The 57671-nt window shown below is 70.7% G+C and carries 48 protein-coding genes and 2 pseudogenes (2 of these 50 cut by a window edge); 28 read left to right on the top strand and 22 right to left on the bottom strand.

Features of this window, described 5'->3' with window-relative positions; translation table 11 throughout:
• Nucleotides 1-1339, bottom strand: partial view of an oligopeptide:H+ symporter gene (locus tag ACYUED_RS17070; RefSeq protein ID WP_491293130.1) — the 5' portion only. The gene continues 158 nt to the left of window position 1, outside the view; only the first 1339 of its 1497 coding nucleotides appear in the window; its start codon is at nucleotides 1337-1339; its stop codon lies beyond the left edge, outside the window.
• A 296-nt stretch (nucleotides 1340-1635) separates the two neighbouring features.
• Between ACYUED_RS17070 and ACYUED_RS17065 the strand changes: the two genes are divergently transcribed.
• Nucleotides 1636-2313, top strand: a complete 678-nt coding sequence (locus tag ACYUED_RS17065) for a response regulator transcription factor (RefSeq protein WP_266515605.1) — start codon at nucleotides 1636-1638, stop codon at nucleotides 2311-2313.
• A gap of 35 nt (nucleotides 2314-2348) precedes the next feature.
• Nucleotides 2349-3626 (top strand): ATP-binding protein, encoded by a 1278-nt coding sequence (locus ACYUED_RS17060; protein WP_491293129.1) that lies wholly within the window; start codon nucleotides 2349-2351, stop codon nucleotides 3624-3626.
• Nucleotides 3627-3687: 61 nt separating this feature from the next.
• On the opposite strand, the gene ACYUED_RS17055 is transcribed toward ACYUED_RS17060, so the two are convergent.
• The gene (locus tag ACYUED_RS17055) at nucleotides 3688-4194 is read right to left on the bottom strand and encodes a GtrA family protein (RefSeq protein ID WP_491294295.1); all 507 of its coding nucleotides are present in this window, start codon (nucleotides 4192-4194) and stop codon (nucleotides 3688-3690) included.
• A 227-nt stretch (nucleotides 4195-4421) separates the two neighbouring features.
• Between ACYUED_RS17055 and ACYUED_RS17050 the strand changes: the two genes are divergently transcribed.
• The 5 genes and pseudogenes from ACYUED_RS17050 to ACYUED_RS17030 all read left to right on the top strand — a co-directional run bounded on the left by ACYUED_RS17050 (nucleotide 4422) and on the right by ACYUED_RS17030 (nucleotide 8848).
• On the top strand, nucleotides 4422-5561 hold the full coding sequence (locus ACYUED_RS17050) for a 5-(carboxyamino)imidazole ribonucleotide synthase (RefSeq protein WP_491293128.1): 1140 nt from the start codon (nucleotides 4422-4424) through the stop codon (nucleotides 5559-5561).
• Nucleotides 5558-6097: a 5-(carboxyamino)imidazole ribonucleotide mutase gene (gene purE, locus ACYUED_RS17045; protein ID WP_491293127.1), complete on the top strand. Its 540-nt coding sequence runs from the start codon at nucleotides 5558-5560 to the stop codon at nucleotides 6095-6097. Before ACYUED_RS17050 ends, purE begins: the two co-directional genes overlap by 4 nt.
• 5 nt (nucleotides 6098-6102) lie before the next feature.
• Nucleotides 6103-7287 carry a dipeptidase gene (locus ACYUED_RS17040; RefSeq protein WP_491294293.1) on the top strand — a complete coding sequence of 395 codons (1185 nt, stop codon included), beginning with the start codon at nucleotides 6103-6105 and terminating at the stop codon, nucleotides 7285-7287.
• Between the two features lie 60 nt (nucleotides 7288-7347).
• Nucleotides 7348-7627, top strand: a pseudogene (locus tag ACYUED_RS17035) (MerR family transcriptional regulator); the annotation flags it as partial.
• 114 nt (nucleotides 7628-7741) lie between these two features.
• On the top strand, nucleotides 7742-8848 hold the full coding sequence (locus ACYUED_RS17030) for a dipeptidase (protein WP_491294292.1): 1107 nt from the start codon (nucleotides 7742-7744) through the stop codon (nucleotides 8846-8848).
• Between the two features lie 14 nt (nucleotides 8849-8862).
• Here ACYUED_RS17030 and ACYUED_RS17025 read toward each other — a convergent pair whose 3' ends face one another.
• Together ACYUED_RS17025 and ACYUED_RS17020 are read right to left on the bottom strand one after the other, a co-directional pair.
• Entirely contained in the window at nucleotides 8863-9252 is a 390-nt protein-coding gene (locus tag ACYUED_RS17025) for a VOC family protein (RefSeq protein WP_491293126.1), read from the bottom strand.
• 111 nt (nucleotides 9253-9363) lie between these two features.
• Complete coding sequence (locus ACYUED_RS17020; RefSeq protein WP_491293125.1) at nucleotides 9364-9723, bottom strand: VOC family protein; 360 nt, start codon at nucleotides 9721-9723, stop codon at nucleotides 9364-9366.
• A 106-nt stretch (nucleotides 9724-9829) separates the two neighbouring features.
• On the opposite strand from ACYUED_RS17020, the gene ACYUED_RS17015 reads away from it, so the two are divergent.
• Entirely contained in the window at nucleotides 9830-10330 is a 501-nt protein-coding gene (locus ACYUED_RS17015) for a CGNR zinc finger domain-containing protein (protein ID WP_491293124.1), read from the top strand.
• A gap of 108 nt (nucleotides 10331-10438) precedes the next feature.
• On the opposite strand, the gene ACYUED_RS17010 is transcribed toward ACYUED_RS17015, so the two are convergent.
• Complete coding sequence (locus tag ACYUED_RS17010) at nucleotides 10439-11782, bottom strand: UDP-glucose dehydrogenase family protein (protein WP_491293123.1); 1344 nt, start codon at nucleotides 11780-11782, stop codon at nucleotides 10439-10441.
• Between the two features lie 200 nt (nucleotides 11783-11982).
• Here ACYUED_RS17010 and ACYUED_RS17005 point away from each other — a divergent pair, with 200 nt between their 5' ends.
• Complete coding sequence (locus tag ACYUED_RS17005; RefSeq protein ID WP_491293122.1) at nucleotides 11983-13140, top strand: acyl-CoA dehydrogenase; 1158 nt, start codon at nucleotides 11983-11985, stop codon at nucleotides 13138-13140.
• A 398-nt stretch (nucleotides 13141-13538) separates the two neighbouring features.
• The gene (locus ACYUED_RS17000; protein ID WP_491293121.1) at nucleotides 13539-13898 is read left to right on the top strand and encodes a four-helix bundle copper-binding protein; all 360 of its coding nucleotides are present in this window, start codon (nucleotides 13539-13541) and stop codon (nucleotides 13896-13898) included.
• A 33-nt stretch (nucleotides 13899-13931) separates the two neighbouring features.
• Here ACYUED_RS17000 and ACYUED_RS16995 read toward each other — a convergent pair whose 3' ends face one another.
• Complete coding sequence (locus ACYUED_RS16995) at nucleotides 13932-14564, bottom strand: HAD-IA family hydrolase (protein WP_491293120.1); 633 nt, start codon at nucleotides 14562-14564, stop codon at nucleotides 13932-13934.
• Entirely contained in the window at nucleotides 14557-15861 is a 1305-nt protein-coding gene (locus ACYUED_RS16990; RefSeq protein ID WP_491293119.1) for an LCP family protein, read from the bottom strand. The genes ACYUED_RS16995 and ACYUED_RS16990 overlap by 8 nt, the downstream gene beginning before the upstream one ends.
• Nucleotides 15862-15980: 119 nt before the next feature.
• Here ACYUED_RS16990 and ACYUED_RS16985 point away from each other — a divergent pair, with 119 nt between their 5' ends.
• A complete protein-coding gene (locus tag ACYUED_RS16985; protein WP_491293118.1) occupies nucleotides 15981-16538 on the top strand; it encodes an acyl-CoA thioesterase in 558 nt (185 codons plus the stop codon).
• Between the two features lie 70 nt (nucleotides 16539-16608).
• On the opposite strand, the gene ACYUED_RS16980 is transcribed toward ACYUED_RS16985, so the two are convergent.
• Nucleotides 16609-18090, bottom strand: coding sequence for an LCP family protein (locus ACYUED_RS16980; RefSeq protein WP_491293117.1), 1482 nt, complete (start codon nucleotides 18088-18090; stop codon nucleotides 16609-16611).
• Between the two features lie 127 nt (nucleotides 18091-18217).
• On the opposite strand from ACYUED_RS16980, the gene ACYUED_RS16975 reads away from it, so the two are divergent.
• Nucleotides 18218-19246, top strand: a complete 1029-nt coding sequence (locus ACYUED_RS16975; protein WP_491293116.1) for a glycosyltransferase family 2 protein — start codon at nucleotides 18218-18220, stop codon at nucleotides 19244-19246.
• A gap of 37 nt (nucleotides 19247-19283) precedes the next feature.
• On the opposite strand, the gene ACYUED_RS16970 is transcribed toward ACYUED_RS16975, so the two are convergent.
• Nucleotides 19284-20867, bottom strand: a complete 1584-nt coding sequence (locus ACYUED_RS16970) for an LCP family protein (RefSeq protein ID WP_491293115.1) — start codon at nucleotides 20865-20867, stop codon at nucleotides 19284-19286.
• Between the two features lie 274 nt (nucleotides 20868-21141).
• Here ACYUED_RS16970 and ACYUED_RS16965 point away from each other — a divergent pair, with 274 nt between their 5' ends.
• Complete coding sequence (locus ACYUED_RS16965) at nucleotides 21142-21828, top strand: hypothetical protein (protein ID WP_491293114.1); 687 nt, start codon at nucleotides 21142-21144, stop codon at nucleotides 21826-21828.
• A 121-nt stretch (nucleotides 21829-21949) separates the two neighbouring features.
• Here the strand turns inward: ACYUED_RS16965 and ACYUED_RS16960 are convergent, their stop codons facing one another.
• The 4 genes from ACYUED_RS16960 to ACYUED_RS16945 form a co-directional block, all read right to left on the bottom strand.
• On the bottom strand, nucleotides 21950-23590 hold the full coding sequence (locus ACYUED_RS16960; RefSeq protein ID WP_491293113.1) for an LCP family protein: 1641 nt from the start codon (nucleotides 23588-23590) through the stop codon (nucleotides 21950-21952).
• Nucleotides 23591-23696: 106 nt separating this feature from the next.
• Entirely contained in the window at nucleotides 23697-25424 is a 1728-nt protein-coding gene (locus tag ACYUED_RS16955) for an LCP family protein (RefSeq protein WP_491293112.1), read from the bottom strand.
• Between the two features lie 241 nt (nucleotides 25425-25665).
• On the bottom strand, nucleotides 25666-26877 hold the full coding sequence (locus ACYUED_RS16950) for an LCP family protein (RefSeq protein WP_491293111.1): 1212 nt from the start codon (nucleotides 26875-26877) through the stop codon (nucleotides 25666-25668).
• A gap of 289 nt (nucleotides 26878-27166) precedes the next feature.
• A complete protein-coding gene (locus ACYUED_RS16945; protein WP_491293110.1) occupies nucleotides 27167-27922 on the bottom strand; it encodes a TIGR03089 family protein in 756 nt (251 codons plus the stop codon).
• A gap of 129 nt (nucleotides 27923-28051) precedes the next feature.
• Here ACYUED_RS16945 and ACYUED_RS16940 point away from each other — a divergent pair, with 129 nt between their 5' ends.
• On the top strand, nucleotides 28052-29500 hold the full coding sequence (locus ACYUED_RS16940) for a peptidoglycan recognition protein family protein (protein ID WP_491293109.1): 1449 nt from the start codon (nucleotides 28052-28054) through the stop codon (nucleotides 29498-29500).
• A gap of 163 nt (nucleotides 29501-29663) precedes the next feature.
• Entirely contained in the window at nucleotides 29664-30746 is a 1083-nt protein-coding gene (manB, locus tag ACYUED_RS16935; RefSeq protein WP_491293108.1) for a mannose-1-phosphate guanylyltransferase, read from the top strand.
• Nucleotides 30747-30798: 52 nt separating this feature from the next.
• Here manB and ACYUED_RS16930 read toward each other — a convergent pair whose 3' ends face one another.
• The gene (locus ACYUED_RS16930; RefSeq protein WP_491293107.1) at nucleotides 30799-31716 is read right to left on the bottom strand and encodes an SMP-30/gluconolactonase/LRE family protein; all 918 of its coding nucleotides are present in this window, start codon (nucleotides 31714-31716) and stop codon (nucleotides 30799-30801) included.
• 85 nt (nucleotides 31717-31801) lie between these two features.
• Between ACYUED_RS16930 and ACYUED_RS16925 the strand changes: the two genes are divergently transcribed.
• Nucleotides 31802-32239: an Lrp/AsnC family transcriptional regulator gene (locus tag ACYUED_RS16925; protein ID WP_491294291.1), complete on the top strand. Its 438-nt coding sequence runs from the start codon at nucleotides 31802-31804 to the stop codon at nucleotides 32237-32239.
• Nucleotides 32240-32326: 87 nt separating this feature from the next.
• On the opposite strand, the gene ACYUED_RS16920 is transcribed toward ACYUED_RS16925, so the two are convergent.
• From ACYUED_RS16920 to ACYUED_RS16905, 4 genes are all read right to left on the bottom strand, one after another.
• Nucleotides 32327-33337: a DNA-3-methyladenine glycosylase family protein gene (locus ACYUED_RS16920; RefSeq protein WP_491293106.1), complete on the bottom strand. Its 1011-nt coding sequence runs from the start codon at nucleotides 33335-33337 to the stop codon at nucleotides 32327-32329.
• A gap of 194 nt (nucleotides 33338-33531) precedes the next feature.
• On the bottom strand, nucleotides 33532-34875 hold the full coding sequence (locus tag ACYUED_RS16915) for a coenzyme F420-0:L-glutamate ligase (RefSeq protein WP_491293105.1): 1344 nt from the start codon (nucleotides 34873-34875) through the stop codon (nucleotides 33532-33534).
• On the bottom strand, nucleotides 34872-35831 hold the full coding sequence (cofD, locus tag ACYUED_RS16910) for a 2-phospho-L-lactate transferase (RefSeq protein ID WP_491293104.1): 960 nt from the start codon (nucleotides 35829-35831) through the stop codon (nucleotides 34872-34874). The genes ACYUED_RS16915 and cofD overlap by 4 nt, the downstream gene beginning before the upstream one ends.
• Nucleotides 35832-35865: 34 nt before the next feature.
• Nucleotides 35866-36372, bottom strand: a complete 507-nt coding sequence (locus ACYUED_RS16905) for a cysteine dioxygenase (protein ID WP_491293102.1) — start codon at nucleotides 36370-36372, stop codon at nucleotides 35866-35868.
• A gap of 650 nt (nucleotides 36373-37022) precedes the next feature.
• On the opposite strand from ACYUED_RS16905, the gene ACYUED_RS16900 reads away from it, so the two are divergent.
• The 3 genes from ACYUED_RS16900 (at nucleotide 37023) to ACYUED_RS16890 (ending at nucleotide 42631) form a co-directional block, all read left to right on the top strand.
• Nucleotides 37023-37286 carry a WhiB family transcriptional regulator gene (locus ACYUED_RS16900; protein ID WP_003975777.1) on the top strand — a complete coding sequence of 88 codons (264 nt, stop codon included), beginning with the start codon at nucleotides 37023-37025 and terminating at the stop codon, nucleotides 37284-37286.
• Nucleotides 37287-37463: 177 nt separating this feature from the next.
• Nucleotides 37464-41102, top strand: a complete 3639-nt coding sequence (locus tag ACYUED_RS16895; protein ID WP_491293101.1) for a glycosyltransferase family 2 protein — start codon at nucleotides 37464-37466, stop codon at nucleotides 41100-41102.
• A complete protein-coding gene (locus tag ACYUED_RS16890) occupies nucleotides 41099-42631 on the top strand; it encodes a DUF5719 family protein (protein ID WP_491293100.1) in 1533 nt (510 codons plus the stop codon). Before ACYUED_RS16895 ends, ACYUED_RS16890 begins: the two co-directional genes overlap by 4 nt.
• A 69-nt stretch (nucleotides 42632-42700) precedes the next feature.
• Here the strand turns inward: ACYUED_RS16890 and ACYUED_RS16885 are convergent, their stop codons facing one another.
• Nucleotides 42701-43159, bottom strand: coding sequence for a metallopeptidase family protein (locus ACYUED_RS16885; RefSeq protein WP_491294290.1), 459 nt, complete (start codon nucleotides 43157-43159; stop codon nucleotides 42701-42703).
• 343 nt (nucleotides 43160-43502) lie between these two features.
• On the opposite strand from ACYUED_RS16885, the gene ACYUED_RS16880 reads away from it, so the two are divergent.
• The 7 genes and pseudogenes from ACYUED_RS16880 (at nucleotide 43503) to ACYUED_RS16850 (ending at nucleotide 51090) form a co-directional block, all read left to right on the top strand.
• Complete coding sequence (locus tag ACYUED_RS16880) at nucleotides 43503-43877, top strand: DUF3499 domain-containing protein (protein ID WP_491293099.1); 375 nt, start codon at nucleotides 43503-43505, stop codon at nucleotides 43875-43877.
• 107 nt (nucleotides 43878-43984) lie between these two features.
• A pseudogene (locus ACYUED_RS16875) lies at nucleotides 43985-45635 on the top strand (L-lactate permease).
• Nucleotides 45636-45763: 128 nt separating this feature from the next.
• Nucleotides 45764-47128 carry a phosphomannomutase/phosphoglucomutase gene (locus ACYUED_RS16870; protein ID WP_491293098.1) on the top strand — a complete coding sequence of 455 codons (1365 nt, stop codon included), beginning with the start codon at nucleotides 45764-45766 and terminating at the stop codon, nucleotides 47126-47128.
• A 233-nt stretch (nucleotides 47129-47361) separates the two neighbouring features.
• On the top strand, nucleotides 47362-47532 hold the full coding sequence (locus tag ACYUED_RS16865) for a Trm112 family protein (protein ID WP_266681024.1): 171 nt from the start codon (nucleotides 47362-47364) through the stop codon (nucleotides 47530-47532).
• Nucleotides 47533-47605: 73 nt separating this feature from the next.
• Nucleotides 47606-48736: an SIS domain-containing protein gene (locus ACYUED_RS16860; protein WP_491293097.1), complete on the top strand. Its 1131-nt coding sequence runs from the start codon at nucleotides 47606-47608 to the stop codon at nucleotides 48734-48736.
• Nucleotides 48737-48821: 85 nt separating this feature from the next.
• Nucleotides 48822-49973, top strand: coding sequence for a mannose-6-phosphate isomerase, class I (manA, locus tag ACYUED_RS16855; RefSeq protein WP_491293096.1), 1152 nt, complete (start codon nucleotides 48822-48824; stop codon nucleotides 49971-49973).
• Nucleotides 49974-50109: 136 nt separating this feature from the next.
• Nucleotides 50110-51090 (top strand): cation diffusion facilitator family transporter, encoded by a 981-nt coding sequence (locus ACYUED_RS16850; protein ID WP_491293095.1) that lies wholly within the window; start codon nucleotides 50110-50112, stop codon nucleotides 51088-51090.
• 4 nt (nucleotides 51091-51094) lie between these two features.
• On the opposite strand, the gene lepB is transcribed toward ACYUED_RS16850, so the two are convergent.
• Together lepB and ACYUED_RS16840 are read right to left on the bottom strand one after the other, a co-directional pair.
• Nucleotides 51095-51775, bottom strand: coding sequence for a signal peptidase I (lepB, locus tag ACYUED_RS16845; protein ID WP_491293094.1), 681 nt, complete (start codon nucleotides 51773-51775; stop codon nucleotides 51095-51097).
• A gap of 106 nt (nucleotides 51776-51881) precedes the next feature.
• A complete protein-coding gene (locus ACYUED_RS16840) occupies nucleotides 51882-54023 on the bottom strand; it encodes a fructose-specific PTS transporter subunit EIIC (RefSeq protein WP_491293093.1) in 2142 nt (713 codons plus the stop codon).
• Nucleotides 54024-54492: 469 nt separating this feature from the next.
• On the opposite strand from ACYUED_RS16840, the gene ahcY reads away from it, so the two are divergent.
• Entirely contained in the window at nucleotides 54493-55950 is a 1458-nt protein-coding gene (ahcY, locus tag ACYUED_RS16835) for an adenosylhomocysteinase (protein ID WP_491293092.1), read from the top strand.
• A gap of 175 nt (nucleotides 55951-56125) precedes the next feature.
• A complete protein-coding gene (locus ACYUED_RS16830; RefSeq protein ID WP_491293091.1) occupies nucleotides 56126-56740 on the top strand; it encodes a hypothetical protein in 615 nt (204 codons plus the stop codon).
• 69 nt (nucleotides 56741-56809) lie between these two features.
• On the opposite strand, the gene ACYUED_RS16825 is transcribed toward ACYUED_RS16830, so the two are convergent.
• Nucleotides 56810-57671, bottom strand: partial view of an RDD family protein gene (locus ACYUED_RS16825; RefSeq protein ID WP_491293090.1) — the 3' portion only. 143 nt of this gene lie beyond the right edge of the window; 862 of the gene's 1005 nt are visible here — the last part of the coding sequence; the start codon falls outside the window, past its right edge; the stop codon is at nucleotides 56810-56812.

The following is a 57671-nucleotide window of genomic DNA, read 5'->3' as shown; positions in this document are numbered from 1 at the left end:
TGACGGCCAGGAACCAGACACCCATCATCTGGGAGGCGTACTTGGCGGGCGCCATCTTGGTGGTGACCGACAGGCCGACCGGGGAGAGCATCAGCTCACCGACCGTCTGCACGAAGTAGATGCCCACCAGCCACATCGCCGCGGCCTTGTGACCACCGTCGGCGATCGAGAGCGGCGCGAGGAAGAGGAAGAAGGACGCACCGATCAGGACGAGACCGCCGGTGAACTTCACCGCGGTGCTCGGCTCCTTGCCGCGCCGCGCCATCGCCAGCCACGCCCAGGCGAAGACCGGCGCGAGCGCCATGATCATGACCGGGTTGACGGACTGGTACCAGGAGACCGGGAACTCCCAGCCGAAGACCGTGTTCTTCGCCGAGGCCTCGGCGAACAGCGACACGGTCGAACCACCCTGGTCGTAGATCATCCAGAACACGGCGGCGGCGACGAAGAACCAGATGTACGCGCTCATCTTGGACTGCTCGGCGCGGTCCAGTTCCTTGTCCCGCTTGATGCGGGCGATCACGACGACCGGGATGAGCAGACCCGCGATCGTGATCGGGACCAGCAGCCAGTTCAGCGTGTAGACGCCGGAGACGCCGACGGCGATGTAGAAGACGGCCGCGATGCCCGCCCACAGGGCGGCCTTCGTCAGGGTGGCCTTCTTCTCGGCGTCCGACAGCGGCGTCGGGACGATGTCCGAGCGCGCGTCCAGGTGGCGCGTGCCGAGCAGGAACTGGGCCAGCCCCAGCGCCATGCCGAGCGCGGCCAGCGCGAAGCCCAGGTGCCAGTTGACGCTCTCACCGACGGTGCCGATGACCAGCGGTGCGGCGAAGGCTCCCAGGTTGATGCCGATGTAGAAGAGCGTGAAGCCACCGTCGCGGCGCGGGTCCTGCGGGCCGTCGTAGAGGTGACCGACCATCGTGGAGATGTTGGCCTTCAGCAGACCGGAACCGATGGCGACCAGACCGAGGCCCGCGTAGAAGGTGCCGGAGCTCGGCAGGGCCAGGGTGAGGTGGCCCAGCATGATGACCACGCCGGCGACGGCGACGGTCTTGCGGGGGCCGAGCACACGGTCCGCGAACCAGCCGCCCGGCAGGGTGAGCAGGTACACGAGCGACAGGTACACCGAGTAGATCGCGGTCGCGGCGCCGGCGCTCAGGTGCAGCCCGCCCGGGGCCACCAGGTACAGCGGGAGCAGTGCCTTCATGCCGTAGTAGGAGAAGCGCTCCCACATCTCGGTCATGAAGAGGGTGGCCAGACCGCGAGGGTGGCCGAAGAAGGTCTTCCCGGAAGGGGGGGTGCCCGGGCGAACCGAGTCCGTCGTCAAGCTGGACGCCATGGTCGTTCCTTGCTGGTGGGGGTTTACCGCACACAAATGAGACCTTCAGCGCCAAGTGGTCGCCAAAGGTCATCGAAGTGCTACAGGCGTTGTTTCACCATACGGCAGGACACTGCCGGATATGGAAGGACTTGAGACACGGATCACAGGTGATCGTGGAACCGTACACACCCTTTCCAAGGCCCCCACCGCGATCGCACCACACAGACACAGGCTCGCACCGATCCGCCCAAAGGTAAGAATCACGCGTGCCGATCACACCCCAGCACATCTCAAGAGCGGACTACCATCACCTCATGACCCGTGTACTGCTCGCCGAGGACGACGCGTCCATCTCGGAGCCGCTGGCCCGCGCCCTGCGCCGGGAAGGCTACGAGGTCGAGGTGCGCGAGGACGGCCCCACCGCACTCGACGCCGGAATACAGGGCGGCATCGACCTGGTCGTGCTGGACCTCGGTCTGCCCGGCATGGACGGCCTGGAGGTGGCCCGCCGGCTGCGTGCCGAAGGCCACACCGTGCCGGTCCTGATCCTCACCGCGCGTGCCGACGAGGTGGACACCGTCGTCGGTCTCGACGCGGGCGCCGACGACTACGTCACCAAGCCCTTCCGGCTCGCCGAACTGCTCGCCCGTGTCCGCGCCCTGCTGCGGCGCGGCGCCGCGGAGCCGGTGCAGCCGCCCGCGACGCACGGCGTGCGGATCGACGTGGAGTCGCACCGCGCGTGGATGGGCGACGAGGAACTCCAGCTGACCGCCAAGGAGTTCGACCTGCTGCGGGTCCTCGTGCGGGACGCCGGACGCGTCGTCACCCGCGACCAGCTGATGCGCGAGGTCTGGGACACCACCTGGTGGTCGTCGACCAAGACCCTCGACATGCACATCTCGTGGCTGCGCAAGAAGCTGGGCGACGACGCGGCGAACCCCCGGTACATCGCCACGGTACGAGGCGTGGGTTTCCGCTTCGAGAAGAGCTGAACCCCCACCCGTAGCCCGACCCAGGTACAGAGGACATGCGCCGTCGACTGATCCAGTCCACGCTCGCCGTGGTGCTCGTCGTGATTGCCGTCTTCGGCGTGTCCCTCGTCATCGTCGAGACGCGGACCATCAGCAACAGCGCCCAGGAACGGGTCAGTTCCGAGGCGCAGCGACTGGCCAGCATCGTGGACAGCCGGCTCGTCGGGGCGGGAGCCGTCACCGCGGACGTCCTCAAGAAGCAGGTCACGGGGGAGCGGTACGCCGTCATCCGGATCCCCGGGCAGGCCGCCATCAAGGTCGGCACCAAGCCCGAGGGCGACGCCATCCGCGGACGGGCCACCGGCGAGGAGGGCGAGCGGGTCGTCGTCGAGGAGCCGCGCTCCACGGTGAGCCGTGAGGTCGGCCGGACGCTGCTGGTCATCGGGCTTGTCGCGATGCTCGCCGTGGTGGCCGCCGTCCTGCTGGCGATCCGCCAGGCCAACCGGCTCGCCTCCCCGCTCACCGACCTCGCCGAGACCGCCGAGCGGCTGGGCTCCGGCGACCCGCGCCCCCGCCACAAGCGCTACGGCGTCCCGGAGCTGGACCGGGTCGCCGACGTGCTGGACTCCTCGGCCGAGCGCATCGGCCGCATGCTCACCGCCGAACGGCGCCTGGCCGCCGACGCCTCCCATCAGCTGCGCACACCGCTGACCGCGCTGTCGATGCGGCTGGAGGAGATCACCCTCACCGACGACCCGGACACGGTGAAGGAGGAGGCCAACGTCGCCCTCACCCAGGTCGAGCGCCTCACGGACGTGGTGGAGCGGCTCCTCACCAACTCCCGCGACCCCCGCACCGGCAACGCCGTCTCCTTCGACCTCGACGAGGTCATCCAGCAGCAGCTCGCCGAGTGGCGGCCCGCCTACCGCAGCTCGGGGCGGGCGATCGTGAGCTCCGGCAAGCGGCATCTGCAGGCGGTCGCCACACCGGGCGCGGTCGCGCAGGTGCTGGCGGCACTGATCGAGAACTCGCTGATGCACGGCGGCGGCACGGTGGCGCTGCGTACGCGCGTGACCGGCAACCAGGCCGTGGTCGAGGTGACCGACGAGGGTCCCGGCGTGCCCGCGGACCTCGGCGCACGGATCTTCGAGCGGACCATCAGCGGGCGGAACTCGACGGGCATCGGGCTGGCTGTGGCCCGGGATCTGGCGGAGGCGGACGGCGGACGCCTGGAGATGCTGCAGACGATGCCGCCGGTGTTCGGGCTGTTCCTGTCCCGCACGCCGCCACTGAAGCGCACGCCGGCCGAGGACGAGGAACCGACGGTCCGATAGCCGAGCCCGATCGTCGGGCTCCGACAGCCGGGCTCGGACGGCCGAGCGGGGTGCGGCCGGCTCAGCTGACGTGCTGTTCGGCCTTGGGCCGCTCGGCCCCGGCCTTCTCCAGGAACGATTCCGCGTCGGCGAGCGGCTCCCGGTCCGGCAGGGCCTTGAACACCCAGCTGCGGTAGGACCAGAACCGGAACAGCGTGCCCAGGCCGATGCCGACGACCTTGAAGATGTTGCGCTGCAGCGAGCTGTCCCAGCCGAAGCCGTAGATCGCGGCGTACAGGACGCCGTTCTCGATCACCAGGCCGACCAGGCTGAAGGCCAGGAACAGCGTCAGTTCCTTGGTCCGCGCACTCTTGTCACGGTCCCGGTAGGTGAAGTAGCGGAAGCCCAGGTAGTTGACGCCGATGGCGACGACGGTGGCGATCACGTTGGCGCGCACGGCCTGCAGGCTGGTCAGGTGCCACAGCAGGTTGGAGACGCCGAAGTTCACGACGGTGCCGAGAGCACCCACCGCACCGAACTTGGCGATCTCGTGTGCGAGCCTTCGCAGCCCGGAGGAACCCTGGTCCATGGTCCTGAAGGCCCCCATCCGGTCGGCTGCATCGTCTGCGTCGTCGTATTCGTCAACTCAAACCATGCTAACCACCCCCCTTCATAAACCGCTGTGCATGAGCTCACAGGTCGGAAACAGGTTGGAAAGAGCGGGGGAAGAGGGGGAAACATCCGGAAAGAGGCAGGTAAGAGAGGCGGAAAACGGCCGGAAACCGGTCCGGCCGGCGCGGCCGATACCCTGGGGGTGTGACGTTCCCGGTAGTCGGCATGGTCGGCGGAGGCCAGCTCGCTCGTATGACACACGAGTCAGGCATCCCGCTCGGCATCAGGTTCAAGCTCCTCAGTGACACCCCTCAGGATTCCGCGGCGCAGGTCGTCAGCGATGTCGTCATCGGCGACTATCGCGACCTCGACACGCTGCGCGCGTTCGCAAGGGGCTGCGATGTGATCACCTTCGATCACGAACACGTACCCACCGAGCATCTACGGGCCCTGGAGGCGGACGGCATCCCCGTGCGCCCCGGCCCCGACGCGCTCGTGCACGCCCAGGACAAGGGCGTGATGCGCGCGAAGCTCGATGCGATCGGCGTGCCGTGCCCGCGGCACCGTATCGTCGCCGACCCGGCGGACGTGGCCGCCTTCGCGGCCGAGGGCGACGGCTTCCCGGTCGTCCTCAAGACGGTCCGCGGCGGCTACGACGGCAAGGGCGTGTGGGTCGTCGACGACGTGACCCAGGCCGAGGACCCCTTCCGCGCGGGCGTCCCGGTCCTCGCCGAGGAGAAGGTCGACTACGTCCGCGAGCTCGCGGCGAACGTCGTCCGCTCCCCGCACGGCCAGGCGGTCGCCTACCCGGTGGTCGAGTCCCAGCAGGTGGCCGGCGTCTGCGACACGGTGATCGCACCGGCTCCCGGTCTCGACGAGACCCTCGCCCTGCAGGCCGAGCAGCTGGCCCTGAACATAGCCAAGGAACTGGACGTCGTCGGCCACCTCGCCGTCGAGCTGTTCCAGACCCGCGACGGCCGCATCCTCGTCAACGAGCTGGCGATGCGCCCGCACAACTCGGGTCACTGGACCCAGGACGGCGCGATCACGTCCCAGTTCGCCAACCACGTCCGCGCGGTCCTCGACCTCCCGCTCGGCGACCCGCGCCCGCGCGCGAAGTGGACGGTCATGGTGAACGTCCTCGGCGGCGACTACCCGGACATGTACTCCGCGTATCTGCACTGCATGGCCCGCGACCCCAAGCTGAAGATCCACATGTACGGCAAGGACGTGAAGCCGGGCCGCAAGGTGGGCCACGTCAACACCTACGGCGACGACCTGGACGACGTTCTCGAACGCGCACGTCACGCAGCCGGCTACCTGAGAGGCACGATCACCGCATGAGTACCGCTGCCGGCCCCGTCGTGGGCATCGTCATGGGTTCGGACTCCGACTGGCCCGTCATGGAGGCCGCTGCCCAGGCCCTCGACGAGTTCGAGATCGAGTACGAGGTCGACGTCGTCTCCGCGCACCGGATGCCGCGCGAGATGATCACGTACGGCGAGCAGGCCGCCGAGCGGGGTCTGAAGGTGATCGTCGCGGGCGCCGGGGGCGCCGCCCACCTGCCGGGCATGCTCGCCTCCGTGACCCCGCTGCCGGTGATCGGTGTGCCCGTGCCCCTGAAGTACCTGGACGGCATGGACTCCCTGCTGTCGATCGTGCAGATGCCGGCCGGTGTGCCCGTCGCCACGGTCTCCGTCGCCGGCGCCCGCAACGCCGGCCTCCTCGCGGCCCGCATCCTCGCCGCACACGACGAGGAACTCCTCGTCCGCATGCGGGAGTTCCAGCAGGAGCTGAACGACCAGGCGACGGAGAAGGGCAAGCGCCTGCGCGCCAAGGTCGAGGGCAACGCCGGCGGCGGTTTCGGCTTCGGGAAGTGACGCAGATGACCTCCCTGGAGGAAGCCCGCGCCCTGCTCGTCGAGTTCCCGGTCGTCGACGGGCACAACGACCTGCCCTGGGCGCTGCGCAAGGTCGGCTACGACCTCGACGTCCGCGACATCGCGCAGCCCCAGAACGCCCATCTGCACACCGACATCCCGCGTCTGCGCGAGGGCGGCGTCGGCGCGCAGTACTGGTCGGTGTACGTGCGCTCGGACCTGCCGGACGCGGTGCCCGCGACGCTCGAACAGATCGACTGCGTACGGCAGTTGCTGGCGCGGCATCCGGCGGATCTGGCGCCCGCGCTGACGGCCGCGGACATGGAGGCGGCGCGCCGGGAGGGCCGTATCGCCTCGCTCATGGGGGCGGAGGGCGGCCACTCCATCGCCTGCTCGCTGGGCACGCTGCGGGGCTTGTACGGGCTGGGCGTGCGCTACATGACGCTCACCCACAACGACAACAACCCGTGGGCCGACTCGGCGACCGACGAGCGGAACGTCGGCGGTCTGTCCGCCTTCGGCCGTGAGGTCGTCCGGGAGATGAACCGCCTCGGCATGCTCGTCGACCTCTCGCACGTGGCGGCGACGACGATGCGGGACGCCCTCGACGCGACGAGCGCGCCGGTGATCTTCTCCCACTCCTCCTCCCGCGCCGTCTGCGACCACCCGCGCAACATCCCGGACGACGTCCTGGAACGTTTGCCGGGCAACGGCGGCGTGGCCATGGTCACGTTCGTGCCGAAGTTCGTGCTGCAGGCGGCCGTGGACTGGACGGCCGCGGCCGACGACAACCTGCGCGCCCACGGCTTCCACCACCTGGACACCAGCGAGGAGGCGATGAAGCTGCACCGCGCCTTCGAGGAGCGCACGCCGCGCCCCGTCGCCACGGTGTCCACGGTCGCCGACCACCTCGACCACATGCGCGAGGTCGCCGGCATCGACCACCTCGGCATCGGCGGCGACTACGACGGCACGGCCTTCACACCCGACGGTCTGAGCGACGTCTCCGGCTACCCGAACCTGATCGCCGAACTGCTGGACCGCGGCTGGTCGAAGCCCGACCTGGCCAAGCTGACCTGGCAGAACTCGGTACGGGTGCTGGGTGCGGCGGAGGACGTGGCACGGGGCCTTCAGGCGACCCGCTCGCCGTCCAACGCCACGATCGAGTCGCTGGACGGCTCCGAGGGCTGAGCCGGCCGAGCGTCGAGGGCGGGGTGGTCGGTGCAGCCGTCGGCCCCGCCCCCGGTGCCCCAGCAGCTGCTCGCCTCGGTGCGCACGTCCGGCGGGCACCGGGACCACCCGGAGGCGGCCGTGGACCGGGTCGTGCGGATCCAGGAGCCGCACGCGGCCGGGCTGCACAGCGAGAAGATCCGGCAGCTGCTGCCCTGTATGCGCGACCAGGACCGCGGGCCTTCGGCGAACCCCGTGTCCGGCCGCGGACCTCGCGCCGGAACGCGACCGCATCGACCGCGTGATCGCCGACCTGGTCCGCTCCCGGGACACCCTGGACGAGGTCATCGAGGCGGCCCAGGAGCGCTGTACCGGTCCGGTCCCCCGAACGCCCCACTCACCAGGAAGCCCCCCGCGCCCCCGTGCGACGGTGACCGTACCCCTTGGGGACGATTCACGACGTACGGAGCCCGCCATGGCAGACCTCCAGGACGAACTGCACAGCACCAGCGAGCTCGACGGCCTTCCGGACCCCTTCGAGGCCGAGACCTACGCGCAGGTCTCCGACCCGGCCGGCGCCCCGCTGGAGCGCGCCCGCGCCATCCTCGCCGTCCATCCCGTCGCCGACGGCTACAGCGGACTGCCGTGGGCGCTCAGGCATATGCCCTGGTACGACCTGGAGCTCGGCGAGGCCTCCGTCGACACGGACGTGCCACGGCTGCGCGAGGGCCACGTCGGCGCGCTGTTCTGGTCGCTGCACCTGCCGGGGGGCATCGTCGGGGACCGGGCCGTCGGCGCGACCCTGGAGCAGCTGGACCTGGTGAACACCGTCGTACGGACCCACCCCGAGGGCCTGCGCCTGGTGTGCACCGCCGGGCAGGCCACCGACGCCCGCAACTGCGGCCGCATCGCCGTCCTGCTCGGCCCCGCCGGAGCCGCCGCCCTCGGCGACTCCCTCGGCATCCTGCGCGCCCTGCACGCCCTCGGCCTGCGCGTCCTCACCCTGTCCGGGGTGTCCTGGGCGAGCGAGGCCGGGCTCACCCGGTTCGGCGAGGAGGTCGTGCGCGAGATGAACCGGGTCGGCGTGCTTCCCGACCTCTCCGGCGCCTCCGCGGACACCGTCCGCCGGGTCCTTGCGGTCTCCAGGGCGCCGGCCCTGTTCACCCGCTCCGCCGCCCGCTCCCTGTGCACCCACCCGGACAACCTCCCCGACGACCTGCTCGCCGAGCTGGGCGCCGCCAAGGGCCTGTGCATGGTGCCGCTCACACCGGAGCAGACGGGTCAGTCCGTCCGGGACGTCGCCGACCACCTCGACCATGTGCGCGAGGTGGCGGGGCCGGCCTGCGTCGGCCTGTCCGGCACCTACGACGCCGGCACCGCGCACCCCCAGGAACTCGGCGACGCCTCCTGCTATCCGCACCTCATCGCAGAGCTGCTGCACCGCGGCTGGTCCGAGCCCGACATCGCCCTGCTGACCTGGGGCAACGTCCAGCGGGTCCTGCGCAGCGGCGACTTCGCCGCCCGCGCGGCCCAGCAGCGCCGGGAGCCGTCGACGGCGAAGATCGCGGAAGTGGACGGGTGACAGGAAAAGGCCGCTTACCGGTTCTCGATCCGGCACAGGCAGAAGGGGTGTCCGGCCGGATCGGCGTACACCTGGAAGTCCTTCTTCTCCCGGTCCTCAAGATCCAGCGGCCGCGCGCCCAGCGCCAGCACCTTCTCGTGCGCCGCGTCCATCTCCTCCCAGGTCGACCCGGCGTCGAAGTCGAGGTGGAACTGCTGCGAGTTGCGGTCCGCGCGCGGCCACTCGGGCGGGGTGAGGCCCTCCGCCCGCTGGAAGGCCAGCCGGGGCCCGCCCGGGACGTGCAGTACGACCCAGTCGGCGTCCCCCTCCTCGGGCGTACCGCCCACGACGCCCGCGTAGAAGCGGGCGAGTGCGCGCGGGTCGGGGCAGTCGAGGACGACGGAGCGGAAGCGGACCACGGACATGATGTCCTCCTGGTTCAGCGGACGCGCGGACGGATGCGAAGACAGGTGCACGGACAGGTGCGGAGAACAGGCGCGGAGACAGGTTCAGGCGCACGGAGTGGGTAGGACGGGTCAGCAGGCGCAGAGGCAGAACGGGTGTCCTGCCGGATCCGCGTAAACCCGCCAGGTGCGCGAGCGGTCGTCGGCGTCCAGGGGCTTGGCGCCCAGCGCCAGTACGCCCGCCTCGGCCGCGTCCAGGTCGTCGACGGTCAGGTCCAGGTGGAACTGCTGCGAGTGGTCGGGCGCGGGCCACTCGGGCGCCACGAACCCGGAGGCGGACTGGAAGGCCAGCGACTGTCCGCCGGGCACCTTCAGATCCACCCAGTCGCCCTCGCCCTCGACGGTGCCGCCCAGCACACCGGCGTAGAAACCGGCCAGCGCGCTCGGGTCGGGACAGTCCAGGACGACGACACCCAGCTTGGCGAGAGCCATGACTTCCTCCTCGGAGTCGGGGTAACCCATGGATGCGGTTACCCGTAAAGGCCTGCAACCAGTAACAGTTACTGCATGCTCTCGCATTGGAGGTAACGTCGCAAGCATGAGTGAGAGATCGGCCGCGCCGGGCGGTCTGGTCCTGGTCGAGTCCCTGGTGAACACGCTGGACATCGAGTCGGGGGCCGACGCCCTCGAAACGGCGGACGGCCGCGCGCCGTTCGGGCTCACCGAGGACGAGGTCCCCGCCGCACGCGAGCTACGCGAATCCCTGCGCGCGGTGCTGCTCGCCCACGCGGGCCACCCGCCCCACGCCCGGGTCACGCCCCTGGACGACCTGCTGGCCTCGGCGCCCCTGCGCCTGACCGTCGACGCCGTCGACGGTTCGGCGGCGCTGACCGCCACCGACGTACGCCCCCTGAACTCCCGTGTCGCCGCCGCCGTCGCCGAGGCCCTCGTCGCCGGCACCTGGCTGCGCCTGAAGGCCTGCGAGGCCGTCACCTGCCACTGGGCGTACTACGACCGCAGCCCGGCCGGCCGCGGGCGCTGGTGCTCGATGCAGGTGTGCGGGGCGCGCGCGAAAATGCGCCGGTACCGGGCGAAGTAGTTCACCCGCAGCGCCGGGGCCGGTGGTGCAGAATGCAACCAGACGCCGGTTCGGCCGACTGAGCCTCGGCCGAACCGGCGTCGTGTACGTCGAAAGCCCTGCCTGTCTCTAGGCGGTCGGGCGGCCCATCGCCCGGTACGTCCACCCGGCCTTGCGCCACACCTGAGGGTCGAGGGCGTTGCGCCCGTCCAGGATCACCCGGTCCGCCGCGACCGCGCCGAGCTCCTCAGGGTCCAGCTCGCGGAACTCCCGCCACTCCGTCAGATGCAGTACGACGTCGGCGCCCCGGACCGCCTTCGTGGCGGTGTCCGCGTAGCCGAGCGTCGGGAAGAGCCTGCGGGCGTTGTCCATGCCCTTGGGGTCGTAGACGGTCACCTGGCCGCCCTGGAGGTGGATCTGCCCGGCGACGTTCAGTGCGGGGGAGTCCCGTACGTCGTCCGAGTCGGGCTTGAAGGTCGCGCCGAGCACCGCGACGCGCTTGCCCAGGAAGGGGCCGCCGCCGAGCACCTGCCGCGCCAGCTCCACCATCTGCCCGCGCTGGCGCATGTTGATCGAGTCGATCTCGCGCAGGAAGGTCAGCGCCTGGTCGGCCCCCAGCTCACCGGCGCGGGCCATGAACGCCCGGATGTCCTTGGGCAGACACCCGCCGCCGAAGCCGATCCCCGCGCGCAGGAACTTCCTCCCGATCCGGTCGTCGTACCCGATCGCCTCGGCCAGCTTGGCCACGTCGCCGTTCGCGGCCTCGCACACCTCGGCCATCGCGTTGATGAAGGAGATCTTGGTGGCGAGGAAGGAGTTGGCGGCCGTCTTCACCAGCTCGGCGGTGGGGAAGTCGGTGACGACGAACGGCGTGCCCTCGGAGATCGGCGTCGCGTACACCTCGCGCAGCAGCTTCTCCGCCCGCTCGCTGCGCACACCCGCCACCAGCCGGTCGGGGTGCAGCGTGTCCTGGACGGCGAAGCCCTCGCGCAGGAACTCCGGGTTCCAGGCCAGCTCCGCGTCCGCCCCGGCCGGCGCGTGCTCGGCGAGGTAGGCGGCGAGCCGGTCGGCGGAACCGACCGGCACGGTGGACTTGCCCACGACCAGGGCGGGGCCGGTGAGGTGCGGGGCGAGGGAGGCTATGGCGGCGTCGACGTACGACATGTCGGCCGCGTACTCCCCGTGCCGCTGCGGTGTGTTCACGCACACGAAGTGCACGTCACCGAAGGCCGCGACCTCGGCGAAGTCCATGGTGAACCGCAGCCGCCCGCTCGATCCCTCGATCCCGGCCACGTGCTTCTTGAGCAGCTCCTCAAGGCCGGGCTCGTACATCGGGACCTCGCCCCGCTGGAGCGTCTCGATCTTCTCCGGTACGACGTCGAGCCCCAGTACCTCGAACCCGAGCTCGGCCATGGCCGCGGCGTGTGTGGCGCCGAGGTAGCCGGTGCCGATCACGGTGATCTTGAGGCTCATGAATGCTCCTGGGGTGCATCGTGGGGGTGCGCGGGACGAGCATAGTCGTGGCGTGAAACGGGCCTGCGCGGGGCAGTTTTCCCGCTGTCGCCAAGCTCACGTATCACTCCCGTGGGCCGCCCCCTAAAATTTGAGTTACTTAACGGTAATTAGCGGCGTCACCACGGTGCGTCAGAAGCGTCCTTGGAGCGTGAGAGACCTTGGCCGGATCGGCTGACTTCGACCTGTACCGCCCGTCCGAGGAGCACGACATGCTCCGCGACGCGATCCGTTCGCTGGCCGAGGCGAAGATCGCGCCGTACGCGGCCGCGGTGGACGAGGAGGCCCGCTTCCCGCAGGAGGCCCTGGCGGCCCTGGTCGCGAACGACCTGCACGCGGTGCACGTGCCCGAGGAGTACGGCGGCGCGGGCGCGGACGCGCTGGCGACCGTGATCGTGATCGAGGAGGTGGCACGCGTGTGTGCCAGCTCCTCCCTCATCCCGGCCGTGAACAAGCTGGGCTCGCTGCCGGTGATCCTCTCCGGCTCCGAGGAGCTGAAGAAGAAGTACATGACCCCGCTCGCCAAGGGCGAGGGCATGTTCTCGTACTGCCTCTCCGAGCCGGACGCCGGCTCGGACGCGGCCGGCATGAAGACGAAGGCGGTCCGCGAAGGCGACACCTACGTCCTGAACGGCGTGAAGCGCTGGATCACCAACGCCGGCGAGTCCGAGTTCTACACGGTGATGGCCGTGACCGACCCCACCAAGCGCTCCAAGGGCATCTCGGCGTTCGTCGTCGAGAAGTCGGACGACGGCGTCTCCTTCGGCGCCCCGGAGAAGAAGCTCGGCATCAAGGGCTCCCCGACCCGCGAGGTCTACCTCGACAACGTCCGTATCCCGGCCGACCGCATGATCGGCGAGGAGGGCACGGGCTTCGCCACGGCGATGAAGACCCTGGACCACACCCGCATCACCATCGCGGCCCAGGCCCTCGGTATCGCCCAGGGCGCGCTCGACTACGCCAAGGGGTATGTCCAGGAGCGCAAGCAGTTCGGCAAGCCGATCGCCGACTTCCAGGGCATCCAGTTCATGCTCGCCGACATGGCCATGAAGATCGAGGCCGCCCGCCAGCTGACGTACGCCGCGGCGGCGAAGTCGCAGCGCGGCGACAAGGACCTCACCTTCCAGGGCGCGGCGGCCAAGTGCTTCGCCTCGGACGTGGCGATGGAGGTCACCACGGACGCGGTCCAGCTGCTCGGCGGCTACGGCTACACCCGTGACTACCCGGTGGAGCGCATGATGCGCGACGCGAAGATCACGCAGATCTACGAGGGCACGAATCAGGTCCAGCGGATCGTGATGGCGAGGAACCTTCCGTAGGGCTTCGGCAGGACACACGCGTGCGTGGGCGTGGCCCGCACCCCCGGCCGGGGGTGCGGGCCGCAGTCGTTCACCCGGTCGGCTCCCGGGTGTCCGGGCCGACTGCGGCCGGGCCCAACACGGCTGTGGCGCCGACGGGTTGTCCGGGCGCGGGCGGGGACCGGCTTCTCCTCCGGGGCAGTTGACGTCCGGCCGGCCGGGATCGTGCCGATGGCGATCAACGCCCGGCAGGGCTACGCACGGTGACGACGGCCGAGCCGCCCGGGACCGCTCCCGGGCGAATCTGCCGGATACGTTGCGGATTGTTCGCGTCCGCCCGATGGCGCCCGGCGTCGGGCAGGCGTAGGACGGAAGGGCACGGGGCCCGCCCAGGGCCCCGCCGTCTCCCAGGAGGAGCCATGACCCAGCCCGGAATGACTGCCATGAGCAAGGAGATGCAGGACTGCGTCGAGGCGTGCATGGCCTGCCACAGCGTGTGCGAGGAGACCATGAGCTCCTGCATGCAGATGGGCGGTCAGGCCCAGATGCAGATCATGCGCGCGCTGATGGACTGCTCCGAGACGACCCGCATGTGCGCGGACATGATGATGCGCCGCTCGCCCATGTCGGCCGAGATGTGCGCGATGTGCGCCAAAGCGTGCGACATGTGCGCCGAGGCGTGTATGTCCATGCCGGACGACCCTCAGATGATGCGCTGCGCCGAGGCGTGTCGCCGCTGCGCCGAGATGTGCCGCACGATGGCGGGCGCCACGATGTGACCACCGCCTGACCGCACGGCCGCGAACCGGCGGTCACGCGAACAGCGGCTCCAGGGCCCGTTCCAGGTCCGCCGGTTCACGGAAGAGCACGCCGTGCATGCCCAGTTCCGCCGCCGTACGGAGGTTCTCCTCGCTGTCGTCGACGAACAGACAGCGCTCGGGCCGGATGCCCGCCAGCTCCGCCGCCAGGTGGTAGATGCGCGGGTCCGGCTTGGCGAGGCCCACGCGGGCGCTGTTGACGACATGGTCGGCGAGGTCGCTCAGGCCCATGGAGTGCAGGTCGGACTCCAGCTCCATCGCCGCGTTCGAGACGAGGACCACCGGCACCCGGACGCGGGCGCGGCGCAGCAGCCCCACGACCTCGTCGTCCGCGTGGAAGGGCGATTCGAGGAGCGCCAGGGCCAGTTCGTACGCCGTCTGCGGCTCGGCCACGAGCCCCGCGAGGCCTTGGGCGATCGCCTGCGCCCACTCCTGCGAGGTGATCTCGCCCAGCACCAGCGGCAAGACCGCGTCCGGCGCGAACGCCACCTTCTTGGTGGTGCCCTCGGCGATCCCCGTGGCGCGCTCCAGCGCCTCCAGACGGGAGGAGTCGAAGGACCGGATCACATTGTCGACGTCACACAGAACCGCCCCGAAGGGCGGTCTGCCGTTGCTGCTGTCAGTCACCCGAGACCGTGACCTTCTGGTCGTTGTTCAGCTCGTTCACCAGCGTCTTGACCTTCGCCTTGTCCCAGACGAGGTTGCCGCCGGTGGACCCGGAGATCGGCATGTTCATCGAGGTGCCGTCGCCGCCGCTGACGCCCTTCATCGCCCAGAACATGGACGCCAGGTCCCACAGGCTCATGTCCTTGTCGACGGTCAGGGAGTCCAGGCCCGCGCTCATCGTCGGGTACAGCTTGAAGGGGTTCAGCACCGTCGACGGGGTCGCCACCTGGTGGGCGAGCGCGGAGAGGAACTTCTGCTGGTTCTTGGTGCGCTGCAGGTCGCTCGTCGCGAAGGCGTGCCGGGTACGGACGAAGGCCAGGGCCTGCTCGCCGTTCAGCGTCTGCTTGCCCGACTTGAAGTCGGCGCCCGAGTACTTGTCCTTGAAGCCCTTGTCGATGTCGATGTCGACACCGCCGACCGCGTCGACGATGTTCGCGAAGCCGGCGAACCCGATCTCCACGTAGTGGTCGATGTGCAGGCCCATGTTGTACTCGACCGACCGCACCAGCAGCGTCGGCCCGTCCTCCGCGTAGGCCGCGTTCAGCTTCGTCTGCCGGCCCGTGCCCTGGTAGGTCTTGCCGGACGTGGATCCCTTGTACGTGGGGATCGTCACGTTCGAGTCGCGGGGCAGGGAGATCAGCGTGTCACCGCTGCCGCCGACGTGCAGGATCATCATCGAGTCGGTCCGCTTGCCCTCCGCGGAGCCGGTGTGCAGGTTCTTCTTCTGCGCGTCGGACAGCCCGGCACGGCTGTCGGAGCCGACGATCAGGTAGTTCGTGCCGTCGCCCGCCTCGGGCCGGTCCAGGACCGTGGACAGGTCGACGTCGCGGTGCAGCTTGCCGTCGGCCCAGAAGTAGGTGGCGACCGAGGTCACGACCAGCGCCGTCACCAGCGTGATCGCCGTCCACTTGACACGACGCCGCCAGTTCGGCCGCGGCCGCATCCCGCCCGGCCCACCGGGACCGCCCGGGCCCCCGCCGCCCGGCGAGCCGTAGACCTGACCGGTGTTGTAGCCGTCGTCGTAACCGTCGACCGCGGTGTCGTCGCCGTAGCCGCCGTGCCCCTGGCCGTTGACGTACGACGGCTGCTGGGGCACCCCGCCGTACGGCGGCGCGGAGGGGCCGGGGTCCCCGTACCCGCCCGAGGAGGGCCGGCGGACCTGCCGCATCGCGCGGGCGCCCTCAGGGCGCGCGTTCGCGCTGCCGCGTCCGTACCGGTTGCGGTTGTCGTCGGACCATGCCTGGGGCCAATCGTTCATGGGCCCCAGTGTGCAGGGAGCGGCCAGGTCGTTTACAAGGGTCGTCGGAAAATCAGGTCACGGCTGTTGCGAACCCAACACAAAGTCCGCAGATGTCGCCTCCGCATAAGGTGGAGGCCATGACAGACCAGGCCCCCGCCGCGGAACCGGACACTGCGGATATCCCGGGCAAGCCCACCTCGGCCTCCCGGACCACGCTCAGCCACATCATGACCCACAACGACACGAATCTTCTGGGCACGGTGCACGGCGGCGTGATCATGAAGCTGGTGGACGACGCGGCCGGCGCGGTCGCCGGCCGGCACAGCGGCGGCCCCGCCGTCACGGCCTCCATGGACGAGATGGCGTTCTTGGAGCCGGTCCGCGTCGGCGACCTCGTCCATGTGAAGGCCCAGGTCAACTGGACCGGGCGTACCTCCATGGAGGTCGGCGTCAGGGTCCTGGCCGAGCGCTGGAACGAGTCGGAGCCGCCCACCCAGGTCGGCTCCGCGTACCTGGTCTTCGCGGCCGTGGACGCCGACGGCAAGCCGCGCCGGGTGCCGCCGGTGCTGCCGGAGACGGAGAAGGACAGGCGCCGCTGCCAGGAGGCCCAGATCCGCCGCACCCACCGGCTGGCCCGGCGGCGGGCGATCATGGAGCTGCGGGAGAAACGCGCCGCCGAGGGCCTCGACGACTGAACAGCCTGCGACCGACCGGGACCGTGACCGACCGGGACTGTGACCGACCGGGACTGTGACCGACCGGCTGTTACGAACACACCACCTGGTCGCCGGTCACCACTCCGGCCTCGCCCAGATACGCGTCCTCCGCCCGCACCTTGCGCACCTGCCTGAAGTCGGCGCCCACGGTCACCTTCAACGTCGGCCCGAGCCCCTTCACCGGCCGCAGCTCGCTGCCCGGCAGCGCGGCGGCCAGTGACTTCGCGGACCGGTCCCACCCGGGGTCGTAGGCGACGACCGTCCGCTTCAGCGTGCGGTCGGCCGCCATCGCCGGGGCCCGGGTCGTCCGGAAGCCGGCCCCCGCGAGCGCCGTGTCCACGCGCCCCCCGAGTCCGTCGGCGGGCGTGCCGTTCTCGACCTGGACGCGGATCTGCTGCGGAGACACGTCGACCAGCACCGCCGGCGGCCGCGACGCGCGCACGGCCAGGGGCTTGTCGTCGCGCAGGGAGCGGAAGAGGCTGCCGGACTTGGCGGTGTCCCATTTCAGCGTCTCGCCGAGGCCCTTCACGACGTATCCCATCTTTCCGATGGGCACGGTCGTGAACTCGGAGGACGAGGGGGAGAAGTTGCGCATCGCCCTGCCGAGGTCGAGCAGCTCGTCCGTGCCGAACCCCTTGTCCGCGCGCACCGACCCCAGCACGGCCCGTGTCACGTCCCTGAACTTCATCGGGTTGAGCAGGATCCCGGAGGACGTGGTCCGCTCGACGAGCGCCGCCAGGAAGCGCTGCTGGCGCTTCATGCGGTTGAGGTCGGAGGCCCCGTCGACATGCCGGGCACGCACGTACTGCAGGGCCTGTCCGCCGGTGAGGGTGTGCGTCCCGGCGGGGAGGTCGAGTCCGGTGTACGTGTCCTTGAGAGGGGTGGCCGTGCAGATCTGCACGCCGCCGAGCACGTCCACGGTCCGCATGAAGCTGGTGAAGTCGACCTCCAGATAGTGGTCGATCTTCACATGGGTCATGTCCTCGACGGTCCGGACGGTGAGGTTCGGGCCGCCCTCCGCGTAGGCCGCGTTGAGCTTGACGGGGTGGCCCGCGATCCGCTTCCCGGTCCTGTCGTCGACGCGTTCGGGCGTCATGGCGTACGAGTCGCGCGGCAGGCTCACCACGCTCGCCCGCTCCCGGTCCGCCGAGATGTGCACGATCATCATCGTGTCGGTGCAGTGGCAGGGGGCGCCGCCCAGGTGGTAGCGCTGCCGTTCCTGGGCGCTGATCCGGTCGCGGCCGTCCGTGCCGACCAGCAGGACGTTCATCCCGTGACCGGCCGCCGGGCGGTTCTTCATGTCCTTGAAGGGGTCGACGCGGGCGATGCCCGCGTCGAGGCTGGTGACCACCGCGTGCCCGATCCCGGCGGAGGCGAGGACGACGACGGACAGGCTCGTCGCCGCGCGCATGGCCCAGCGAGGCTTCTTCCGTCGCGCGGGCGGCCGGGGCCCGGGCGGGTCCGGGGTGTGGGCGGGCTGGGGGCGGCGCTGCGGACGGGCGGGCGCGGCGGACCGAGGCTGCGTGGGCAAGGGGGACACCTCCGGGCGACGGCCGTACGTGGGATCGTGAGCACCGTAGGCCCATACGATCTGTAGCCCGGGCCACCGCCCCGGCGGGGCGCAGAGGTGTCCCCCGTTCGCGGTAACGTAACGGGCGATGAACGCCAACCCCGACGTGCAGCTCCCCGCCGTTTCTGTGATCATGCCCGTCCTCAACGAGGAGCGGCATCTGCGCGGAGCCGTCCAAGCGATCCTCGCGCAGGAGTACGCCGGCGAGATGGAGGTCGTGATCGCCCTCGGTCCCTCCACGGACCGCACGGACGAGATCGCCGCCGAGCTCGTCCGCGACGATGCGCGCGTCCACACCGTCCCGAACCCCACCGGTCGTACGCCGGCCGCCCTGAACGCCGCGATCAAGGCCTCGCGCCACCCGATCGTCGTCCGCGTCGACGGGCACGGCATGCTCTCGCCGAACTACATCACCACCGCCGTACGGCTCCTGGAGGAGACCGGCGCGCAGAACGTCGGCGGCATCATGCACGCCGAAGGTGAGAACGACTGGGAGCACGCGGTCGCCGCCGCCATGACCTCGAAGATCGGGGTCGGCAACGCCGTCTTCCACACGGGCGGCGGCGCGTGCGAGGCCGAGACCGTCTACCTCGGGGTCTTCCGGCGCGAGGCGCTGGAGCAACAGGGCGGGTACAACGAGGAGTTCATCCGGGCCCAGGACTGGGAGCTGAACTTCCGGATCCGGGAGGCCGGCGGGCTGATCTGGTTCTCGCCGGAGCTGAAGGTGTCGTACCGGCCGCGGCCGAGCGTGAAGGCGCTCGCCAAGCAGTACAAGGACTACGGCCGCTGGCGGCACGTCGTCGCCCGCTACCACGAGGGCTCCATCAACCTGCGCTACCTCGCGCCGCCGACGGCGGTCCTGGCGATCGCGGCGGGCCTCGTGGTCGGCGCGGCCCTGACGCCCTGGGGTTTCGTGATCCCCGGCGGCTACCTCGCCGCGATAGCCCTCGGATCCGTCCCCGCGGGCAAGGGGCTGCCGCTCAAGGCACGGCTGCAGATCCCCGTGGCCCTCGCCACCATGCACATGACGTGGGGCTGGGGCTTTCTGACCAGTCCCAGGGCGCTGGCGAAGAAGGTCATCGCGTCCCGGCGGCCCGCGGTGCTCGCCTCCAACTGAGCACCGGGGGACGCCTGCCGACGCCTGTCGACCCGGACTACCAGGTGTAGTTCGGGTTGACGTGCATGCACTGCTTCTCGTCCGAGCCGTTGATGACCTGTGCGGAGGACGGTGTCCGGTCGTCGTCCTCCGCCGTCGTGTACTTCGTGCCCGAGCGCCAGTCGGCGCCGACGACCAGCGTCACCCCGGAGACGTCCGTCGACTTCTTCACCGAGGACGTCGGGATGCCGAGCGCCTTGGCCACCCGCTGGGCGTCTCCCTCCAGGTCGGCGCTCGGATAGCGGATCACCGTCCTCTGCTCGCCGAGAACCGTCGAGGAGTCCGCCACCGCCTCGGTGAAGCCCTTGCCGACGAGCAGCTGGGCGATCGCGCCTGCCCGTCCGGAGGCCGCGAGCCGGGTGCCGGACCTGGTGCCGTTCAGCACGCGTACGGCGATCCTGTCGTCCGCGGCGGCCGGGTCCGGGGACGTCGTCGCCGCGGTGGACTTCTTCTTGCCCTTGCCGTCCAGGGAGATGTCCTCGCGGACGAGCCGGAACAGCTTGTCCGCGTCGCCCGGCCTGGGCACGACCCGGCCGCTGCTCGTCGAGGAGTACTGCCACGGCATCGTCGTCATGGTGATGCGCTGGGTGGGGACCTTTTTGAGTTCCTTGCTCAGGTCGTACAGCTTCGCCACGGTGCCGAGGCCGTCGTCGACGGTCAGCGCGGTGGTGGCCGTTTCGGCGAGCTTGCGGAGCTTGCCCGGGTTGCCGAGCGTGGCGTTCTCGCGCAGCTGGCGCACCATGGCGTTCATGTACTGGTGCTGGGCCTTGGCGCGGGCTATGTCGGTGTTGTCCTCGAAGCCGTAGCGTGTGCGCAGCCACTGCAGGGCCTTGACGCCCTTGACGTACGTGGTGCCCTTCTCCAGCTTCAGGCCTGAGCCGTGGCCGTCGGAGGACTTGGAGTAGATGTTGGCATCGACGCAGACGGGTACGCCGCCGATGGCGCCGGCCATGGACACCACGCCCGAGAAGTCGATCATCATGAAGTGATCGATGTGAATGTCGGTCAGTTTCTCCCACGTCGCCACCGTGCATCCGGGGCCGCCGCGGCCCAGGGAGTCGTTGGTGATCGTCGAGGTCAGTGACCCGTAGACCTTGCGCGTGTCGGGGTCCGTGCACTGGGGGATGTCGACCAGGGTGTCCCGGGGCATGCTCACGACCGACATGTTGGTGCGGTCCGCCGAGAGGTGCAGCAGCATCTGGACGTCGGCGCGCGGGGCGGTGTTGAAGGTGCTCTTGGCGCCGCCGAGCTTCTGGTTCTGCTCGGAGTCCCGTGCGTCGGAGCCGATCAGCAGGATGTTCAGGGGCTTCTGCCCGGCCGCGTTGGCCTTCGATTCGGCCGCCCTGTCCTTCGCGTCGCCGAGGTTGAGGTCGTCCTTCCTGATGTTGCCGTTGAGGTGCTGGTAGTAGAGATATCCGGCCCCCGCCGTGCCGAGTATCACCACCGCCAGAACAATCGCCGACCAGCGCAGAACGCGCCGTCTGCGGCGCTTGCGGTCACCGTCCGGGCCCTTCCTGCGCCGCCCGTCGCCGCGCCGGCCGTGCCCGGTCGTGGCGTTCTGGTCCTGCGATGTGAGGGACATCGTGTCCTCGACCGCGGGAACCTCTTTGCGCACACTGCTTCGCGCCAACTCCCTGCCTCCCACCCCTGCGCCCGGCGACGGATCCGCCGCGCGTCCAGTCAGACGCACGACGCCCCCTCAGGGTTACCTGCCGGTGCACCGCCTTCGTCGGCCACGGACCCGTGTCCGCCGCCGGCTGCCGAACCTCTCGGCCACCCGTCCCCCCGGACGGGGCGAGCCAGAGGGCGCGCCCCCCTCGGGTCCCCCGCCCTCGGACGTGAGCGTGCCTCATTTCTTGAACCTCCGCAGGAACATCGTCGCCGCAGCCGTGACCCTTCCGGTCGTGCTGGGCTCCCTCATCGCCACGACGGCGCCGGCTTCGGCGTACCCTCGTCCCAAGGAAGCCTCGGCGTACGGCTATCACCTCCCGCCGAGCCCCGCCGTCTCGGCGCCGCCGATACCGTCGGGGATGCTGACGGTTCTCATGGGAGAGACCGGCAAGAACGCCGGCAGCGAGGTGACCTATCACGGCAAGGCCGTCCCGAGGGGCGGGTGCCGGGCCGAGGCGGTCGAGCGCGTCGAGGGCGAATACGCCCGGCCGAACATCTCGGCCGCGGCCGGCGCGATCGCGGGCGGCAGCTATGCGCAGTCGATGCGGCAACCCGCCGTCGTGGCCGTCTTCCGTCGCTGGTCGAGCTGTATGGCGGCAAGCGGCGGCCTTCGCTATGCGTCCCCCATGGACCCGCTCGATGTTCCGGAGTTCGCCAAGGGTCACCCGGGAGCCCGCGAGGTGCCCACCGCGGTGGCGGATGTGGAGTGCAAGCGGAAGACGAGGCTTCTGCCCGTCTGGTTCGCCGCCGAATCGCGGATCCAGACGGCGATGATCGACAAGCAGGCAGCGGCGCTGTCGGAACTGCAGCGGATCCACCGTGCCCAGGTCGCCGAGGCGAAGTCCGTCCTCGGTGGGGGCACCTCCCGGTGAACTGCGCGTCGCCCCGCCGACCAGCAGATCGACGAGGCGACGCCGCAGGACCCTGATCAGCCGGCGGCGTCCCTCGCGCACGGGCCCCAGGGCTCGCTGTCAGGCGCCGGCCGTCGGCCGGTCACCACTGGTAGGGCTTGTACACGTCCATGCACGGCGTGGAGTCCGACCCGTTGATGGCGTCGGAACCGCTGGGCAGGTCGCCGGCCTTCGGCTTGGACGCCTTCGGGTAGTGAGTGCCGGTGCGCCAGTCGGAGCCGACGACGACGGTCACTCCCGAGACGTCGGTCGACCTCTTCACCGCGCTCATCGGAATGCCGAGTGCCTTCGCCACCGCCTGCGCGTCGCCCTCCAGGTCCGCGCTCGGGTACTGCACGACCGTGCTCTCCTCGGACCCTGATCCCGAGGTGTCGAACGCCGCCCTGCTGAACCCTTCCTGCACGAGCGCCTGGCTGATCGTCCCGGCCCGCCCGTCGACCGCGGTCTCGGTGGAGGTCCGGGTGTTGTTGCGGACCAGCACGCCCAGCCGACTCGGGTCCGTGGAGGGCGACTTGGTCGCCGCGGCCTTGCTCCCGACCTGCTGTGCGTCGGACCGCTTGCCGTTCTTGTCGAACGGCACGTCGTCACGGAGCATCTGCCAGATCCGGTCGGCGCCGGCTGCCGGCACCACGTGCTCGCCGTTGTGCGGGTCCTCGACGTTGGGCATCGTCATCGACGTGAGGCGGTTCGTGGGCACCGACTTCATCTCCATGGCCAGGTCGTACAGCTTCTTGACCGAGCCGATCTCCTCGGAGACCTTCAGGGACTTGGTGGCCGCCTCCGCCAGGTCCATCAGCCGGCCGGAGTCGGTGAAGACGTTCTGGCCCTTCAGCGTGCGGATCATCGAGTTCAGATACATGTGCTGGGCGCGAGCCCGCATCAGGTCACTGCCCCAGGCGTGCCGTGTGCGGAGCCACTGCAGGGCCTGCACGTCATCGACCTTGTGTGTCCCGGCCGTCAACTTCAGCCCGGAGCCGCCGTGTTGGGCCGCCGTGGAGCGGTCCCAGACATTCTGCTTCACACAGACGTCCACGCCGCCGACGGCGTGCGCCATCCGCACCACACCCGCGAAGTCGACCATCATCCAGTGGTCGATGTAGACGCCGGTGAGGTCCTCCCAGGTGTTCAGCGTGCAGCCGGCCCCGCCCCGGGCCAGGGTGGTGTTGATGATGTCGTCGGTCGCCGGGTAGACCTTGCCGGTGTCCGGGTCCTTGCACTTCCGGATGTGGACACGGGTGTCCCGGGGGATGCTCACCATGGCGGCGCTCTTGCGGTCCGCGGACAGGTGGATGAGCATCTGCACATCGGCCAGCGGAGGCGCGCCGACACTCTCCCGGTGCCCGCCGAGCTTCAGGTTCTCCGCGGAGTTACGGCTGTCGGAGCCGATCAGCAGGATGTTCAACGGCGTCTGGCCGGCCGCGTTCGGACCGGTCCTCTTCGCCTTGGAGTCGCCGTTGCTGCGCTGCCCCTTCTGGATGTTGCCGTTCAGGTGCTGGTAGTACAGATATCCGGCGCCGGCCGTGCCGAGTATCAGCACCGCCAGCGTCGTCGCCGACCATCTGAGCACGCGGTGCTTGCGTTTCGGCCGGCCTCTGCCGTGCCGGCTGCCGCTCCCCCCGGCGGACGGCTCACCCCCGTCGAACAGGTCGCCGTTCCGGCTCTTCCCCGCGCTGCGCCGAACACCGGGAAGCGTCCCCTCCCCCCGCACACTGCTCTCCGTCATCTCCGTCCTCCCCAGCCATGCCATGAACAGGCCTGCCGTGCGTCCTGTTAGACGCACGGCAGGCCTGTGTGGTCACCTCAGTTGTTCAATTGGCGCACATTTTCGTTCAGCTCGCGCACTTGACCTTGTCCGCCGTGGACTTGTCGACGGGCGGCGCCTTCGACGAGGCGTTGAGCGGCTCGCCGGCCTCCTGGAAGTCCTTGCCCAGCGTCAGGGTCATCGCGGGCAGGCCCTGGGAGTTGGTCACGCTCTTGCCCGGCTTCAACGCGGATCCGGGCAACCCCATGATGGCGGCCAGTCTGCGGGCCTGGGCCGCCTGGTCGGGCGCGTACTCCAGGGTCGTCTTCGCCAGTGCCGCATCCGCGTTGCCCGCGTTCTCGGACTTGGACACGCCCTCGTCGTTCTGCAGCCAGGCCAGGGTCTCCTGGGCCGAGCCGGGCGCGGCGCCGCCGTTGAGGATCCGCACCCGCACCTCGGAGGCGGCCGACTTGCTGCCGTTGAGGCGGGCGGCGACGGCGGCCTTCTCCTTCTTCTCCTTCGCCTTGACCGCGGTGAAGGAGACGTCGTTCTTGATCGCGTCGAAGACCTCGGGCGCCGCGTTCGGGTCGACGATCACGGTCTTGTGGACGACGCCGTCCGCCGGGTTGTCGCGCACCGGCACCGTCAAGAAGCTGATGTTCTTCGTCGGGACCTTCTTCATCTCCAGGGCGATGTCCTTCAGCGTGCTGACCTTGCCGATGCCGGTGTCCACCGTGAGCGCCTTGGTGGCGGCCTCGGCCAGGTTGTACAGCTTGGTCGGACTGGTCAGCGTGTCGCTTGAGGACATCTTCCGCATCAGCGAGGCCATGAACTGCTGCTGCACCTTGATGCGGTCCAGGTCACCGGCGTTGCCCCAGCTGTGCCGGGTGCGGACGAACGCGAGTGCCTGTTCGCCCTCCACCTTGGACGGGCCGGCGGGCAGTTTCAGGTGCGACTCCTTGTCGCTCACCGCGTGGGCGAGACACACCGGCACGCCGTCGACCGCGGTCGTCAGCGTCTTCACCGCGTTGAAGTCGACCATCATGAAGTGGTCGGGCTCTATGCCGGTGACCGCCTTCACCGTGCGCATGGTGCAACCCGGGTCCCGGCCGTCCTGGCCCAGACTGGTGTTGAAGCGGACGTCCTCCGTGCCCGCGATCACCTTCTCGCTGCCGTCGGACTGCTTCGTCTGGCAGTCCGGGACATCCACGATCAGGTCCCGCGGAATGCTCAGCGCGGTCGCGTTCGTACGGTCCTTCGAGACGTGCAGCAGGATGTTGGTGTCGGCGTGACCGACGCTGCCCGAGTCGCCGTAGCCCTCGTTGCCCTTACCGGTGCGCTTGTCGGTGCCGATGATCAGGATGTTGAAGGCCTCGTCCTTGCTGAAGCCGCTCTTGCCCGCACTGCCGACGTCCGTCGTGGAGACGTTGCCTTCCAGGTGCCTGAGGTAGAGGTAGCCGGCCGTGCCGACCGCGACCAGCACCAGGGCCATCGAGCCGCCGGTCCACATCAGGGCCTTCTTGGCCTTCGACTTCTTCTGCACCGGCCGGCGCCCGCGCCGCCCCGGCGGTGGCTCCTCGGGCGTCGCGCGGCGCCGCCGTTGCGGCGGTACCTCGCGGCCCGGGGCCTGCGGCTTCGCCGTACGGCTGCGCGCCGCGCCGCCCGCGCCACGAGGGGCGGATCTGCGAGGCCCGGGAACCGTCGATTGCGGAGCGGAAGGAGTCAGTCGCAGTTCGTATTCGCCGGTGTTCGGATTGAGCACCCACTGGTCTGCGGGATCGACGTTGTCCGCCCGCCCTCGGCTTTGCGCGTCCACGGTTGTCCGAATCCTCCGTTTGGGCCACGCGGCGCCTTCCCCCTCAAGGCGCTCGGGTCACGGTCACCCGGTGTGCGACCCGCAGGAAGGACCTCGCGGCCGGATGCACCGGGTCGCTCACACTATCCGCCCAGTTCAGCGTCAAGCGACGTCAGTGACAAATTCCACGCCCTACAACTGGGCAATACGCCCATTTCCTTGGACTTTCTTGACGCGGCTGTTCGTCGGCTTGATGTTCGCTCTACTCGCAGCCGTCCTCGGCGGCGGTGTTCCCGCGGAACGTCGGTGCGGGCGAAGCGGACGTCGCGGGCTCATCGGACCGCTTTTCTCCGGACTTTCCGTTGCCGTGGGCGTACTCGGCGTAGTCGTTCGGATGCCCGGACGAAACCCCGCGCGAATCCGGATTGCGACTCTTCGAGTCGGAATCCGGCGGAACTTCCTTCGTGACCGTCAACGGCGCGTCCCTGCGCAGACGTTCGAACAGCTTCTCCGCCTCGGGTTCCACGAGCTGGTCGCGATTGGCGTTGTAGACATACGACTCCCGCGGAACCGTGAGAAATTGCACCTGTTCCGTGGGGATGTGACGCAGCCCGCGCACGAGCTCGTACAGGCCGCGCAGACTCGCCAGATCCGGATCCGTGGTGAGGGACGACGTGGCGGCATCCAACACGGGATAGAGCTTCACCGGATTCAGCAGTACGTCGTTGCTCTGCACCTTGTTGACGAGCGCCCCGAGAAACCTCTGCTGGCGGTCCATCCGGTCGGTGTCGCTGCCGTTGCCCAGGGACTTGCGGGCGCGGACGTAGCCAAGGGCCTGCTCGCCGTCGAGCGTGACCCGCCCCGCGGGCAGCTTCAGTTCGGCGGCCTTGTCGTCGATCGGTTCCTTGAGGCAGACCTGGACGCCGTCGACCGCGTCGACCATCTCCTTGAAGCCGTGGAAGTCGATGACGACGTGATGGTCGATACGGATGTCCGTGAGCTTCTCGACGGTCCGGATGATGCAGGCCGAACCGCCCACCTGGAACGCGTAGTTGAACATCGCGAAGGTCGGCTGCGAGCGGGTCCCGTCCGGGCGCAGGCAGGAGGGCACGTCCACCATCAGGTCGCGCGGCAGCGACATCGCGGTGGCGGTGCGCCTGCCCGCGCCGAGGTGCAGCAGGATCGTCGTGTCGGAGCGCTCGGTCCCCGAGTCCCGCCCGTACTGGGCGTTGCCGTCCCCGGAGCGCGAGTCCGACCCGATCAGCAGAATGTTCTGTGCGCCCTTGACCAGCGACGTGGGCCGTTCCTTCTCGTACCGGGCGAGTTCCCTGGCGGCCGCCTCGTCGGGCGTGATGTTGCCGTCCAGCTTCATGTACAGCACCAGCCCGCCCCCGGCCGCCCCGACGACCAGCACGGCGACCGCGAGACCCCCGTACCGCACCCACCGTCGCCGCCGCCGACCCAGCCCTCTCACGTGCCGCTCCACCCCTCATGGTGTACGAACGTGCTGTTCCTACGACCATGACCCGGAGGGGCCGACGAGGGCGGCCATTGCTGATCCGAACGGGTGACGGCGACGGCAACGCCCCAAGGGGGCGCCGGGCTGTATCCGGTGCGAATCCGGTGTGCGGCTCGGCCGCGCGAGGCGACACGCCACTCCGATGTGGGGCTCAGCCGCGCGAGCGCGGCGAGCCACAATGAACGACCGCAGCGAACCATCCGCAGCGAAAAACCCGCAGCCGCCGGACGCGGACGCGCGCCTCTCAGCGGCGCACCACGCTCACCCGCTCACTCTCGATCCGCTTGGCCATTGCCGCCTCGTCCAGCCGGTCCGCGTTCCGGCACAGCACCACGGACGCCCCCACCGCGAGCGGGCCGTACAGCCCGGCATGCAGCCCTTCCCAGGTGTCGTACGACAGCCCGGACAGAATCCGGGAGCCCGGTCCCGTCAGCCCGAGCGACGTCGCCTCGTCCAGGGCCCGCTCGACCACCTCGGCGGCGGTGAACTCCCGTCCTGCCACGATCAGGGACGGCTCCTCGGGGTCCACCGGCGCGAACGGCGCGAACCGGTCCCCCTGCCCCGGCACTTCGACGGCGTAGTCGACGAAGCCGTCCGGCGTCTGCGGAAACCGGCCGCCCAGCGGCCGCAGCGCAAGGGCAACCCGCTCACCCCGGCACGCCCGCGCCGCGTCCAGCGCGTCCGGCCCGCTCACCACCACGTCGGCCGCGGCCGGGTCCCCGTCGACGTCCGCGATCGCGCCCACCGAGGCGCACGCCAGCAGCCACACGGCCGTCTGCCAGTGCGCGGGCAGCAGTAGCGCGACCCGGTCGCCGGGCCCCGCGGCAAGGTCGCCCTGGAGGAGGTTGGCGGTCTTGGCCACCCAATTGGCGAAGGTGGCCACGGACAGTTCGACGCGCTCGCCCGTGGCATCGTCGTAGAAGGTCACCAGGGGGCGTCCGGGGTCCGCGGCGAGCGCGGAACGCAGCAGGTCGGCGGGGGTGCGGTCGGTGGCGTTCACCCGCGCAAGGGTACGCGGGCGGCCGGTCGCGCACGGCGTGGTGGGGCCACCGGTTCGGAGGAACGGGAGCCGACGGTCCGTCAGATCCTGGATGGACATATATGTATGACTATGTCCAAGATCGATGGCATGCGTGGATTCCTTGCTTCTTCGATCGCCTCCTCGATCGGCGTCGCCTGCGCGGCCGCTCTCGCCCTGCAGCTGACGCCGCCCGCGACCGCGGCGACGGCGAGACCCATGGCCGGTGCGGCACGATCCGCGTCGGCGGCCGTCCGGTCCGAGCTCGCCGGCAGCACCCAGTCGCTGCCCCTCGCGCCCCTCGTCCCCCTCGCCTCCCGCACCCGCGCGATCGGCGGCGCGGTCGCGGAGCAGGGCCTGACCCGCCAGGACGTACGGCACTTCTCGATGGTCGGCGTCATCTGGGACAACCCGGACACCGAACTGCACGGTGGCGTCCAGGTCCGCACCCGCGCGGCCGGCGACGGCATCTGGTCCGCCTGGCAGAGCCTGGAGACGCACAACGACGACGCGGCCGACCCCGGCTCCGCCGAGCGCACCTCGGGCCGCGTCCGTGGCTCCACCGCGCCGCTGTGGGTGGGCGACTCGGACGGCGTGGAGGTCCGGGTCAGCGCCGAGGGTGCCCCGCGTACCGAAGAGACCGCACGGGGCACCCGAGCCGTTGCGGCCGCCTCCGCCCTTCCCTCGGGCCTGCGACTGGAACTCGTGGACCCCGGCGAGGAGACCGGGGCGGACGACGCGCCGGCCCTCGCGCCGCACGGCATGCCGGCTGAAGTCCCGCGCGCGGGCGCCCTCGCCGCCGAGTCGACCGAGGCTCTCGCCGCCTCCGCCGCCAACGCCGACGTCGCCCCGCTCGGCGCCACCGAGATCCCCGGGCTGAGCCACGCCTCGACCGTGCGGGAGCTACGGGCCCTGCGCGGCAGCGAACTGACGGAAAGCCGGCGCGCGAAGCCCTACATCGGCGCCCGCCCCCGCATCGTCACCCGCCGTGGCTGGGGTGCGAACGAGAAGCTGCGCGAGAAGGGGTTCGGCTACACGAAGAAGGTCAAGGCGGCGTTCGTGCACCACACGGCCTCCGGCAACGGATACCGCTGCTCGCAGGCCGCCTCCGTCATCCGCGGTATCTACCGCTACCACGTCAAGAGCATGGGCTGGCGCGACATCGGCTACAACTTCCTCGTCGACAAGTGCGGAACCGTCTACGAGGGGCGCGCCGGGGGAGTGGCCAAGGCGGTCAGGGGCGCCCACACCCTCGGTTTCAACACCAACAGCATGGGGATCGCCGTCCTCGGCAGCTTCGGCGCGAGCAGGCCACCCGCCGCCGCGCTGAAGGCCATCGCCCGGCTCACGGCCTGGAAACTCGGTCTCTACGGGGCCAATCCACGCGGAAAGACATATCTGAAGTCGGGCGGTGGCAATCTCTACCGAAAGGGAAAGAACGTACGACTGAATGTGATCTCCGGCCATCGTGACGGCTTCGCCACGGACTGCCCGGGCACGCGGCTCTACCGCAAGCTCGGCACGGCCCGCTCCACCGCGGCGCGCTACCAGGGCCGTTAGGCCCCGCGGGGGAACCGGGCCCGGGACGCATTCACGCCAGGGGGGCTGCACGGGTGGAACCACGGAACACCGCACGGCCGTCGAAGGCGCCACACAACGTTCTGCATACACTGGCCGGCCGAAAGACAGTTCGGCCGGTCCCGGCAGGAAGCAGAGACGACAGGTGACAGAAGCGATCCTCCTGGTCGGCGGCAAGGGCACCCGGCTGCGTCCGCTCACGGTCCACACGCCGAAGCCCATGGTCCGGGCGGCGGGCGTCCCGTTCCTCACGCACCAACTGGCGAGAGCGAGAGCGGCGGGCGTGGACCACATCGTCCTGGCCACGTCCTATCTGGCCGAGGTCTTCGAGCCGCACTTCGGCGACGGCTCGTCACTCGGCCTCCACCTCGAGTACGTGACGGAGGAGGAGCCCCTGGGCACGGGCGGCGCCATCCGCAACGTCGCGTCCCGGCTGCACTCCGGCCCCGACGACCCGGTCCTGATCTTCAACGGCGACATCCTGACGGGCCTGAACACCAGGGCGCTGGTCGACACCCACGAGGAGACGGGCGCCGACGTCTCCCTCCACCTCACCAAGGTCACCGACCCGCGCGCCTACGGACTGGTCCCCACGGACGAGACGGGCCGCGTCCTCGCCTTCCTGGAGAAGCCGCAGACACCCGAGGAGATCGTCACCGACCAGATCAACGCGGGGGCGTACGTCTTCCGCCGCTCGGTCATCGACACGATCCCCGTGGGCCGCCCCGTCTCGGTCGAGCGGGAGACGTTCCCGGGGCTGCTCGCCGCCGGAGCCCATCTGCAGGGCATGGTCGACTCGACGTACTGGCTGGACCTGGGTACGCCGGCGGCCTTCGTCCGTGGCTCCGCCGACCTCGTCCTGGGCCGTGCCCCGTCCCCCGCGGTCCCCGGCCGCTGCGGCGACCGCCTGATCCTGCCGACGGCGAGGGTCGCCCCCGACGCCAAGCTCACGGGTGGCACGGTGGTGGGCGAGGGCGCGTTCGTGGCGGAGGGCGCCAGGGTCTTCGGCTCCACGATCCTGCCGGGCGCCGTCATCGAACCCGGCGCCGTCATCACCGACTCCCTCATCGGCACCCGCGCGCGCGTGGGCGAACGCTCCGTCCTGACAGGCACGGTCATCGGCGACGGCGCCGTCATCGGCGCCGACAACGAACTGCGGGACGGCGTGCGGGTGTGGTGCGACGCGCGCATCCCGGCGGGCTCGGTGCGGTTCTCCTCCGACCAGTAGTAGCCACCAGCAGCCACCAGTAACGAAGTACGCGGGGGTGCCGGGCCCGGTCTCAGACGCGCGGCGCCCCCGTCACCGACATCACCAGTGAGTACAGCGAGGTGGTGGCGGTGATGAACAGGCGGTTGTTCTTCGGGCCGCCGAAGGTGATGTTGGAGACGGTCTCGGGCACCCGGAGCCGGCCGATGAGGGTGCCGTCGGGGTCGTAGCAGTGCACTCCGTCCTCCAGGGCGGCGGCCCACAGGCGCCCCTCGTCGTCGAAGCGGATGTTGTCGTAGCGGACGCCTTTTCCGGCCTCGGCGAAGACCCTTCCGTCCGAGAGCGTGCCGTCGTCGCAGACGTCGAAGACGCGGATCCGGGCGGCCCGCGAGTCGGAGACGTACAGCCGCTGCTCGTCGGGGGAGAGGATGACGCCGTTGGGGCCCTCGAACCCGTCGGCGGCGAGGTGCACCTCCCCGCTCGCCGGATCGATCCGGTACACGTGGCACGCGCCGATCTCGGACTCCGCGCGGTGGCCCTCGTAGTCGCTGGTGATGCCGAAGTCCGGGTCGGAGAACCAGATCGTGCCGTCGGAGCGTACGACGGAGTCGTTCGGGCTGTTGAGGCGCTTGCCGGCGTAGCGGTCGGCGAGGACGGTGACCGTGCCGTCGGGCTCCGTGCGGGTGACCCGGCGGTTGCCCTGCTCGCAGCTGACCAGCCGGCCCTGCCGGTCGAGGGTGTTGCCGTTGACGTGACCCGCAGGGCTGCGGAACACCGCGACCCTGCCACTGGCCTCGTCCCAGCGCAGCAGCCGGTCGTTCGGAATGTCGCTCCACACCAGCTGCCGCCAGGCCGGCAGGTACAGCGGACCCTCCGCCCACCGGCAGTCGTCGTACAGCACCTCCAGCCGGCTGTCGCCGTTCGTACAGCGTCCGGTGCGGAAGCGGTCGTCCAGGATCTCGTACAGGTCGTCGACGATGTGGCCGGACATGGTTTCCCCTCTGGGGTGTTGATCAGGATGGAATTCAACGTAACACGCACTCTGTTGAATCAGATATGGTTTTCACATGAAGCGAGTGGATGACATCGACCGCCGACTGATCGCACTGCTCCAGCGGGACGCCACCCGGTCCTACGCCCTGTTGGGCAAGGAGGTCGGCCTGTCGGCGGGCGCGGCGCACGAGCGCGTGCGCAAGCTGCGCGAGCAGGGGGTCATCCGGGCCACGACGGTCGATGTCGACCCGGCCGCCCTCGACCGCGGCGTCCTCGCCTTCGTTCTGGTCGACTCGACCGCGTGGATGGGCGAGCGGGGCGAGGCCTTCGCCGCCGTACCGGAGATCCAGGAGGCGCACGTCATCGCGGGCAGCGCGGCCGTCCTGGTCAAGGTGCGCACCGCGACCACCGGGCAACTCCAGGACGTGCTGCGGCGCCTGTACGCGATCGAGGGGGTCAGCGGTACGCAGGCGACGGTGGTCCTGGAGACGTTCTTCGAACGGCCGTTGGACGCGGGTTAGCGCGTCGTCGTCCCTGTCATCGCCGGGTCGCCGGGTCGCCGGGTCGCCGGGTCGTCCGGGTCGTCCGGGTCGTCCGCGAGGGAACGGTCAGAGCAGCCCGATGTCGGTCTTCGGCATCTTCGGCGCCCGCCTCGGCGGCGTCCTGCCGCTGAGCATGATCAACCGGGCCGCCCGGTGCCGCTGCCCCGCATAGGGCTCCAGCAGCTTGAGCATCACGGTGTCGTCCGCGTCCCGGTCCCCGGCGAGCGCCCAGCCCACGATGCCCGGCAGATGCAGATCCCCGACGGTCACGGCATCCGGCGCCCCATGGCTGCGCTGCACGGTCTCCGCCGACGTCCACGGACCGATCCCGGGCACGACCTCCAGCCGCGTCCGGGCGGCCGCCGGTTCCATCCCGACCGCCTCCTCCAGCCGCGCGGCGACCCGCACGGCCCGCAGGATGGTCGACGCCCGCTTGTTGTCGACCCCGGCCCGGTGCCACTCCCAGGACGGAATCAACGCCCAGGTCCGCGGCCCCGGCATCACCCACAACCGCCCGCCCGCCGCGGGCCCCGGCGCCGGCTCCCCGAACTTGCGCACCAGCAGCCGCCAGGCCCGGTACGCCTCGTCGGTGGTGACCTTCTGCTCCAGGACCGATGGGATCAGCGACTCCAGCACCAGGCCGGTCCGCGTCAGCCGCAGCCCCGGCCGCCGATGCCGGGCGAGAGCCACCAACCGGTGCCGCGGCGCGAACGCGTCCGGATCGTCCGCGCCGCCGAGCAGCTCCGGCAGCTTCTCCAGCAGCCACTCGGCTCCCGGCCCCCACGCCTCCCCGCACACCTCACTCCCGCGCACGCAAACCCGGAGCGTGCCGGGCCCGGCAGGCGTGAGGCTGGCCCGCCACACGGACCCGTCGGGCATCGCGCGAAACGTCGGATCCCCCGGCCCGCGCCGCAGCGGCCCCAGCACGAGCCCGAGGTCGAGCGGCCCGTCCGGCACCACGGTTCGCACCCGCCCGGGCGCCACGGCCTGACGCGGCACACCACCGCCCGCGGGCACGGCAACATGCCCACCACGCACGGTCGTTCGGGTGGATCGGGGAGTAAATCGTCCTGCCACGGATGGGTTCCTGGGGGTGTCGGGAATGCCCTACGAGACTAGGCGGTACAGCGGTACACAAGACTGCCGGTGCGCGCAACGCCCTGAAGGGGCGCGGGGAACTGCGCGACAAGCCCACGAGCCCACAGGCCCGCAGCCGCACACAGGACCCCGACCCTCACGGACCGTAGGTTCCCGACGCCCCCGGCGGACCGTCACCGTACCTCGATGAAACTCCCCGGCTCCCGCTCCGGCCTGGCCCGAGGTTCCTCCGCCGGATGCCCCACCGCCACCGCTCCCATCGGATCCCAGTCCTCCGGCAGCCCCAGCGCCTCCCGCACCACATCCCGGCAGAACATGGTCGAGGACACCCACGCGGACCCCAGCCGCTCCCCGGCCAGCGCGACCAGGAAGTTCTGCACGCCGGCGCCCGCGGCGACCACGAACATCTCCCGCTCGGCCCCGTCCCGCCGCGGGTCCCCGTAGGTGTGCGACCCGTCCATGACGAGACAGGGCACCACCAGATACGGCGCGTTCCGCAGCACGTCTCCGCGCCGGACCCGCTTGGCGATGGACTCCTCGCCCTTCCCGTCCCGCCGCAGATCGGCGATCCAGGCGTCGCGCATGGCATCCAGCAACGCGGTCCGCGCGGCCTCCGACTCCAGCAGCACGAACCGCCACGGCGTCGTGTGATGCGGCGCCGGAGCGGTCACGGCCGCCGCGACCGCCCGCCGTACGGCACCGGGGTCGACCGGTTCGTCGGTGAAGGCCCGCACCGTACGGCGCTGGGTCACCGCCGTACGGATCGCCTCGGATGTCCCCAGCCGGAACATGTCGTCGCGTCCGCCGCGCACCATGGCCCGCGCCCCCTCCCCGTCGTCCTCGGCCACCACGTGCCCCAGCCCGCGCACCACGGCGACGGGCAGCCCGGCGGCCTTGCCCTTGACCAGGTCTCCGGCCGCGGCCAACTCGTCCGCCGTCGCCACGACCGTCGCGCCGAGCGGATTGCCGTACGCGTCCGTGCCCCCGCGCAGATCGTCCAGTACGCGCACACCGGCGGCGCCGATGGCGACATCCGTGAGACCCGAGCGCCACGGTCGCCCGAACGTGTCGGTGACGACGACGCCGACCTCGACGCCGAGAGCGTCCCGCACGCCGTCCCGGATCGCGCGGGCGGACATGTCCGGGTCCTCGGGCAGCAACAGCACCGTGCCCGAAGGGGTGTTGGAGGCGTCGACCCCGGCCGCGGCCATCACGAGCCCCTGGCGGTTCTCGACGATCCGCAACGCGCCGCGCCGCGCCACGACCCGCACGGTCTCGGCGTCGATGGCGGCCTCCCGGTCGTCCGCCTCGACGACCCGCCCCTCCGCCTTGGACACGATCTTCGAGGTGACGAGCAGGACGTCCCCGTCGACGAGCCCGGGCTCGGCGGCGGCGATCAGCTTGGCGACGTCGTCACCCGGTGCGACCTCGGGCAGCCCGGGCACGGCCCAGACCCGGTAACCGGACGCCTCGGCTCCTGCCAAGGCCCCGGCACCCCCGGAATTCCCGCTGCTCACGGCGCCCGCACCTCCTCCGCGAGTGCCAGTGCCTCGCGTGCCATCCGGGCGGTCGCCTCGATGTCGCTCATCATCAGCGGCACGGCCCGGCACCGGATCCCGGCGGACTCGACCCGCTCCACCACGTGCGCGTCCACGGTGTCGACGAGCCAGCCGTCGAGCAGCCCTGAGCCGTAGTGCTCGGCGACCGCCGCGGCCGTCGACTCCACGCCGACCGCCGCCAGCACCTTGTCGGCCATCCCGCGCACGGGCGCGTCCCCGACGATGGGGGAGAGGCCGACGACCGGCACCCCGGCCTCGGCGATCGCCTCACGGACACCGGGCACCGCGAGGATCGTGCCGATGGACACGACCGGGTTCGAGGGCGGGAACAGCACCACGTCTGCCTCCGCGATCGACTCCAGCACACCCGGCGCCGGCTTGGACTGCTCGGCCCCGACGGGCACGACCGCCTCGGCCGGCACCGAGGCCCGCAGCCGCACCCAGTACTCCTGGAAGTGCACCGCCCTGCGCTCACCGTCGACCACGACGGCCACATGCGTCTCGACCCGGTCGTCGGTCATGGGGATGAGCCGCACGCCCGGCTTCCACCGGTCGCACAGCGCCTGGGTCACCGCGCTCAGCGGATATCCCGCGCTGATCATCTGCGTCCGCACGATGTGCGTGGCGAAGTCCCGGTCGCCGAGCCCGAACCACTCCGGCCCCACGCCGTACGCCGCGAGCTCGTCCTTGAGGTGGAAGGTCTCGTCCGCCCGTCCCCAGCCCTGCTCCTCGTTGATGCCGTCGCCGAGCGTGTACATCACCGTGTCGAGGTCCGGGCAGACCTTCAGCCCGAAGAGGTGGATGTCGTCCCCGGTGTTGCCGATGACGGTGATGTCCGCGTCCGGCACGGCCTGCTTCAGACCGCGCAGGAACCGGGCACCACCGATGCCGCCTGCCAGAACCACAATGCGCATGGGCCAAGTCTTGCAGGCGGGTACGACAGCCGCGTCAGGCAGTCACCGGACGCGGCTCGGTGCGCGCCTCGCAGTGCGGGGACGTGTGCATCGGCATCTCGGTCAGACCCGGGTAGTAGACGTGCAGGCTGACCGCCGGCTCCAGCGCGTCATTGCTCACCTCATGCACGTATCCCGGCGCGAACACCCGCTGCGCACCCGCGCGGAGCGCGCGCGTGCCCCGCTCGGTTCGCTCGGTCAGCGTGCCCTCCAGGACGGTCAGGACCCCGGAGGAGCGGCCGTGGTCGTGCAGCCCGCTGCCCTGACCGGGCACCCAGGACAGCAGCCACACCTCGTAGCCCGGCCCCGTGCGCAGCCGGTGGTACCAGCGAGCCGTGGCGTCGTACTCGACGAGGTGCTCCCACTGAGCGCGGTCGGCGGCGACGGAGCGCGCCAGCCCGACGAACTCGGCCACGGTGGCCGGGTGCTCACGCGGCGGCTGCAGCAGGTGCGCGACTTCGAGGATGTCGCCGGCGATCTGGAGGTCGTTGTCGCTGTTCATGGGTGCGGTGGTTCCTCAGTGAAAGAAGGTCAGAGGGAACGGGAGCCCGGTCACAAAAGACCGGACCTACAGCTGGAGCAGGTGGGGCTCAACAGCTGGAACAGCAACAACAGCTACAGCGAGCACGGGCAGCACCGAGGGACCCGGCGGTGCGGGTCGAGGTGAGTGCCAAGTTCGCGAGCATGCCCACAAGGACAGCGGCTCACACCTTCACTGTCAACTCGACGCCCGGTATGTGGGACACGGTTCACCTCATCCGGTCCATGTCCCAGGCGAAAGGTTTGTGCAGCCGCCAACCGGGACACATGGCGCACAACCGGGCGCATAAACCTCGTTGCGATCCCGTGATCCGACTGTGATCCGGTTCGCTCCGAGGTGCGCATGGAACGAGATCGGATCTCCGGGCGTCCTTCCCCATACAGGTTCTGCGCGGGGGTGGAGGCCCTTCCGGGCCTCGTCTGCATGACAAGGTTTATGCCGATTTGAACACTTTCCGCATGGCCTTGGTTCCGCAGAGTGAATAAGGGACCCAATAGCAGATCTCGGCTTGACTCGCCCGGAGCAGCACACTTGTAATTTCACTCGTGTCGTTCAGCCGGGATCGGTAACGGCTACATCACGGGGACGCGAAAGACAGACGAGGGGCGCACATGACCGAGCTGGTGCAGCAACTGCTGGTCGACGACGCGGACGAGGAACTCGGCTGGCAGGAGCGCGCGCTGTGCGCCCAGACCGACCCCGAGTCCTTCTTCCCCGAGAAGGGCGGCTCCACCCGTGAGGCCAAGAAGGTCTGCCTCGCCTGTGAAGTCCGCTCCGAGTGCCTTGAGTACGCCCTTGCCAACGACGAGCGCTTCGGCATCTGGGGCGGCCTGTCCGAGCGGGAGCGACGTCGACTGAAGAAGGCCGCCGTCTGACCGGACGGCCCCACACCCTCACACAGCAACCGAACGGCCCGTCGCAGGTGGGTTATCCACAGGCGGCGGGCCGCCGCCATGCCCAGCCGATAGTGTGGTCGTTCGTCCGAGACGCCTCGCCGCCCACAGGCGGCACAGACGTCCACCGCAGTCCATCGAACCGGGGCCCGTACCTCGATGTCCGTGCACAGCCACACGGCAGCCCAACACGACGCTGCCGCTCCAGAGTTTCCGCGTCACGTGGTGACGGCGGTCGTCGTCTCCCACGACGGCGCCCGCTGGCTGCCCGACGCGCTCGCCGGGCTGCTCGGCCAGGAGCGTCCCGTCCAGTTCGCCATGGCCGCCGACACCGGCAGCGCGGACGCCTCCGCCCAGCTGCTCACCGACGCTGTCGGGGCCGACCGGGTGCTGCACCTCGCCCGGCGCACCGGCTTCGGCCAGGCCGTCGAGGAGGCGGCACGGACCGCCCCCGTCCTGACCCCTGAAGAGCTGCCCTATCTGAAGCGGCCGAGCGGCTGGGACCCGGTCACGCGCAGCTGGCGCGACGACGCCTACGACATGCCGGAACTCCCGTACGGGGAACCGGTCCAGTGGCTGTGGCTGCTGCACGACGACAGCGCCCCCGAACCCGACGCCCTGGCCCAGCTGCTGCGCGTCGTGGACAACGAACTCGAACTCGGCCGCGACGACGTGGCCGTCGTGGGCCCCAAGCTCCGTGGCTGGTACGACCGCCGCCAGCTCCTGGAAGTCGGCGTCAGCATCGCCCACTCCGGCCGCCGCTGGACCGGCCTGGACCGGCGCGAACAGGACCAGGGACAGCACGACCACGTCCGGACCGTCCTGTCCGTCTCCACCGCCGGCATGCTCATCCGGCGCGACGTCTTCGAACAACTCGGCGGATTCGACCGCCGTCTGCCCCTGATGCGTGACGACGTCGACCTGTGCTGGCGCGCGCATGCCGCCGGCCACCGCGTCCTCGTCGCCCCGGAAGCGGTCGTACGACACGCCGAGGCCGCCTCCCGCGAGCGCCGCACCGTCGACTGCGGGGGCCGCACCGTCGCCTCCCCGCACAAGGTCGACAAGGCAGGCGCCGCCTACACCCTCCTGGTCAACACGCGCACGGCCATGCTGCCCTGGGTGCTGGTGCGCCTCCTGGTCGGCACCCTCCTGCGCACCGTCGCCTACCTGGTCGGCAAGGTCCCCGGACAGGCGCTCGACGAGATCCGCGGTCTGCTGGGCACGCTGCTGCGCCCCGAGCGGATCATCGCCGGACGGCGCAGGCGTGGGAATCCGCAGATCGACAAGGGCGAGCTGCGCGCACTGTTCCCACCGCCCGGCGCGACCGTGCGGGCCACCGTCGAGCAGGTCGCGGGCAACTTCGTCGACAGCTCCGACCCCGAGGTGACCTCCGGAGCCGGACGGCACGGGGGCGCGGTCGAGTCCGGGCCCGGCGGCGACGACGCCGACTTCCTGGAGATCGAGCAGTTCGCCCGCCTCAAGCGCATCGGCCGCAAGCCCGGCCCGATGCTGTTCCTGGTGCTGCTGCTCGTCTCGCTGGTCGCCTGCCGCGCACTGCTCGGCGGCGGCGCGCTCGCGGGCGGCGCCCTGCTGCCCGCCCCGGCCGACTCCGGTGAGCTGTGGTCGCGCTACCTCGACTCCTGGCACGCCGTGGGTGCGGGCGGTTCCCCGTCCGCGCCGCCGTACCTCGCGATCGTGGCGATGCTCGCCTCGGCGCTGTTCGGCTCGACGGGCCTCGCGGTCACGGTCCTGCTGGTCGGTTCGGTGCCGTTGGCCGGCGTCACCGCCTACTTCGCCTCCCGTCCGCTCGTCGAGTCGCGCCTCCTGCGCGCGTGGGCGGCCGTCGTCTACGCCTTCCTGCCCGCCGCCACGGGCGCGCTGGCGGGCGGCCGCATCGGCACCGCCGTGCTGGCGGTCCTGCTGCCGCTCATCGCCCGCGCGGGCGCCGCGGCCGGCGGCCTCACGAACGCCTCGGGCGCGCGCGGCAGTTGGCGCGCCACCTGGGCGTACGCGCTGCTGTTGACGATCACCACCGCGTTCACGCCGATCGTGTGGCCGATCGCGCTGATCCTCGGCATCGCCCTGCTCGCCGTGCGCCGCGGCGACATCACCGCCCACGGTCTGCGCTTCCTGGCCCAGTTCGGCACCCCCCTGCTGATCCTCGCTCCGTGGTCGCTGTCGCTGCTCCCGTTCGGCTTCTTCCATGAGGCCGGGCTGCAGTACGGCTCCTCGGCCGCCTCCGCCCTCGACCTGCTCGGCGCGAGCCCCGGCGGCCCGGGCACGGTCAGCGGGCTGATGCTCATCGGCGTCGTCCTGGCCGCGCTGGCCGCCCTGCTGCGCTCGGAGCGCCAGTTCGGCATCTGGACGGCCTGGGCGGTCGCCCTGGTGGGCCTGGTCTTCGCGGTCCTGTCCAACAGGTCGGCCTGGGCCGGCCCGGCGACCCTCGTCTACGGCCTCGCCCTCCTGACCGCCGCCGTCCTCGGGGCCGACGGTGCACGCGCGCGTGTGGCCGAGCAGAGCTTCGGCTGGCGCCAGCCGGTGGCCGCGCTGATCGCGTTCGCCTCGTTCGCGGGCCCGCTGGCCATCGCCGTCGGCTGGATGATCGGCGGCGCCGCCGGACCGGTCGAGCGACAGGACCCCGTGCAGGTGCCCGCGTTCGTCGCCGAGGAGAGCGGCACCCGCGACCAGGCACGCACGCTCGTACTCGACAGCGACTCCACGGCCCGCGTCGGCTACACCCTGGTCCGCGGTTCCGGCGCCCGCCTCGGCGACGCCGAGACCGCCGCGGCCGACGGCGAGAACAGCCGGCTCGACAAGGTCGTCGCCAACCTCGTCGCCGGCTCCGGCGCCGACCAGGCCGACCAGCTCGGCAAGTTCGCCGTCCGCTATGTCCTCGTCCACAAGGGCGCGCCCCGCGAGGTCACCCGCGTCCTGGACGCCACACCCGGCCTCTCGCGCCTGAGTCAGCAGGACGGCAGCGCCCTGTGGCGGGTCGACCAGGAGGTCGCACGCGCCACCATCGCCGCCGCCTCCGGCCCGGCGCAGCCGGTCGCCGCGGGCCCCGTCGAGATCCACACCACGGTCCCGGCCGGTTCGGACGGGCGCGTCCTGCGCCTCGCCGACACCGCCGCCGAGGGCTGGACGGCCACCCTGGACGGCAAGCCGCTCGCCCGCACCACGGTCGACGGCTGGGCCCAGGGCTTCCGGCTCCCCGCATCCGGCGGCAGGCTGGACGTCACCTACGACGACCCGGTCACCCATACCGCGTGGCTGTGGGCGCAGGGCTTCCTCGTCCTCGTCCTCGTCGTCCTGGCCCTGCCCGGCCGGCGCCGAGACATCGACGACGACCTCCCCGAGGAGCCGGCCGTCCCCGCGCAGCCCGTGGCCGGCGAGGGCCGCCGCGCCCGCCGCCTGCGCGCCCAGGCGGAGGCCGAAGAGCCCGGCCGGAGCGAGGAGTTTCCGTCTCCTCCTGCGGAGGAGACACCCGTCGCAGTCCCGCACCAGCAGCCCTACGGCGACTACGACGCGGCCGCCTACCAGGGTGCCGAGTACGGCAGTTACGGCAACGACCAGTACCAGGGCGCCCAGCAGTACCCGGCGGGCACGTACGACCAGACGTACCAGGCGGACCCGTACCAGGGCGGCCAGTACGACCCGTACGCGTACGGCGGTGCGCACCAGGGGACGTACGACCAGACCGCGTACGACCCGTCGTACCAGCAGGGTTACGACCCCACGTACGACCCGGCGCAGCAGCAGCCGCACGCCCCTGAGCGCCCCGACGGGAGTCAGCAGTGAACCGCACGACCATCTCCCTGATCGCGGGCACGGCCGCGCTCGCCGCCATCACCGGATTCGCCTCGCTCACCGCGCCGGGCGCCTCCGGTGCGGACACCGCCAAGGCGGCCGCCGAACTGCCCGTGGAGCGCACGAGCCTGCTGTGCCCGGCGCCCAGCGCCTCCGACCTGGCCGACACGTCGTACACCTCGTTCACGCCTTTCACCAAGGGCACGGGAAGCGAGGGCAAGGGCGAACTCCGGCCCGCGACGGAGCAGTCGGCCGACGGGGCGGGCGGCAGTGGCAAGACGGACGGCAAGGGGAAGGCGAGCGGCAAGAAGAAGACCGGCACGGCCGACAAGCCGGTCCTCACCCCGAAGGAGCCGGGCAAGCCCGTCACCGGCGACAGCTCCGGTTCCGACACTCCTGCGCTCGTCGGTACCGCCGAGGGCAGGTTCGCGCCCGGCTGGACGGTGCAGGAGACCACCGAGGTCGCCGCAGGCACCGGCCGAGGCCTCCAGGGCGTCAACTGCACCGCGCCGGACACGGAGTTCTGGTTCCCGGGCGCCAGCACGGACGCCTCCCGCACCGACTACGTCCACCTGACCAACCCCGACGACTCCGCGGCCGTCGTCGACGTCGAGCTCTACGGCAAGGACGGCGCCCTCAAGTCCACGGTGGGGGAGGGCATCACCGTCGGGCCGCACTCCAGCGACCCGGTCCTGCTCTCCACGCTGACCGACGAGAAGCAGTCCAACCTCACCGTCCACGTGAACGTCCGCAGCGGACGCGTCGGCGCCGCCGTACAGGCCCTCGACGACAAGCTCGGCGGTGACTGGCTGGCCGCGTCCACGGACCCGGCGGGCAGTCTCGTCCTGCCAGGCATCCCGAAGGACGCCACCTCCGTGCGCCTGGTCGCCTTCACGCCCGGCGAAGCGGACGCCGATCTGAAGCTGCGGCTCGCCTCCCCGTCCGGGCAGATCACGCCCGCGGGGAACGAGACGCTGCATGTGAAGGCGGGCATGACCACCGCCGTCGACCTCGGTGACGTCACGCGCGGTGAGGCGGGTTCCCTGGTCCTCACGCCCACCGACGAGTCCGTGCCGGTCGTCGCGGCGCTGCGGGTCGTGCGGGGCAAGGGCGACAAGCAGGAGACGGCGTTCATCCCGGCCACGAGGCCGGTGGGCACGCGCGCGACGTCGGCCGACAACAGCGGCAAGGGCACCACGCTGTCGCTCACGGCGCCCACCCGCACCGCGCAGGTGAAGGTCACCGCGTCCGCGGGCAGCGAGGGCGGCACGGCGGTGTCCAAGACGTACACGATCAAGGCGGGCACCTCCCAGGACGTCGAAGCCCCGGTCCCGAGCGGCCTGAAGGGCACGTACGCGCTGACGGTCGAGCGCGTGTCCGGCGGCCCGGTCTACGCGGCCCGGACGCTGGCGGCGACGGAGGACGGAGTCCCGGGCTTCACGGTGCAGACGCTGCCGGACGACCGGGGGACGGTCGCGGTGCCGGAGGCGGACCAGGATCTGTCGGTACTGCAGAAATAGCTGCTGCCGGGCGAGGGCGAAGGCCGTCCCGTCCTCGCCGGCTCAGCCCGCTCAGTCCAGTCGGACCGCTCAGCCCTCTGAGTCCTCGCCGTAGCGCGGATCCACCGTCTCCGGAGTCAGCCCCAGCAGCTCGGCCACCTGCTCGACGACGACCTCGTGCACCAGCGCGGCCCGCTCGTCGCGCCCCTTCGTGCGGATCTCGACCGGCCGCCGGTACACGACCACGCGTGCCGGCCGTCCCTCCCGGGAGGGAATCGTGCCGCCCAGCGGAACCGACTCGTCGTTCCAGGCGTGACCGGGGCCGTCCAGACGCGGCACCTCGATGACGAGGAAATCGATGTCGGCGAGCTGCGGCCAGCGCCGCTCCAGCCGCTCCACGGAGTCCTGCACCAGATCCGCGAACGCCTCGGCACGGCTCGCGGAGAGCGGCACCTGGGGCGGCGCGATCGGGCCGCGCATGCCGCGACCGTGGCGATCACGACGGCGGGGCCCGGGGGCGGCGGCACGGGGCGGTACGGGGTTGTCCATCACTGGTGAAGCGTAGTCCCCGCCGGGACCGGACGCCGTGCCCCACGCGGCTTGCCGGACGGCCTCGGAGCCCCCCGGACGGCATGTCGCAGGATGACCATTCCAGCCAAGGTTGGGCTCGTTTCCGTATCTCTCCGAGACCGGCGATATCGCGGCAATTGACTCTGTTTGTACGGAGTGTTGATCGGGTGTGCGATCGTCCGACGTCCTGTGAACGTGCGTCCTTGCAGGTCATCGAGGTGTGCGGGGGAAAGGGTGTGGTCCGTTTCACAGCACGACACGGTGGACTGACCTGAGGGGGAGTCGTCGCGGCCCGCTCAAGAGTGCGGTACCGTCCAACGTCGTGAGCCCTGTACGTCGCTGTTCGCGCACCGCTTGCGGCCGTCCCGCCGTCGCGACGCTGACGTACGTCTACGCCGACTCGACCGCGGTCCTCGGCCCGCTCGCCACCTACGCCGAACCCCACTGCTACGACCTGTGCGCCGAGCACTCCGAGCGCCTCACCGCCCCCCGCGGCTGGGAGGTCGTGCGGCTCCTCGACGGCTCCGCCCCGGCCCGCCCCAGCGGCGACGATCTGGAAGCGCTTGCCAACGCGGTGCGTGAGGCGGCCCGTCCCCAGGAGCGGGCGGCCGGTGCCGGAGGCGGGGCCCGCGGGGCGGACCCCATGGAGGTCGCGCGGCGCGGCCACCTGCGAGTACTGCGGTCTCCGGACAACTGAGAACAGCCGGCAGCTCTCTGTGCCGTTCCCTGCGAGCCACCCGGTGACGCACCCGCATTGACGCACCCTCGCCGTGGACACGACCATTCCGTTTAAATCGGCGGGAAATCGCTTTCCGTACGCCGGAATCCAGGGAGACGTCCGCGCACCTCCAGGAACCGGAACCCGTCGCCGGCTCGCTCGGCCTGTCCGCCCTCGTCGCGGCCCTGCCCCTGCTGATCGTTCTGATCCTGCTCGGCGGGGTGGGCATGAAGGCGCACCTGGCGGGCCTGACGGGGCTTCCGGCGGTCGGTCCGGTCGCCTGCTCGCCGTACGGCATGCCGCTCGATCAGACGCTCTCCAGCGCCGTCCAGGGAGCAGTCTTCGGCCTCCTCCCCAGCCTTGGATCGTCGTCAACGCCCTGCGGGTGTACCGGATGGCCGTCCGCGCCCAGCACTTCGGCACCCTGCGCCGCTCCTTCGGGCGCCTCTCCGACGACCCGCGCATCCAGGCGCTCGTCGTCGCGTTCTGCTTCGGCGCGCTCCTGGAAGCCCTCGCCGGATTCGGTGCGCCGGTCGCGATCTGCTCGGTCATGCTCGTCGCCATGGGCTTCGAGCCGGGACGCGCCGCGGTCGTGGCGCTCGTCGCCGACACCGCGCCGGTCGCGTTCGGTGCGATGGGCACGCCGGTCGTGACGCTTGCGCAGGTGACAGGACTGCCGCTGGATTCCGTGGCCTCCGTGGTGGGACGTCGGACTCCGTTGCCGGCACTGGTGGTTCCGCTCGTCCTGGTCCGGCTGGTGGACGGACGGCGCGGTCTGCGCGAGACCTCGGTGCCCGCCCTGGTGTGCGGAGTCGCCTTCGCCGTGGTCCAGTTCGCGCCTCCAACTACGTCTCCGCGCAACTCGCCGACATCGGCGCCTCCTTGGCGGGCGCCGGCGCCCTGGTCGCCGTACCGCACGCACGCGTGCCCGCCACCGAGCCCGTACGCGCGTCCGTGCTGACCCGCGCGCGCAGCGAGGAGTTGGACGAACGGGACCCGCGGCGCGAGGTCCTGCGCGCGTACGCCCCGTACGCGCTGATCGTCGTGATCTCCTCCGTCGCGCAGATCCCGGCGGTCAAGGACCGGCCGGCCGAGACGACGCAGATGCACAACCGGCCGTTCCTGGACGTCGCCGGGCCGGACGGGAAGCCGGTCGGTGGATGCCTTCACGTGGCCCGTCGTGTCGACGGGCTGCACGCTCGCGCTGCTGGCCGGGGTGTGCACGGCGGTCGTCCTCGGCGTGCACGCGCGCGTGGCGCTCCGGAATGGGCCCCGACCGTCCACGAGTTGAGGTTCGTGGGCTCGGCCGCGACGTCCGTGTGGGCGCCGGCGAAGGTCATGAACCTCGCCGGACAGGCGGGCACGATCGGCCACTTCGTGGCGGTGGCGGGAGCCGGACTCGCCTTCCTGCCGCCGGTGCTGGGCTGGGTTCGGAGTCGCGGTCTCCGGTCGGACACGTAGGCCACGTGCTGTCCGGGGTGCTGCAGGTGACCGCCGCCCGTGAGTCGGGCCTGTCGCCCGAACTCCTTGCCGCCGCCGACAGTTCGGGCGGCGTCCTCGGCAGGATGATCACGCCGCAGAACCTCGCCATCGCGTGTGCGGCCGTGGGTCTTGCGGGCCGCGAGGGGGGATCCGCTGCGCAAGGTGCTGCCGCCCTGGAGCCTCGGCCTGCTGCCGGCGATGTGCCTGATCGTGACGGCTCAGAGCTCGCCGGTCCTCGGCTGGATGCTGCCCTGACTCTTCCCGATCTCTCACCCGGCTCTGACCTGAGGTTACGGCTGGGAGTCCACTCGGCGTCCGCACGCCGCACGGCCATCCGGTACGGGTAGTTTGGGGCGACCGATAGGACTTCAGGAGGGTTGGCCGTGGCTGCTGATCTGTCGCAGATCGTGAAGGCGTACGACGTACGCGGGGTGGTCCCGGACCAGTGGGACGAGCCGCTGGCCGAACTCTTCGGGGCGGCCTTCGTCCGCGTCACCGGGGCGGACGCCATCGTGACCGGCCACGACATGCGACCGTCGTCGCCAGGCCTGTCGCGTGCCTTCGCGCGCGGGGCGGCCGCACAGGGCGCCGACGTGACCGAGATCGGCCTGTGCTCGACGGACCAGTTGTACTACGCCTCGGGTGCCTTCGGCCTCCCGGGCGCGATGTTCACGGCCTCGCACAACCCGGCCCAGTACAACGGCATCAAGATGTGCCGCGCGGGAGCAGCGCCGGTCGGCCAGGACACGGGCCTGGTCGAGATCCGCGAACTGGCCGAGCAGTGGACGGAGTCGGGCGCTCCGCAGCCGGCCGCGACATCGGGAACGATCACGCAGCGTGACACGTTGTCGGACTACGCGGCCCACCTCCGCTCACTCGTCGACCTGGCCTCCATCCGCCCCCTGAAGGTCGTGGTCGACGCGGGCAACGGCATGGGCGGCCACACGGTCCCCACGGTCTTCGCGGGCCTGCCCCTGACCGTCGTCCCCATGTACTTCGAACTCGACGGAACCTTCCCGAACCACGAGGCCAACCCGCTGGACCCGGCGAACATCGTCGACCTGCAGCAGCGCGTCCGGGAGGAGGGCGCCGACCTCGGCATCGCCTTCGACGGCGACGCGGACCGCTGCTTCGTGGTCGACGAGCACGGCAACCCGGTGTCCCCGTCCGCGATCACGGCACTGGTGGCCGCGCGCGAGCTCGCGAGGAACGGCGGCAAGGGCGTGATCATCCACAACCTGATCACGTCCTGGTCGGTCCCGGAGGTGGTGAAGGAGCACGGCGGCACCCCGGTCCGCACCCGCGTCGGCCATTCCTTCATCAAGGCGGAAATGGCCGAGGAGGGCGCGATCTTCGGCGGAGAGCACTCCGCCCACTACTACTTCAAGGATTTCTGGAACGCCGACACGGGCATGCTGGCCGCCCTGCACGTCCTCGCCGCCCTCGGCGGCCAGGCCGGCCCCCTCTCCGCCCTCACCGCCGAGTACGACCGCTACGTGGGCTCCGGCGAGATCAACTCCACGGTCGCCGACCAGGCAGACCGCCTGGCCGCCATCAGGTCGGCGTACGGCGCCCGCGAGGACGTCACCCTCGACGAACTCGACGGCCTGACGGTCACCTCCACCGACTGGTGGTTCAACGTCCGTCCCTCCAACACGGAACCGCTCCTTCGACTGAACGCGGAGGCGAGGGACGAGGGGACGATGACGAGGGTGCGGGACGAGGTCCTGGCAGTCATCCGAGCCTGACCGTTCCGGCCCGTCCGGCGTTCGAGGGCGAGATGTTCAGGCCGATCGGAGGTCAGAGGGGCGGCGCCTCCCGGCGGGAACCGTCCCCTCTTGCAGCGCCTCCGGCAGCCTCCGCCCCCACCTCGCCCCAACCCCGACGCGCCACCCCCCACGGCGGTACCCTGACCAGGCACATCCGCACAAGCACATGTTCAAGCACCCGCACGCGCCCCCGCCCTCGAAGGGACACACCCATGCCGCTCGAAGCCGGTCTCCTGGAGATCCTCGCCTGCCCGGCCTGCCACGCCCCGCTCAAGGAGCAGGAAGCCGAGCTGATCTGCACGGGCGAGGACTGCGGCCTGGCCTACCCCGTTCGCGACGGCATCCCGGTGCTGCTCGTCGACGAGGCCCGCCGCCCCGCGTAAGGCCGAGCCCCGCCACTCGCGCACGAACCCCCGGGGCGCACCCAAGACCCCCGGCGATCGGAGGCTGCCGCCCATGCTCGACGAATCGCTGCTCGACACCCCCGAGGCCCTCTCGGAGGCCGACCGCCGCAGCCTGCTCCGCGGAGCCGCCGAGGCAGGTGCCCGCGTCCGCACGGCCGCACGGCACGCAGCCGAGGCAGGCGTCGCCGACCTCAAGCCCGACGGCCGCCCGCGCGCCGTCCTCATCGCGGGCCCCGGCGCCGCCGCCACCTGCGTCGCCGACCTGCTCGGCACGCTCGCAGGCCCCGGCAGCCCCGTCATCCGCCTCGCCCCCACCGGCGTCGCCCCCGCGGCGGGCGCCCTGCGCTGGGAGCTTCCCGGCTGGGCCGGCTCGGTCGACCTGCTGCTGATCACCACCCCCGACGGCTCCGAACCGGGCCTGTCGCTGCTGGCGGACTCGGCCTACCGCCGAGGCTGCACGGTCGTCGCGGTCGCCCCCGCCCATACCCCGCTCACCGAGGCGGTGGAAGGCGCCCACGGCCTGTTCGTACCGATGGCGACAGCCCCGTACGAACAGGACGAACAGCAGTTCGCCGCCTCCGCCCCCGGAGTCCTGTGGGCGCTGCTCACGCCCCTTCTGGCCCTCCTCGACCGCACTGGCCTGGTCACCGCCCCGCCGGACGCCATCGAGAAGATCGCCGACCGTCTCGACCACATCGCCGAGCGCTGCGGGCCCGCCATCGTGACCTACAGCAACCCCGCCAAGACGCTCGCCGCCGAACTCGCCGACGCGCTGCCCGTCGTATGGACCGAGGGGGTCTCAGCGGGCCCCGCAGGGCGCCGTTTCGCCGCCGCCCTGGCCGAACTCTCCGGCCGCCCGGCCATGGTGGCCGAACTCCCCGAAGCGCTCGCCGCGCACAGTGCCCTGCTGGCGGGTCCGCTCGCCGCCAGCGCCGACCCGGACGACTTCTTCCGCGACCGCGTCGAGGAAGCGCCCGCACTGCACGCACGCGTGGTGCTGCTCCGCGACCGCCCGCTCGGCGGCCTCACCGCCGCCCCCGCCGCCCGTGAACTGGCCCTCAGCCACGACACGCCGATCAGCGAGCTGGAGCCGGAGCCCGGCGGCGAACTGGAGACCCTCGCCGAACTGATCGCCATCACGGATTTCGCCGCCGTTTACCTGGCGCTCGCTTCGGGGGCCTGATCTTGACGCCGACGCTCTGACCGCCGTACGCACGCGAAGACGAGCAGTCGTACGCACACGAACCGGCAGAAAGAACCGCAACCGCATGGACCGCCTGGACAACACCATCCGTCCCTACGCCTGGGGTTCCACCACCGCCATCCCCACCCTCCTCGGCGTCGAGCCGAGCGGTGAACCGCAGGCGGAGATGTGGATGGGCGCCCACCCGGGCGCACCCTCGCGCACGGAACGCGGCACGCTCGTCGAGATCGTCGACACGGACCCGGAGAAGGAACTCGGCCCGGCAGCGGTCGCCAAGTTCGGCCCCCGCCTGCCCTTCCTCCTCAAGATCCTCGCCGCCGGCGGCCCTCTCTCCCTCCAGGTGCACCCCAACCTCGCCCAGGCGAGGGAGGGTTACGAGGACGAGGAGCGCCGCGGCATCCCCGTCGACGCGCCGCACCGCAACTACAAGGACGCCAACCACAAGCCCGAACTGATCTGCGCGCTCACCGAGTTCGACGGCCTGTGCGGCTTCCGGGACCCGCTGCAGGCCGCGGATCTGCTCGCCGGCCTGGGCGTCGACTCCCTCAAGCCCTATGTCGACCTGTTGCACGCCCACCCCGAGGACGCCGCCCTGCGCGAGGTGCTCACGGCGGTCCTCACCGCCGACCCCGAGGAGATGCACCACACGGTCGCCGCGGCCGCGGCCGCCTGCACCCGCCTCGGTGGCCGGTACGCGCCCTACGCGGACATCGCCCACCACTACCCGGGCGACCCAGGCGTCATCGCCGCGATGCTGCTCAACCACGTCCGCCTGCAGCCGGGCGAGGCCCTGTTCCTCGGCGCGGGCATCCCGCACGCGTACCTGAACGGCCTGGGCGTCGAGATCATGGCCAACTCCGACAACGTCCTGCGCTGCGGCCTCACCCCCAAGCACGTCGACGTCCCCGAACTCCTGCGCATCGTCCGCTTCGAGGCCGGCGACCCGGGCGTCCTGCGACCCGAGGCGTCAACGGACGACGAGGAGGTCTACGAGACCCCCATCGACGAGTTCCGGCTGTCGAGGTACGTCCTCCCCGAAGGCGGCGCCCCTCGCGACCTCACCCGGGCCACCCCGCAGATCCTGCTCTGCACGGCCGGTGGCGTGCGGGCGGACGGACACGAACTCGGCCCCGGACAGTCGGTCTTCGTCCCGGCGGGCGAGAAGGCGGAAGTGTCCGGAGCGGGCACCATCTTCCGGGCCACTGTGATCGTATGACCGGGGTTGTGGATACCTGACGCGCCGTCGCCGGACAGGGCTGCAAGAATGGCCCACCGGCAAAGGACGGGCAAAGCCGCGACGAGGCGGAGCCCCGGACGGCGTACGTACGAAGGCGAAGGGACAACGCGAACACATGAGCGCGTCAGGCGGCACCAGGGCGATCGTGGCGGCACTCGGCGCCAACCTCGCGATCGCGGCATCGAAGTTCGTGGCGTTCGCGTTCAGCGGTTCGTCGTCGATGCTCGCCGAGGGCGTCCACTCACTCGCCGACTCCGGCAACCAGGCACTGCTCCTGATCGGCGGCAAGAAGGCCCAGCGCGAGGCGACCCCGCAACACCCCTTCGGCTACGGCCGCGAGCGGTACATCTACGCCTTTCTCGTCTCGATCGTCCTCTTCTCGGTCGGCGGCATGTTCGCCATCTACGAGGGCTACGAGAAGATCCGCCACCCGCACCAGGTGGAGCACTGGTACTGGCCGGTGGGCGTCCTCGTCTTCGCGATCATCGCCGAGGGTTTCTCCTTCCGCACGGCCATCAAGGAGTCCAACGAACTGCGGGGCACGCTGTCCTGGTCACAGTTCATCCGCCGCGCCAAGGCGCCCGAGCTGCCGGTCGTCCTCCTGGAGGACTTCGGCGCGCTGATCGGTCTGGTCCTCGCGCTCGGTGGCGTCGGGCTCGCCCTGCTCACCGGCGACGGCGTCTGGGACGGCATCGGCACCGTCTGCATCGGTGTCCTGCTCGTCCTGATCGCGCTCGTCCTCGCCGCGGAGACCAAGTCCCTGCTGCTCGGCGAGGCCGCCGGCACCGAAGACGTCAAGAAGATCGAGGCCGCGGTGGTCGACGGTGCCACGGTCACCGGCATCATCCACATGCGCACGCTCCACCTCGGCCCCGAGGAACTGCTGGTCGCCGCCAAGATCGCCGTCCAGCACGACGACACGGCCGCCGAGGTCGCCTCCGCCATCAACGCCGCCGAGACCCGTATCCGCGCCGCCGTCCCCATCGCCCGCGTCATCTACCTCGAGCCGGACATCTACAGCGAGTCCGAGGCCGTCAAGGGCCCGGACCGCGAGGCGACGCCGGGGGGACCGGCGCCGCACCCGGCGGAACACTGAGCGCTCAGACCTGCACCGGCTGGGTGGGCCAGGGCGGCAGCGGCGGCGCCCTGCGCCTCCGCACCACCAGGAAGCCGATCCCCAGCCCGATGCCGGTGAGGAACAGCACCGCGCCGAGCAGCAGGGCCGAGCCCAGCAGAACCAGGATCGTACGGTCGTCCGTCATCCGGCCCCGCACGGCGTCCACGGGCACTGTTCTGCCGTGGTCCTTGGCGAAGAAACGGGAGTCCATCGCGTCGGCACGGTGGTCGCCCAGCAGGAACAGCCGCCCCTGCGGCACCTTCACGTCGTACTGCCCGTGCCCACCGTCGGCGTCGCCCCCACTGACGTAAGGCTCCTTGATCGGTTTTCCGTTCACGGTGACCCGCTCCTGGGAGCCCACGCGTGTGCAGCAGGCCACGCGGTCGCCGCCCACCCCGATCACCCGTTGCATGTGGACGCCTTCCGCGCCGTAGCGCTCCGGCGCGGAGAACAGCACGACGTCACCGCGGCGCACATCGCTGCCATCCACCTGCTCCCACACGATGCGCTCGCCCCCCTTGTACGTCGGCGCCATGCTCCCACTGGGCTGCGTGCCCACGCCGTACGCACCGCGCCCGTAGACGAAGGTGCCGATTGCCGGCATCAACCCCAGCAACCCCACCACGAGCGCCGCGATCCCCAGTCCCCGCCCTCTGCGCGCCATTTCACTTCCTCCCCATCCGCGGCGCGGAGAATAACCGGTCTCTGTGAACACCCGGTGCGGGCCCGCACGGCGCTCGGCGCACGGCCCCGCACCAGCATGTTTCAGATCACCCGATGTCACCCAGCACGTCGAGCACGGCCCGCTCGTCCTCCGCGGCGGTCAACCGCTCCCTGAACCGGGCGTCCATCAACTTCCGCGACAGCAACGCCAGAATCCGCAGGTGCTCATCGCCCGCCGCCGCCTCCGGTACGGCGATCATGAACACCAGCCGCGCCTTGGTACCGTCCATCGAGCCCCACTCGACGCCCTCGTCGGACCGGGCGAACCCGACGACCGGCGCGGTCACCGCGTCCGTCTTGGCATGCGGAACCGCGATCTCCTCGCCGAGCCCGGTGGTGCCCTGCTCCTCGCGCCGCAGCGCGGTCCGCACGAGCTCGTGCTCGTCCGCCACCTTGCCGCTGCGCGCCAACAGCCCCGCCATCTCCCGGATGGCAGCCTCCTTCTCCTGCGCGTCGAGCCGGATGCTGACGGTCCGCTCGGTGAGATAGCCGGAGAGGACATCGGCACCTTCGGCACCGGTACCTGCGTCGGTGTCGGCGGAACCGGTCGGCTCGGCCCCAGGAGCGGAATTCCCGCCACCCGAGCCCGCACCGGCCGACGCGGATCCACGTACGGCCTGCGGCGCTACGACAGCACGCGCGCCCGAACCCGACGACGCACCCACGCCGGCCGGGACCAACGATGACGCCGGCTCGACACCGTCCACACCCGCACCGACCACCGGCTCCGCGCCGGCGCGCCGCTTGCGCTCGCTGATGTCGACCAGGGCCACCGTCGTCAGCGCCGTGGCCACCGTGCCGACCACCACCGCGACGAAGAACATCGGCACGCCGCTGACCGCACCCAGCACAGCCACGATCGGTCCGCCGTGCGGCACCGCGTCCTTCACACCCGCGATCCCGGCGACCGCACCGGCCACCGCGCCGCCGAGCATGTTGGCAGGAATGACCTGCGCGGGCCGTGCCGCCGCGAACGGAATCGCGCCTTCGGAGATCCCGAAACACCCCATGAACAGGGACGCGAGACCGGTCTCCCGCTCCTGCTCGGTGTAGAGCCGCTTGCGCATCAACGTCGCCAGTCCCTGTCCCAGCGGCATGACCGGGATCGCGGCGGCGCACATACCCATGACCGTCTGGCTGCCGGTCGCGATGAGCCCTGCGCCGAACAGGAACGCCGTCTTGTTGACCGGCCCGCCCATGTCGAACGCGATCATGAGCCCCAGAATCGCGCCGAGCAGGATCGCACTCGTGCCTGTCATCCCACTGAGCCAGCTGTTCAGATGCTCGAACACCCACGAGATCGGCTTCCCGATGACGTAGATGAAGAACATCCCGAGCGCCGTCGTCGCCAGGATCGGGATCACGATGATCGGCATGATCGGCTGCACGAACTTCGGGACCTTGACCTTCTTGATCCACAACACCAGATACCCGGCGAGGAATCCGGTCGCGATCGCCCCGATGAAGCCCGCGCCCGCCTTGGAGTCGTACAACGACCCCGTGTTCGCGATCCAGCCACCGATCATGCCCGGCACGAGCGCAGGCCGGTCGCCGATGGCGTACGCGATGTACCCGGACAGAATCGGCACCATCAGCGTGAAACCGATCACGCCGATGTTGTTCACGTCCATCCAGAAGGAGTCCTTCGGGATGACCAGACCGCCCGAGGGGTCCGCGTGCCCGCCGAGCGACAGCGAGATCGCGATCAGCAGCCCGCCGACCACCACGAACGGGATCATGTAGCTGACCCCGTTCATCAGCGCCTTGTACCCGACGCTCCGCTCCTTGCCACCACCGGCCGACGGCGCCGCCCCGCCCCCGGGCCGGTACACGGGCGCCGACCGCACCTGCTCGATCAGCCGCTCGGGATGGTGAATGCCCTCCGCCACCCCGACCTTGAGCACCCGCTTGCCCGCGAAACGGCTCAGGTCCACATCCTTGTCCGCGGCGACGATGACTCCGTCCGCGCTGCTGACATCGTTGTCATCGAGGACGTTTTCAGCCCCGATGGATCCCTGGGTCTCCACTTTCATGTCGATGCCACGGCTCGCGGCGGCCTGCGCGAGCTTCTCCGCGGCCATGTACGTGTGTGCGATGCCGGTCGGGCACGCGGTCACGGCGAGCAGCTTCACGCTCCTGCTCTCGCCTTCACCGCCGCCCGTGGGGGGAGGGCCGGCCGGAATGGTCACGTCGATCTCCTAACGCCTTTGTCGCGCGAAACGCCGTCCCGGACGCCCCGCGAGATCGATCAGAGAGTTCGGATCTCCAGGCATCCTGCACCACCTGACGCTCGCCTCAAAGAGGCAAAAGTGCCTGTCTGAGCCGTTCTGTTGACTCCTGTTCTCCCGTTCGTACGTGTCCTGTTATCGCGCTGCCCGCCCCTCGCCCTCCCCACCCGCCGTTCGCCGTGATCGACGTGATGTGTTCGGATGTGGACTGGGGACGGCCGGGCGGACCGGTGTAGCTTGGGACGGAGCCAGACGTCGCTGCTGATGGCGGTCGGGCGGTCCCACAAGGGACCGACCGAGGGAGAGAGGGCCTCCGACGGACTGCGCTGCGCGCACCGGGCATGCCTGTGTCCTCTTCGGGCACCCCTGTGTCCGCCGCCGCGCAGACCAGCCGTACCCACCTCGCCCCAAACCCGAGGAGCAGCTAGCAATGACGACTGTCGACAACCGACAGGACTTCAAGGTCGCCGACCTCTCCCTGGCCGTCTTCGGCCGCAAGGAGATCACCCTCGCCGAGCACGAGATGCCCGGCCTGATGTCGATCCGCAAGGAGTACGCGGAGGCGCAGCCGCTGGCCGGCGCCCGCGTCACCGGCTCCCTGCACATGACCGTGCAGACCGCCGTCCTCATCGAGACCCTGGTCGCCCTGGGCGCCGAGGTCCGCTGGGCGTCCTGCAACATCTTCTCCACCCAGGACCACGCGGCCGCCGCCATCGCCGTCGGCCCGAACGGCACGCCCGACAACCCGCAGGGCATCCCGGTCTTCGCCTGGAAGGGCGAGACCCTGGAGGAGTACTGGTGGTGCACGGAGCAGGCGCTGACCTGGCCCAACACCCCCACCGGCGGCCCGAACATGATCCTGGACGACGGTGGTGACGCCACCCTCCTCGTCCACAAGGGCGTCGAGTACGAGAAGGACGGCAAGGTCCCGTCCGTCGACACGGCCGAGTCCGACGAGCACCGCGTCATCCTCGAGCTCCTGCACAGCACCATCTCCGACGGCTCGCAGAAGTGGACCCAGCTCGCCTCGGAGATCCGCGGCGTGACCGAGGAGACCACCACCGGCGTCCACCGCCTGTACGAGATGCACCGCGACGGCACCCTCCTGTTCCCGGCGATCAACGTCAACGACGCCGTCACCAAGTCGAAGTTCGACAACAAGTACGGCTGCCGCCACTCCCTGATCGATGGCATCAACCGCGCCACCGACGTCCTCATCGGCGGCAAGACCGCGGTCGTCTGCGGCTATGGCGACGTGGGCAAGGGCTGTGCTGAGTCGCTGCGCGGCCAGGGCGCCCGCGTGATCATCACCGAGATCGACCCGATCTGCGCCCTGCAGGCGGCGATGGACGGTTACCAGGTCACGACCCTCGACGAGGTCGTCGACAAGGCCGACATCTTCGTCACCACGACGGGCAACAAGGACATCATCATGGCCTCGGACATGGCCAAGATGAAGCACCAGGCCATCGTCGGCAACATCGGCCACTTCGACAACGAGATCGACATGGCCGGCCTGGCGCAGATCCCGGGCATCGTCAAGGACGAGGTCAAGCCGCAGGTCCACACCTGGACGTTCCCCGACGGCAGGGTGCTGATCGTCCTGTCCGAGGGCCGCCTGCTCAACCTGGGCAACGCCACCGGCCACCCGTCGTTCGTGATGTCCAACTCGTTCGCGGACCAGACCCTGGCCCAGATCGAGCTGTTCACCAAGCCCGACGAGTACCCGACCGACGTCTACGTGCTGCCCAAGCACCTCGACGAGAAGGTCGCCCGTCTCCACCTGGACTCGCTCGGCGTGAAGCTGACCACGCTCCGCCCCGAGCAGGCCTCGTACATCGGTGTCGAGGTCGAGGGCCCGTACAAGTCGGACCACTACCGCTACTGAGCGGCCCGGCGCAGCACGTGGTGGGCGCGTCGGTGCGCTGACGCGCCCACCAGCAGCAAGTCCCTCCGAGGCAGGCCCCCGCACCCCCGTGCCGGGGGCCTGCCGCTTTGGCTCTGCGGCCGGTCGGCCTGACCCGGCCGTCAACCGGACCAGCCCGTCAACACCCAGGACCCTCATGCCCCGCGGCCGTTATTCGCTCCACGATCCGCACGATCACACCCCCCTCGCAGAAGAGCACTTCCACTGCGCCCCCGGCCCCTCCGGCTGGCGCTACGTGTCCCAACTGACCACCCCCTCGGGCGATCACCGCGGCTCCGTCGACCTCACCCTCGACGAACTCGGCCGCCCCCTCCGCCTCGAACTCCACGCCGCCGGCTGGCAGGTCCGGGGCGCCGCTCTCGAAGGCGTCACCTGGGTCCGCACGGACCCCACCGGGGCTGATGCCATTGAGGGCAACGTCCCCGCCCACGCGTTCACCGGCACATCCCCCGCGTTCCTCGTCGCCACCACCCGTCTCCTGCGCCTCACCCCTTCCGCCTCAGCAACCCGCGTACGCCTCGTCGCCTTCACGGACCCCGTCCTCGCCCCGCGCACCGTGGACCAGTCCTGGACCTTGGTGAACAGAGAAACACACGCCACTGACAACGCCCCCCTGACCGTGGACGAATACCAGGTCACAGCCCTGGACACGGGCGAACAGCACGCCGTACACATCGCCGGCGACGTAGTCCTCGGGGCGCCCGGCATCGAGCTGGAAGACCTCGAGTCACCGCCGTCCACCTTCACCTGAGCGAGAGGGCCGCCGCCTGAGAGAGGAGGCGGGCAAACCCGACGCGAGGCAGCCGCACCCTCGGCGGGGTTACGCGGGCGGTACGAACCCGCTGGACTCGGCGTTCCCACTCGCCCCGCTGGACGGACGGTCGGCAGGCGGCCCCACCTGCGAACCGGTCGACCCGGCCCCGTGTGCCGAAACCGCATGTGTCGGAGCTTCGGCCTCATGCTCGTCCGCGGCCGCCCGCGCGACCTGAGCCGCAGGCGGCGGTGCCGTCACCGGAGAAAATCCCGCAGGACGCCCGAAGGAACCCGGCGCAACAGCCTGGCCCCGGACTGACGTGCCGTTCGCGACTGCCCGTCGCACCTCCCGGGTCTGCCGCTCCTGCACCACGGCCGCCAGATACGCCGCCGAAGGAACACCCTGCGGGACCGGTGTCCCCGTACGGGCCGCGAGATCCGAAGCGAGGCGCTCCGCCATGGCCGAGCCGACCTGCGGATCCAGCTGCTGCATCCGCGTCAGGTACTGACGGACCGCTAGCCACAAGCCGTCGGGAACGGCTGACAGATCAACCTCCGAGAACCTTCCGGCCAACCAGAGCGGCGGCGGAGGCACGAAGCCCGCCGGAACGACAGGCATCCTTTCCCGTACGACGAGAGTCCCGGCGAACACGTCGCCGAGCCGCCGCCCACGAGCCGACACAAGGGACGCAACGCAGGCGATGACTCCGAACGTCATCACGATCTCCACGAACCCGATCCCGCCCCGAACCAGTGCATGCCGGAACCGGATCGGCCCTCCGTCGTCCCTCACCACGCGCAACCCGCACGCCATCTTTCCCAGAGAGCGCCCATGGCTGAGCGTCTCGACCGCGATCGGCCCGCCCACCAGCACCAGCACGAAGCTCGCGATCGACACAGCGGTCTGCGCCGCGTCGTCCAGCGAAGCC

This window comes from Streptomyces sp. DF42, from assembly GCF_058267695.1.
This window is presented reverse-complemented; position numbering and strand designations above follow the sequence as displayed.

Coding starts and splice junctions, on each gene's coding strand:
- ACYUED_RS17065 (WP_266515605.1), top strand. CDS start 1,636: ATGACCCGTGTACTGCTCGCCGAGGACGACGCGTCCATCTCGGAGCCG.
- ACYUED_RS17060 (WP_491293129.1), top strand. CDS start 2,349: ATGCGCCGTCGACTGATCCAGTCCACGCTCGCCGTGGTGCTCGTCGTG.
- ACYUED_RS17055 (WP_491294295.1), bottom strand. CDS start 4,194: ATGGACCAGGGTTCCTCCGGGCTGCGAAGGCTCGCACACGAGATCGCC.
- purE (WP_491293127.1), top strand. CDS start 5,558: ATGAGTACCGCTGCCGGCCCCGTCGTGGGCATCGTCATGGGTTCGGAC.
- ACYUED_RS17040 (WP_491294293.1), top strand. CDS start 6,103: ATGACCTCCCTGGAGGAAGCCCGCGCCCTGCTCGTCGAGTTCCCGGTC.
- ACYUED_RS17030 (WP_491294292.1), top strand. CDS start 7,742: ATGGCAGACCTCCAGGACGAACTGCACAGCACCAGCGAGCTCGACGGC.
- ACYUED_RS17025 (WP_491293126.1), bottom strand. CDS start 9,252: ATGTCCGTGGTCCGCTTCCGCTCCGTCGTCCTCGACTGCCCCGACCCG.
- ACYUED_RS17020 (WP_491293125.1), bottom strand. CDS start 9,723: ATGGCTCTCGCCAAGCTGGGTGTCGTCGTCCTGGACTGTCCCGACCCG.
- ACYUED_RS17015 (WP_491293124.1), top strand. CDS start 9,830: ATGAGTGAGAGATCGGCCGCGCCGGGCGGTCTGGTCCTGGTCGAGTCC.
- ACYUED_RS17010 (WP_491293123.1), bottom strand. CDS start 11,782: ATGAGCCTCAAGATCACCGTGATCGGCACCGGCTACCTCGGCGCCACA.
- ACYUED_RS17000 (WP_491293121.1), top strand. CDS start 13,539: ATGACCCAGCCCGGAATGACTGCCATGAGCAAGGAGATGCAGGACTGC.
- ACYUED_RS16990 (WP_491293119.1), bottom strand. CDS start 15,861: ATGAACGATTGGCCCCAGGCATGGTCCGACGACAACCGCAACCGGTAC.
- ACYUED_RS16985 (WP_491293118.1), top strand. CDS start 15,981: ATGACAGACCAGGCCCCCGCCGCGGAACCGGACACTGCGGATATCCCG.
- ACYUED_RS16975 (WP_491293116.1), top strand. CDS start 18,218: ATGAACGCCAACCCCGACGTGCAGCTCCCCGCCGTTTCTGTGATCATG.
- ACYUED_RS16970 (WP_491293115.1), bottom strand. CDS start 20,867: ATGTCCCTCACATCGCAGGACCAGAACGCCACGACCGGGCACGGCCGG.
- ACYUED_RS16960 (WP_491293113.1), bottom strand. CDS start 23,590: ATGACGGAGAGCAGTGTGCGGGGGGAGGGGACGCTTCCCGGTGTTCGG.
- ACYUED_RS16940 (WP_491293109.1), top strand. CDS start 28,052: ATGCGTGGATTCCTTGCTTCTTCGATCGCCTCCTCGATCGGCGTCGCC.
- ACYUED_RS16930 (WP_491293107.1), bottom strand. CDS start 31,716: ATGTCCGGCCACATCGTCGACGACCTGTACGAGATCCTGGACGACCGC.
- cofD (WP_491293104.1), bottom strand. CDS start 35,831: ATGCGCATTGTGGTTCTGGCAGGCGGCATCGGTGGTGCCCGGTTCCTG.
- ACYUED_RS16905 (WP_491293102.1), bottom strand. CDS start 36,372: ATGAACAGCGACAACGACCTCCAGATCGCCGGCGACATCCTCGAAGTC.
- ACYUED_RS16900 (WP_003975777.1), top strand. CDS start 37,023: ATGACCGAGCTGGTGCAGCAACTGCTGGTCGACGACGCGGACGAGGAA.
- ACYUED_RS16895 (WP_491293101.1), top strand. CDS start 37,464: ATGTCCGTGCACAGCCACACGGCAGCCCAACACGACGCTGCCGCTCCA.
- ACYUED_RS16885 (WP_491294290.1), bottom strand. CDS start 43,159: ATGGACAACCCCGTACCGCCCCGTGCCGCCGCCCCCGGGCCCCGCCGT.
- ACYUED_RS16865 (WP_266681024.1), top strand. CDS start 47,362: ATGCCGCTCGAAGCCGGTCTCCTGGAGATCCTCGCCTGCCCGGCCTGC.
- ACYUED_RS16860 (WP_491293097.1), top strand. CDS start 47,606: ATGCTCGACGAATCGCTGCTCGACACCCCCGAGGCCCTCTCGGAGGCC.
- manA (WP_491293096.1), top strand. CDS start 48,822: ATGGACCGCCTGGACAACACCATCCGTCCCTACGCCTGGGGTTCCACC.
- ACYUED_RS16850 (WP_491293095.1), top strand. CDS start 50,110: ATGAGCGCGTCAGGCGGCACCAGGGCGATCGTGGCGGCACTCGGCGCC.
- lepB (WP_491293094.1), bottom strand. CDS start 51,775: ATGGCGCGCAGAGGGCGGGGACTGGGGATCGCGGCGCTCGTGGTGGGG.
- ahcY (WP_491293092.1), top strand. CDS start 54,493: ATGACGACTGTCGACAACCGACAGGACTTCAAGGTCGCCGACCTCTCC.
- ACYUED_RS16830 (WP_491293091.1), top strand. CDS start 56,126: ATGCCCCGCGGCCGTTATTCGCTCCACGATCCGCACGATCACACCCCC.